Source organism: Micromonospora sp. NPDC005710, from assembly GCF_040630995.1.
Lineage (GTDB): Bacteria > Actinomycetota > Actinomycetes > Mycobacteriales > Micromonosporaceae > Micromonospora.
Map to the genome: position 1 here is coordinate 1 of NZ_JBEXYP010000012.1, position 55,370 is coordinate 55,370.

The 55,370-nt window shown below is 70.6% G+C and carries 56 protein-coding genes and 1 tRNA gene (1 of these 57 running past the window's edge); 33 read left to right on the forward strand and 24 right to left on the reverse strand.

The features are described from left to right. Nucleotides 1-907: extracellular solute-binding protein (locus tag ABZ406_RS17600; protein ID WP_357762331.1), on the reverse strand; the 907-nt coding region annotated here is incomplete at its 3' end. A 457-nt stretch (nucleotides 908-1,364) separates the two neighbouring features. Continuing rightward, nucleotides 1,365-2,135 (reverse strand): IclR family transcriptional regulator, encoded by a 771-nt coding sequence (locus ABZ406_RS17605; RefSeq protein WP_357762334.1) that lies wholly within the window; start codon nucleotides 2,133-2,135, stop codon nucleotides 1,365-1,367. A 195-nt stretch (nucleotides 2,136-2,330) separates the two neighbouring features. On the opposite strand from ABZ406_RS17605, the gene ABZ406_RS17610 reads away from it, so the two are divergent. The 3 genes from ABZ406_RS17610 to ABZ406_RS17620 all read left to right on the forward strand — a co-directional run bounded on the left by ABZ406_RS17610 (nucleotide 2,331) and on the right by ABZ406_RS17620 (nucleotide 4,087). Beyond that, nucleotides 2,331-2,984 (forward strand): hypothetical protein, encoded by a 654-nt coding sequence (locus tag ABZ406_RS17610; RefSeq protein WP_357762337.1) that lies wholly within the window; start codon nucleotides 2,331-2,333, stop codon nucleotides 2,982-2,984. A 92-nt stretch (nucleotides 2,985-3,076) separates the two neighbouring features. Continuing rightward, entirely contained in the window at nucleotides 3,077-3,565 is a 489-nt protein-coding gene (locus ABZ406_RS17615) for an ATP-binding protein (RefSeq protein WP_357762340.1), read from the forward strand. A gap of 9 nt (nucleotides 3,566-3,574) precedes the next feature. Further along, the gene (locus ABZ406_RS17620; RefSeq protein ID WP_357762342.1) at nucleotides 3,575-4,087 is read left to right on the forward strand and encodes an SMI1/KNR4 family protein; all 513 of its coding nucleotides are present in this window, start codon (nucleotides 3,575-3,577) and stop codon (nucleotides 4,085-4,087) included. Nucleotides 4,088-4,204: 117 nt separating this feature from the next. On the opposite strand, the gene ABZ406_RS17625 is transcribed toward ABZ406_RS17620, so the two are convergent. Next, nucleotides 4,205-4,276, reverse strand: a tRNA-Lys gene (locus tag ABZ406_RS17625). A 265-nt stretch (nucleotides 4,277-4,541) separates the two neighbouring features. Between ABZ406_RS17625 and ABZ406_RS17630 the strand changes: the two genes are divergently transcribed. Together ABZ406_RS17630 and ABZ406_RS17635 are read left to right on the forward strand one after the other, a co-directional pair. Further along, complete coding sequence (locus ABZ406_RS17630; RefSeq protein ID WP_357762345.1) at nucleotides 4,542-5,483, forward strand: hypothetical protein; 942 nt, start codon at nucleotides 4,542-4,544, stop codon at nucleotides 5,481-5,483. A 143-nt stretch (nucleotides 5,484-5,626) separates the two neighbouring features. Continuing rightward, complete coding sequence (locus tag ABZ406_RS17635; RefSeq protein ID WP_357762348.1) at nucleotides 5,627-6,709, forward strand: NAD-dependent epimerase/dehydratase family protein; 1,083 nt, start codon at nucleotides 5,627-5,629, stop codon at nucleotides 6,707-6,709. Nucleotides 6,710-6,864: 155 nt separating this feature from the next. Here ABZ406_RS17635 and ABZ406_RS17640 read toward each other — a convergent pair whose 3' ends face one another. The 5 genes from ABZ406_RS17640 to ABZ406_RS17660 all read right to left on the reverse strand — a co-directional run bounded on the left by ABZ406_RS17640 (nucleotide 6,865) and on the right by ABZ406_RS17660 (nucleotide 11,667). After that, a complete protein-coding gene (locus ABZ406_RS17640) occupies nucleotides 6,865-8,049 on the reverse strand; it encodes a hypothetical protein (protein WP_357762835.1) in 1,185 nt (394 codons plus the stop codon). A 100-nt stretch (nucleotides 8,050-8,149) separates the two neighbouring features. Next, entirely contained in the window at nucleotides 8,150-8,899 is a 750-nt protein-coding gene (locus ABZ406_RS17645; RefSeq protein WP_357762351.1) for a ZIP family zinc transporter, read from the reverse strand. Nucleotides 8,900-8,953: 54 nt separating this feature from the next. Then, nucleotides 8,954-10,144, reverse strand: coding sequence for a GNAT family N-acetyltransferase (locus ABZ406_RS17650; protein WP_357762355.1), 1,191 nt, complete (start codon nucleotides 10,142-10,144; stop codon nucleotides 8,954-8,956). Between the two features lie 127 nt (nucleotides 10,145-10,271). Beyond that, nucleotides 10,272-10,991, reverse strand: a complete 720-nt coding sequence (locus tag ABZ406_RS17655) for a protein phosphatase 2C domain-containing protein (protein ID WP_357762358.1) — start codon at nucleotides 10,989-10,991, stop codon at nucleotides 10,272-10,274. A 115-nt stretch (nucleotides 10,992-11,106) separates the two neighbouring features. Then, entirely contained in the window at nucleotides 11,107-11,667 is a 561-nt protein-coding gene (locus ABZ406_RS17660; protein ID WP_357762361.1) for an XRE family transcriptional regulator, read from the reverse strand. Between the two features lie 55 nt (nucleotides 11,668-11,722). On the opposite strand from ABZ406_RS17660, the gene ABZ406_RS17665 reads away from it, so the two are divergent. Continuing rightward, complete coding sequence (locus ABZ406_RS17665; RefSeq protein WP_357762364.1) at nucleotides 11,723-12,949, forward strand: benzoate/H(+) symporter BenE family transporter; 1,227 nt, start codon at nucleotides 11,723-11,725, stop codon at nucleotides 12,947-12,949. Between the two features lie 67 nt (nucleotides 12,950-13,016). On the opposite strand, the gene ABZ406_RS17670 is transcribed toward ABZ406_RS17665, so the two are convergent. From ABZ406_RS17670 to ABZ406_RS17685, 4 genes are all read right to left on the reverse strand, one after another. Next, complete coding sequence (locus ABZ406_RS17670) at nucleotides 13,017-13,388, reverse strand: hypothetical protein (protein ID WP_184180542.1); 372 nt, start codon at nucleotides 13,386-13,388, stop codon at nucleotides 13,017-13,019. Between the two features lie 55 nt (nucleotides 13,389-13,443). Then, a complete protein-coding gene (locus ABZ406_RS17675; protein WP_357762367.1) occupies nucleotides 13,444-13,695 on the reverse strand; it encodes a hypothetical protein in 252 nt (83 codons plus the stop codon). 80 nt (nucleotides 13,696-13,775) lie between these two features. Further along, entirely contained in the window at nucleotides 13,776-14,249 is a 474-nt protein-coding gene (gene mscL / locus ABZ406_RS17680) for a large conductance mechanosensitive channel protein MscL (protein WP_357762370.1), read from the reverse strand. A 39-nt stretch (nucleotides 14,250-14,288) separates the two neighbouring features. Beyond that, nucleotides 14,289-14,957 carry a FadR/GntR family transcriptional regulator gene (locus ABZ406_RS17685; RefSeq protein ID WP_357762373.1) on the reverse strand — a complete coding sequence of 223 codons (669 nt, stop codon included), beginning with the start codon at nucleotides 14,955-14,957 and terminating at the stop codon, nucleotides 14,289-14,291. Nucleotides 14,958-15,178: 221 nt separating this feature from the next. On the opposite strand from ABZ406_RS17685, the gene ABZ406_RS17690 reads away from it, so the two are divergent. Continuing rightward, complete coding sequence (locus ABZ406_RS17690) at nucleotides 15,179-16,327, forward strand: MFS transporter (protein ID WP_357762838.1); 1,149 nt, start codon at nucleotides 15,179-15,181, stop codon at nucleotides 16,325-16,327. A gap of 13 nt (nucleotides 16,328-16,340) precedes the next feature. Here ABZ406_RS17690 and ABZ406_RS17695 read toward each other — a convergent pair whose 3' ends face one another. Beyond that, nucleotides 16,341-16,697 carry an STAS domain-containing protein gene (locus ABZ406_RS17695; RefSeq protein WP_007454464.1) on the reverse strand — a complete coding sequence of 119 codons (357 nt, stop codon included), beginning with the start codon at nucleotides 16,695-16,697 and terminating at the stop codon, nucleotides 16,341-16,343. A gap of 162 nt (nucleotides 16,698-16,859) precedes the next feature. Between ABZ406_RS17695 and ABZ406_RS17700 the strand changes: the two genes are divergently transcribed. The 6 genes from ABZ406_RS17700 to ABZ406_RS17725 are packed head-to-tail and all read left to right on the forward strand — an operon-like array spanning nucleotide 16,860 to nucleotide 22,460. Further along, nucleotides 16,860-17,723, forward strand: a complete 864-nt coding sequence (locus ABZ406_RS17700) for an STAS domain-containing protein (RefSeq protein WP_357762376.1) — start codon at nucleotides 16,860-16,862, stop codon at nucleotides 17,721-17,723. Continuing rightward, a complete protein-coding gene (locus ABZ406_RS17705) occupies nucleotides 17,723-18,133 on the forward strand; it encodes an STAS domain-containing protein (protein ID WP_357762379.1) in 411 nt (136 codons plus the stop codon). Before ABZ406_RS17700 ends, ABZ406_RS17705 begins: the two co-directional genes overlap by 1 nt. Continuing rightward, nucleotides 18,130-18,549, forward strand: a complete 420-nt coding sequence (locus ABZ406_RS17710) for an anti-sigma regulatory factor (protein ID WP_357762382.1) — start codon at nucleotides 18,130-18,132, stop codon at nucleotides 18,547-18,549. The genes ABZ406_RS17705 and ABZ406_RS17710 overlap by 4 nt, the downstream gene beginning before the upstream one ends. Further along, nucleotides 18,546-19,559, forward strand: a complete 1,014-nt coding sequence (locus tag ABZ406_RS17715; protein WP_357762841.1) for a SpoIIE family protein phosphatase — start codon at nucleotides 18,546-18,548, stop codon at nucleotides 19,557-19,559. Before ABZ406_RS17710 ends, ABZ406_RS17715 begins: the two co-directional genes overlap by 4 nt. Before the next feature lie 32 nt (nucleotides 19,560-19,591). After that, nucleotides 19,592-20,917 carry an ATP-binding protein gene (locus ABZ406_RS17720; protein ID WP_357762844.1) on the forward strand — a complete coding sequence of 442 codons (1,326 nt, stop codon included), beginning with the start codon at nucleotides 19,592-19,594 and terminating at the stop codon, nucleotides 20,915-20,917. 4 nt (nucleotides 20,918-20,921) lie between these two features. Further along, nucleotides 20,922-22,460: a SpoIIE family protein phosphatase gene (locus ABZ406_RS17725; protein WP_357762385.1), complete on the forward strand. Its 1,539-nt coding sequence runs from the start codon at nucleotides 20,922-20,924 to the stop codon at nucleotides 22,458-22,460. Between the two features lie 5 nt (nucleotides 22,461-22,465). Here the strand turns inward: ABZ406_RS17725 and ABZ406_RS17730 are convergent, their stop codons facing one another. Next, nucleotides 22,466-23,374, reverse strand: coding sequence for an AraC family transcriptional regulator (locus tag ABZ406_RS17730; RefSeq protein WP_357762388.1), 909 nt, complete (start codon nucleotides 23,372-23,374; stop codon nucleotides 22,466-22,468). Between the two features lie 31 nt (nucleotides 23,375-23,405). On the opposite strand from ABZ406_RS17730, the gene ABZ406_RS17735 reads away from it, so the two are divergent. From ABZ406_RS17735 to ABZ406_RS17750, 4 genes are all read left to right on the forward strand, one after another. After that, a complete protein-coding gene (locus tag ABZ406_RS17735; RefSeq protein WP_357762391.1) occupies nucleotides 23,406-23,996 on the forward strand; it encodes a TIGR03086 family metal-binding protein in 591 nt (196 codons plus the stop codon). Nucleotides 23,997-24,263: 267 nt separating this feature from the next. Next, the gene (locus tag ABZ406_RS17740; RefSeq protein ID WP_357762394.1) at nucleotides 24,264-24,800 is read left to right on the forward strand and encodes a PadR family transcriptional regulator; all 537 of its coding nucleotides are present in this window, start codon (nucleotides 24,264-24,266) and stop codon (nucleotides 24,798-24,800) included. Next, a complete protein-coding gene (locus ABZ406_RS17745) occupies nucleotides 24,797-25,498 on the forward strand; it encodes an ABC transporter ATP-binding protein (protein ID WP_357762398.1) in 702 nt (233 codons plus the stop codon). The genes ABZ406_RS17740 and ABZ406_RS17745 overlap by 4 nt, the downstream gene beginning before the upstream one ends. Continuing rightward, a complete protein-coding gene (locus ABZ406_RS17750) occupies nucleotides 25,495-27,030 on the forward strand; it encodes an ABC transporter permease (RefSeq protein ID WP_357762401.1) in 1,536 nt (511 codons plus the stop codon). The genes ABZ406_RS17745 and ABZ406_RS17750 overlap by 4 nt, the downstream gene beginning before the upstream one ends. Before the next feature lie 15 nt (nucleotides 27,031-27,045). Here the strand turns inward: ABZ406_RS17750 and ABZ406_RS17755 are convergent, their stop codons facing one another. Together ABZ406_RS17755 and ABZ406_RS17760 are read right to left on the reverse strand one after the other, a co-directional pair. After that, nucleotides 27,046-27,231, reverse strand: coding sequence for a hypothetical protein (locus ABZ406_RS17755; protein WP_357762404.1), 186 nt, complete (start codon nucleotides 27,229-27,231; stop codon nucleotides 27,046-27,048). 110 nt (nucleotides 27,232-27,341) lie between these two features. After that, complete coding sequence (locus ABZ406_RS17760) at nucleotides 27,342-29,438, reverse strand: S9 family peptidase (protein ID WP_357762407.1); 2,097 nt, start codon at nucleotides 29,436-29,438, stop codon at nucleotides 27,342-27,344. A gap of 96 nt (nucleotides 29,439-29,534) precedes the next feature. Here ABZ406_RS17760 and ABZ406_RS17765 point away from each other — a divergent pair, with 96 nt between their 5' ends. Then, entirely contained in the window at nucleotides 29,535-30,893 is a 1,359-nt protein-coding gene (locus tag ABZ406_RS17765) for an FAD-binding oxidoreductase (protein ID WP_357762409.1), read from the forward strand. 47 nt (nucleotides 30,894-30,940) lie between these two features. Here the strand turns inward: ABZ406_RS17765 and ABZ406_RS17770 are convergent, their stop codons facing one another. Together ABZ406_RS17770 and ABZ406_RS17775 are read right to left on the reverse strand one after the other, a co-directional pair. Continuing rightward, nucleotides 30,941-31,348 (reverse strand): hypothetical protein, encoded by a 408-nt coding sequence (locus tag ABZ406_RS17770; protein WP_357762412.1) that lies wholly within the window; start codon nucleotides 31,346-31,348, stop codon nucleotides 30,941-30,943. Nucleotides 31,349-31,396: 48 nt separating this feature from the next. After that, complete coding sequence (locus tag ABZ406_RS17775; RefSeq protein WP_357762415.1) at nucleotides 31,397-33,469, reverse strand: SpoIIE family protein phosphatase; 2,073 nt, start codon at nucleotides 33,467-33,469, stop codon at nucleotides 31,397-31,399. Nucleotides 33,470-33,763: 294 nt separating this feature from the next. Between ABZ406_RS17775 and ABZ406_RS17780 the strand changes: the two genes are divergently transcribed. Together ABZ406_RS17780 and ABZ406_RS17785 are read left to right on the forward strand one after the other, a co-directional pair. Then, the gene (locus tag ABZ406_RS17780; protein ID WP_357762418.1) at nucleotides 33,764-38,131 is read left to right on the forward strand and encodes a HAMP domain-containing protein; all 4,368 of its coding nucleotides are present in this window, start codon (nucleotides 33,764-33,766) and stop codon (nucleotides 38,129-38,131) included. Next, nucleotides 38,128-38,682, forward strand: coding sequence for a response regulator (locus tag ABZ406_RS17785; RefSeq protein ID WP_357762421.1), 555 nt, complete (start codon nucleotides 38,128-38,130; stop codon nucleotides 38,680-38,682). Before ABZ406_RS17780 ends, ABZ406_RS17785 begins: the two co-directional genes overlap by 4 nt. Before the next feature lie 15 nt (nucleotides 38,683-38,697). On the opposite strand, the gene ABZ406_RS17790 is transcribed toward ABZ406_RS17785, so the two are convergent. Next, nucleotides 38,698-39,033, reverse strand: coding sequence for an STAS domain-containing protein (locus ABZ406_RS17790; RefSeq protein WP_088951070.1), 336 nt, complete (start codon nucleotides 39,031-39,033; stop codon nucleotides 38,698-38,700). A gap of 200 nt (nucleotides 39,034-39,233) precedes the next feature. Here ABZ406_RS17790 and hemL point away from each other — a divergent pair, with 200 nt between their 5' ends. From hemL to ABZ406_RS17825, 7 genes are all read left to right on the forward strand, one after another. Continuing rightward, on the forward strand, nucleotides 39,234-40,571 hold the full coding sequence (gene hemL, locus ABZ406_RS17795) for a glutamate-1-semialdehyde 2,1-aminomutase (RefSeq protein ID WP_357762423.1): 1,338 nt from the start codon (nucleotides 39,234-39,236) through the stop codon (nucleotides 40,569-40,571). Between the two features lie 6 nt (nucleotides 40,572-40,577). Next, the gene (locus tag ABZ406_RS17800; protein WP_357525907.1) at nucleotides 40,578-41,225 is read left to right on the forward strand and encodes a histidine phosphatase family protein; all 648 of its coding nucleotides are present in this window, start codon (nucleotides 40,578-40,580) and stop codon (nucleotides 41,223-41,225) included. Next, nucleotides 41,225-41,791: a TlpA disulfide reductase family protein gene (locus tag ABZ406_RS17805; protein WP_357762426.1), complete on the forward strand. Its 567-nt coding sequence runs from the start codon at nucleotides 41,225-41,227 to the stop codon at nucleotides 41,789-41,791. Before ABZ406_RS17800 ends, ABZ406_RS17805 begins: the two co-directional genes overlap by 1 nt. Further along, nucleotides 41,791-42,609 (forward strand): cytochrome c biogenesis protein CcdA, encoded by an 819-nt coding sequence (locus ABZ406_RS17810; protein WP_357762428.1) that lies wholly within the window; start codon nucleotides 41,791-41,793, stop codon nucleotides 42,607-42,609. The genes ABZ406_RS17805 and ABZ406_RS17810 overlap by 1 nt, the downstream gene beginning before the upstream one ends. Beyond that, nucleotides 42,609-44,246 (forward strand): cytochrome c biogenesis protein ResB, encoded by a 1,638-nt coding sequence (locus ABZ406_RS17815; protein WP_357762431.1) that lies wholly within the window; start codon nucleotides 42,609-42,611, stop codon nucleotides 44,244-44,246. Before ABZ406_RS17810 ends, ABZ406_RS17815 begins: the two co-directional genes overlap by 1 nt. Further along, nucleotides 44,246-45,223, forward strand: coding sequence for a c-type cytochrome biogenesis protein CcsB (ccsB, locus tag ABZ406_RS17820; RefSeq protein WP_357762434.1), 978 nt, complete (start codon nucleotides 44,246-44,248; stop codon nucleotides 45,221-45,223). The genes ABZ406_RS17815 and ccsB overlap by 1 nt, the downstream gene beginning before the upstream one ends. A 69-nt stretch (nucleotides 45,224-45,292) precedes the next feature. After that, on the forward strand, nucleotides 45,293-46,774 hold the full coding sequence (locus ABZ406_RS17825; RefSeq protein WP_357762437.1) for an ATP-binding protein: 1,482 nt from the start codon (nucleotides 45,293-45,295) through the stop codon (nucleotides 46,772-46,774). Here ABZ406_RS17825 and ABZ406_RS17830 read toward each other — a convergent pair. Continuing rightward, nucleotides 46,759-46,983, reverse strand: coding sequence for a hypothetical protein (locus ABZ406_RS17830; RefSeq protein ID WP_357762440.1), 225 nt, complete (start codon nucleotides 46,981-46,983; stop codon nucleotides 46,759-46,761). The two genes, ABZ406_RS17825 and ABZ406_RS17830, sit on opposite strands and share 16 nt — an antisense overlap. 70 nt (nucleotides 46,984-47,053) lie before the next feature. Then, nucleotides 47,054-47,530, reverse strand: coding sequence for a MarR family winged helix-turn-helix transcriptional regulator (locus tag ABZ406_RS17835; protein WP_357762443.1), 477 nt, complete (start codon nucleotides 47,528-47,530; stop codon nucleotides 47,054-47,056). Between the two features lie 97 nt (nucleotides 47,531-47,627). Here ABZ406_RS17835 and ABZ406_RS17840 point away from each other — a divergent pair, with 97 nt between their 5' ends. After that, nucleotides 47,628-48,182 carry a carboxymuconolactone decarboxylase family protein gene (locus tag ABZ406_RS17840; protein ID WP_357762445.1) on the forward strand — a complete coding sequence of 185 codons (555 nt, stop codon included), beginning with the start codon at nucleotides 47,628-47,630 and terminating at the stop codon, nucleotides 48,180-48,182. A gap of 24 nt (nucleotides 48,183-48,206) precedes the next feature. Here ABZ406_RS17840 and ABZ406_RS17845 read toward each other — a convergent pair whose 3' ends face one another. Further along, nucleotides 48,207-49,082, reverse strand: a complete 876-nt coding sequence (locus tag ABZ406_RS17845; protein ID WP_357762448.1) for an alpha/beta hydrolase — start codon at nucleotides 49,080-49,082, stop codon at nucleotides 48,207-48,209. A 312-nt stretch (nucleotides 49,083-49,394) separates the two neighbouring features. Here ABZ406_RS17845 and ABZ406_RS17850 point away from each other — a divergent pair, with 312 nt between their 5' ends. Both ABZ406_RS17850 and mqnP read left to right on the forward strand, forming a co-directional pair. Continuing rightward, complete coding sequence (locus tag ABZ406_RS17850; protein WP_357762451.1) at nucleotides 49,395-50,855, forward strand: menaquinone biosynthesis decarboxylase; 1,461 nt, start codon at nucleotides 49,395-49,397, stop codon at nucleotides 50,853-50,855. Next, the gene (gene mqnP, locus ABZ406_RS17855) at nucleotides 50,855-51,820 is read left to right on the forward strand and encodes a menaquinone biosynthesis prenyltransferase MqnP (RefSeq protein WP_357762454.1); all 966 of its coding nucleotides are present in this window, start codon (nucleotides 50,855-50,857) and stop codon (nucleotides 51,818-51,820) included. Before ABZ406_RS17850 ends, mqnP begins: the two co-directional genes overlap by 1 nt. 34 nt (nucleotides 51,821-51,854) lie before the next feature. Here the strand turns inward: mqnP and ABZ406_RS17860 are convergent, their stop codons facing one another. After that, the gene (locus ABZ406_RS17860) at nucleotides 51,855-52,841 is read right to left on the reverse strand and encodes a terpene synthase family protein (protein ID WP_357762457.1); all 987 of its coding nucleotides are present in this window, start codon (nucleotides 52,839-52,841) and stop codon (nucleotides 51,855-51,857) included. Nucleotides 52,842-52,990: 149 nt separating this feature from the next. Here ABZ406_RS17860 and ABZ406_RS17865 point away from each other — a divergent pair, with 149 nt between their 5' ends. Further along, the gene (locus ABZ406_RS17865; RefSeq protein WP_357762460.1) at nucleotides 52,991-53,620 is read left to right on the forward strand and encodes a UbiX family flavin prenyltransferase; all 630 of its coding nucleotides are present in this window, start codon (nucleotides 52,991-52,993) and stop codon (nucleotides 53,618-53,620) included. A gap of 113 nt (nucleotides 53,621-53,733) precedes the next feature. On the opposite strand, the gene ABZ406_RS17870 is transcribed toward ABZ406_RS17865, so the two are convergent. Next, nucleotides 53,734-54,000 carry a BldC family transcriptional regulator gene (locus ABZ406_RS17870; RefSeq protein WP_007454516.1) on the reverse strand — a complete coding sequence of 89 codons (267 nt, stop codon included), beginning with the start codon at nucleotides 53,998-54,000 and terminating at the stop codon, nucleotides 53,734-53,736. A gap of 270 nt (nucleotides 54,001-54,270) precedes the next feature. Between ABZ406_RS17870 and ABZ406_RS17875 the strand changes: the two genes are divergently transcribed. Further along, complete coding sequence (locus ABZ406_RS17875; protein ID WP_357762462.1) at nucleotides 54,271-54,729, forward strand: Lrp/AsnC family transcriptional regulator; 459 nt, start codon at nucleotides 54,271-54,273, stop codon at nucleotides 54,727-54,729. A gap of 50 nt (nucleotides 54,730-54,779) precedes the next feature. Next, nucleotides 54,780-55,370, forward strand: the 5' portion of a protein-coding gene (locus ABZ406_RS17880) for an SDR family NAD(P)-dependent oxidoreductase (RefSeq protein ID WP_357762465.1). It continues 237 nt past the right edge of the window; 591 of the gene's 828 nt are visible here — the first part of the coding sequence; its start codon is at nucleotides 54,780-54,782; its stop codon lies off the right edge, out of view.

Here is a 55,370-nt window from a genome sequence, read left to right on the forward strand (position 1 = left end):
GGGTGTAGCCGAGGATCCCGGCGAGCCAGTTCTCGTTGTTGCTGGTGTCGGTCCAGCTCGCGATCCCCGGCGGCAACATCGACTTGTATTTGGGGTTGGTGTAGATGTCCCCGAGGAAGCTCACCGCCTGCACCGTCTCCGGGGAGTTGAACGTGACCTTCCGGCCGTCGTTGGAGGCGATCGACCCGCCGTAGGCGTTGATCAGCGCCTCGATCATGCCGTTGCCGTCACCCGACCGGTTCACCGTCATGCCCCAGCCGAAGCGGCGCTTGCCCGGATCGGAGATCTCCAGGCACAGGTCCCGCAGCTCCTCCCAGCTGTAGATGTCCTTCGGGGTGATGCCCTTGTCCTGCATCCAGTCCTTGCGCAGGAACGACCCGATCCCGATGAAGTGGTACGGAATGGCGAACCACTTGCCGTCGAAGACGCAGAAGTTCTTGGCCTCGGCGCACGGCTCGCCGTACTTGGCGGTGAGCGCCGTGACGACGTCCGTCACGTCCTCCAGGTCGCCGAGCGCCTGGAACTGTGCGACGAACCGCGAGTCGGTCATGAACGCCAGGTCACGGGCCACCCCGCCCTTGACCTCGGCGTCGATCTTGGCCACCACGTCACCGGCGTCGGCCTGGACCAGGCTGTTCTCGATCTTCGTCCCGGTGGTGTCGGCGAACTTCTTGACCGAGCTGTTCAGGGCCTCGTTCGCCGCCGTCGAGTACAGCTTCTGCGACAGCATGCCCATCGCGGAGCCCTTCATCGCCGCCGCGGCGTCGATCAGCTCCTGCGGAACCTCCGGCTGCACCTTGCTGGGCGACTCGGAGCTGCCCCCGCACGCGGCCAGACCGGCCGCGCCGAGCACCCCCACCCCCATCCCCAGAAAGCCGCGCCGGGACCACACCCCGTTGTCCTCCATGGACCTTCGCCTCCTCTGATTCCCGCACCACCACACGCCAGAGGCGTGCCTGTGCTCCAGGTGTCCTTATGACGGCGACCACGGACGCGTCGCCCGCATCGATCAGTGCGCTCACGTACCCGTTGTGGGACCTGGTGGGGTTGCGGCGGCGGCGGGCCCGCCGCTGTCGCCTCTCACCGTCGGGAGTCCGCTGACGCACGCTCCGTCGTGACAGCCGAGCGAGCCGCGCGAGAGATTCCTCGTGCCGCTCACCGGGTGGCGCGACGAGGCTGAGGTGATCGGCGACCGGGCCGAGAATGGGGCTCTGACGTTCCAGTTCGGTCGGGCCACGAGACCACCACCGTTCGAGATTTCGAACTGAGTTCGAGATACCGTATCGAGTGGTCGCGACGCTAAAGCAGCATCCAGACGGATGTCAATGTTTCGATGGTGTTTCGAACCGAAAACGGGAGGCCGGTCACCGAGGCTGAGCCCGGTACCCCATCCGAGCCGACAGCGCCGCCGCGCCCTCCCGCACCAAGCCGGTCCACTCCACCTGCGCCTCGGGCGTCCAGCGGATGATCGGCGCGGACAAGCTCATCGCGGCGATGGTGGTGCCGGAATGGTCGCGGATCGCCGCCGCGACACACCGCATGGCACTGTCAGACTCGCCGACGTCGACAGCGACCCTCTCCGTCCGGACCCGTTCGAGATGTTCCCGGAGCCGCTTCGGGTCGGTGATGCTGTCCGGCGTCATACCCGGCAGGGGATCCTTCAGCAGGACCGCGTCCAGGTCCTCCTGATCGAGGGCCGACAGCAACACCTTGCCGACAGCCGTGCAGTGCGCGGGCAGCCGCAGCCCCACCCCGGAAACCATCCGAACAGGGTGGGTGCTGTCGAACTTCACCAGGTAGATCACATCGGCGCCGTCGAGCACAGCCACATGAACCGCCTCATCACACGCGGCGGCCACGTCCCGCGCCACGCCCTGCGCCTCGCGTACCAGATCGAGCCGACCCGCGAACGCCGCGCCCAACTGGAACAACGGCATGCCCAGCCGATACTGCACAGGCTGACCCGGTACGGAGATCAGATACGCGCGAGCCTCGAGCGTGACGAGCAGTTCATGGACCGTGGTGCGGGGCAGGTCGAGCCGCTCCATGACCTGGCGGGCCGACAACTGAGGGCAGTCCAGGAACAGTTCGAGGACGTCGAGCGCGCGGATGACCGCCGGTACCACACGGGGCATGTCGATAGTCCCTTCGCAGTGCCGGACCCCTGTCAACGATCTCCACACGGGCCAGCACCTGAAGAGGATATCCACGCCCGCCCCCGGCGCCAGGCGCCCGACCCGTCAACCAGGTCGCCCCGCCACTGAACCACAGCGCCGCTCATCCGTTGGAGTGCTGACAGGCATCTGCATCAGCAAGCTCCAGGAGGATCGGTGACGGAGATCGTTGGCCTCGAATACATGACATATGCCGACCGGTACCAGGGACTTTCCGATTTTGGTTCGGATCCGCGCACGTTCCATCGTCCCGTCGAGAAGGGAAAAGTTATCCGATTCTCGACCCCGGACATCAAGAAGAGTGACTACCGGAAACTCCTGAAGAATTTGGAGGCTGCGGTCAGGAAGGGTTCGGATCCAGGGCTCCCAAAATCCCACCGGGATTCGCTGGGCGACGAAGTGAGGAAGATGAGCCCCGAAGCGATGCCGCAGAACGCCGATCGTGCCTTCAACATGATGTGGCATCTTCGCGTCAACGTGAGTGATTACCCGACGAGTGCACCAACGTTCCAGAAGATCGCGGCGTTCTACAACATCCACTCACCGCAGCTCGTTGACGAGCAACATCATCGACCGCCGGCACCCCACCACGCCGAGCCGTCGCGGTCACCGGACGAGGTTGTCGCCCGCGGAGACCTCGGCTTGCGCGACAAGATGCGGATCGGCACCGCTGCCTTCCGGGAAATCGCCTTTCTGCGTATGACGGGGGCGGAACACTTCTCGCCCGACGGCGATGAATCGTTCAAGACCCAGGTCCAGATCAGGTTCAAGGACATGGAGGACAGGAAAAGGGTCCGTGGCCCGAACTGAGCCGGTCGGCGTACTCGGCGGCTTCCCTCCCCCACATCCCAGCTCGGGCTTCGATCCCCTGGACGAGGGCAGAGCGCACCTATGGTGGTCGGATGCAGCCGCCACCTGTGGTCTACCTGCTCGTCGGCCTACCCGGCTCGGGCAAATCGACCTATGCCCGCATCCTTGAACGCGACGGGGTGCTACGGCTGTCGGTGGATGAGCAGATGATGGCGCGCCACGGACGGCTCGGGGAGGACTACCCCACAGAGCAGCACCTGGAATTGCTCGACCCCGTTGTGGACGCGGTTCGGCGGCAGCTCATCACGGCGGTCAAATCCGGTCGTAGTGTCGTTCTCGATCACGGACTCGGCCGACGCAGCGAGCGCGACGAGTACAAGCAACTCGTGACAAGCCTCGGTGCGACCTGGCGCCTGTTGCACTTCCAGGTGGACCGAGATGAGCTGCTACGGCGGCTGGCAGTCCGCAACGAAGACCCGGGGTGTCCGGTGATCGACCCGGAAGTCCTGGACTGGATCGCCACCACTTCGGAAGAACCACACGACGAAGGTGAGGAGATCCTCCGGCCCGGCGACCTCTAGGGTGCGGCAGTGGATCACGATGGTCGTACCTTGCCGACTCCCTTGTCCGAAGCTCACGAGGCCGGCTTCGACTACAGGGACGGCGCCGGCGTTGACTTCGAGCCGTACTCCCACTTCCTCGACTCGGGCGAGACTGCCGAGTGGTGGAGGGCGTGGACGGGAAATGCGCAGCTTGACGGCTCCGACTTCCGGGTCTTCGGGCAGGACGGCACGGGTGGCCTCGCCGCCTTCTGGCTGGTGCGTCATGGTGAGCCGATCGAGCAGCAGCCGGTGGTGTTTCTCGGTTCGGAGGGCGAGACCGGAGTCGTGGCGCAGAACCTGTGGGTCTACCTGTGGCTTCTGGCCGACGGCTTCGGTCCATGGGAAGCAACTGCCTATCCCGATCATGAACACGAGCCGCGCACGGATGAGCGCCTCGCGGCAATCGCCCAACGCTGGGCACCGTCGCATCGCAGGTCGGCTGATGAGGTCATTACCGCAGCGCGGGCAGAGTTCCCCGACTTCGGCTCACTTTGCCGGTAGTTGCCGTGCGAGATGGGCAGCGGCCCGGCAAGAGTCGCACCAGCGGGAGTCGACTGCTGCACCGGCCCGAATGACACCAACAGCGGCCCCGCGAAGGGCCGCTGAGCTGCGGAGGAGTGGGCCGCCAGGGACTCGAACCCTGAACCTATGGATTAAAAGTCCACAGCTCTGCCATTGAGCTAGCGGCCCGCGCGCTCAGGTTACCCGACGGTCTGGGCCCCGGCTGTTGTCCGCCCCCGTCGAGAGGAGCGACGCTGATCTGCGTCCACGAAGCGTGGGCGATGATCTTCAGGGCTGAGTGGCCCGCCGAGACGACCAACTGGCGAAGTGGGCCGGGTCCGCAACTGCCTTGACGACCGCGGCGGCGGACCGGCCGTCGGTCAGCAGGCGTCCCCAAAGTGTCGGCCGTGCTCGATATCCTCCGTGCACTGTCCGCTCCGAACCAGGGGAACGAATGTTCAGATTTATCAGGCGTGGCGCGGTCGCCGCCGCGTCCGTCATTGGCCTGGCGGGTGCACTCCTCGCGGTGTCCCCGGCAAGCGCCGCGCCGGTTCCGGAGAGCTCGCTGTCCTGGTCGATCGAGTCCTCGGACGAACAGGGCGAGCCCCTCACCGGCGTCTTCACGGAGCCGGCAGCCAGATTTCAGAGCCTGCGCGACCGCGATATCCATCGTCTGAATGTCACCTCCGCGAGCACGTACTGGTCGATTTCGCTCGCTGCACCAGTGGGCGAGCAGCTACACCCGGGCAACTACCCGAACGCGGAGCGTGCCGGCTTCCAGACGGGACGCGCTCCTGGCCTGGACGTCAGCTTTGGTAGCAGCGGCTGCAATCAGGTCCACGGCCGATTTACCATCCACCAGATCGGGTTCGACGCTGCCGGCACGATCAACATGCTGGAGGCGACTTTCGTGCAGCGCTGCTCGCCGGGCTCGCCCGCCGTCAGCGGCACCCTGAAATACAAGGCGACGCCGCTGTCGTACCGGTGGACCCTCACCGACCAGGAGCCGACCACCGCCGAGACGCACACCTACCGCGGGGCCACCAGTACCTTCTGGGCACAGACCTTCTGGAGCAACTCGCTGCGCTTCGGCGCCTCCGGCGATCGACTGAACGACACCGTGGAGTTCTCCCCGCCGCAAGGAGAGCGATTCGCCGTTGGCGCGACTTATCGCAATGCCCAGCCGGTGGGTGCGCAGGACCCGGGGCGGCCGGGCCTGTCCGTGGAGCGCCTTCGCTGTAGGCCAACGACCGGCACCTTCACTATCAAAGAACTGGAGTACGGCACCGATGGCGAGCCCGTCGCTCTGTCGGCGACCTTCACCATCAAGTGCACGGAGTACCCGAGTTCGGAGAACCCGGACGTACTCAAAGGCGTGATCCACTTCCACGCCTGATCTACGTCGCCCTTGATCGACTCGGGATTCTGGAAGTCGGGGTGTCCTGCGCGCTCGGATACCCCGACTTTCAGGGAGTCGAGTGGATCAAGGGGTCGGCCGGTGTGTGGTTGAGCTGCTGCTGGGCGGGTACGGGGTCGGACATGCGGATCGTGGTGGTGGGGGCGAGCGGCAACGTCGGTACCGCGGTGCTGCGGCGGCTGCGCCGGGAGCGGGGCGTGGAGCTGGCCGGGGTCGTTCGGCGGCTGCCCGGTGCGGATGCGGGCGAGCCGTACGACCAGGTGGAGTGGCACTCCTGCGATATCGGCGCGCCGGGCGCGGCCGGGCAGCTCGCCGAGGTGTTCGCGGGTGCGGACGCGGTGGTGCACCTGGCCTGGCAGATTCAGCCCAGCCACGACCAGCGGGTGCTGCGCCGGACCAACGTCGAGGGCAGCCGGGCAGTGATCAACGCGGTGGTCCAGGCCGGGGTGCCGGCCCTGGTGTACGCCTCGTCGGTCGGCACCTACGCGCCCGGCCCGAAGGACCACCCGATCAGCGAGCAGTGGCCTGCCACCGGTGTGCCCGGGTCGTCGTACAGCGAGCACAAGGCCGAGGTGGAGGCGCTGCTGGACGGGGTCGAACGCGATCACCCGACGCTGCGGGTGGTGCGGATGCGCCCCGGATTGATCTTCCAGCGGGCGGCCGGTGCGGAGATCACGCGGTACTTCCTCGGCCCGCTGGCGCCGGTGCGGCTGCTGCGCTTCGGCCGGATCCCCCTCGTACCGACGAACCGGCGCCTGCGGATGCAGGCGGTGCACGCCGATGACGTGGCCGACGCGTACGCGAGGGCGGTGTTGGGTGATGTGCGCGGTGCCTTCAATGTCGCCGCGGACCCGGTGCTCACCCCGGAGCTGGTGGCCCGGCACTTCCACGGTTGGACGGTGCCGGTCGCGGCACCGGTGCTGCGGGTGGCGGCGGCGCTGAGCTGGCGGGCGCGGCTGCAACCTGTCGACGCGGGCTGGGTGGAGCTGGGTCTGAACGCCCCGCTGATGTCCAGTGAGCGCGCGGAGACCGAGCTGGGCTGGCAGCCGAAGATCAGCGCGCTGACGGCGCTCAAGGAACTCTTCGCCGGGATGGCCGACGGCGACCACACGGCAAGCCCGCCGATGTCCGGCGCACGGGACCTGCCCGGCCGCCCCGCAGCCCTCCTCCGCGCCCGCCCCCCAGGCGAAGGAAACCCCTACTGACCCGCCCCCACCCCCCACCCCTCAGCTCGTTGATCAAGAGCTTTCGGTCAGAAAGCGCCGCCCTGGTGACCGAAACCCCTTGATCACCGGCGCGAGGGCGCGAGGCGCGAGGGCGTGGGGGCGCGAGGAGTGGGGTGGGGGTGAGGGTGGGGGGGTTAGGAGAGCTTGGAGTTGGTGACGGTGGGGTTGCGGGCTCCTAGGAAGAAGATGCCGGGGAAGCCGCGGGTCTCGAACTGGGCGCTGGGGTTGCGGCGCAGGGTCGAGCTCTCGATCCGCATCGTGCCGGTGCGGTTGTTGCTCACGAAGAAGATCGCGCCGCCACCCTCGTTGGCTTTGTTGTTTTCGATGATCGTGCCGGCGATCCGTACGGTGAACTCGTTGCCGTCGCAGTAGATCGCGCCGCCGCTGCCGCCGCCGGGCGTACCGGACTTGGCCGGGTTGGCGCCGCTGCCGATCGCCTCGTTGTTCCGGAGCAGGCTGTTCAGCACCACCCACGTCACGCCGATGCTGCTCAGCGCCCCTCCGTTGGAGCAGGAACCGCCGTCGAAGGTGCTGCTCACCACGTACACCGGCTTGTTGTCGTACTGGCTCAGAACGCGGACGGCAGCGCCACCCAGGTCCGGGCCGGTACGGTCGCAGCGGTTGCGGACGAAGCGCGAGTTGACCACCTTCAACCGCCCGCCGCGTACGAAGATCGCCCCACCGCCGCCGCCCTCGGCCTTCTCGCCGGTGGAGTTGCCGTCGGCGAAGGTGAGGTTCTGCACGGTGAGCTGCGGGTGATCCTGGTTCTGGCAGTGCGAGGTGGTGAAGCCCTGGGCCTCGTCGCAGGTGTTCATGTAGAGGATGCGGCGCCGCCCCTGGCCGCTCAACGTGACGGTGCCGCCGCCGTCCAGCACGATCTTCGGCCCGTTGGCGTTGCGGATCTTCGCGGTGGCGGCCATCTTGATGGTCACCGGGGCCGCTCCACAGTTGAACGTGATGACGCCTCCGGCGGCGACGGCCTTCACGACCGCCGCGGAGGTGCAGCTCGCGGGGGTGCCGGTGCCGATGGTCCGGGTCGGCTTCGAGGTGTCCACGGCCCGCGCCTCGGTCGGCACGGTGGCTCTGCCGTTCGGGTTGCCGGCGGCGAGCACCTTGGTGGCGGGCTTCGGGCTCGCGCTGGCCCCCGGGCCGCCGAGGCCGTCGCGGGCTCCCGGCGCCTCGCCCTGGCCACCGCTGGGCAGCGCGGTCGGTGAGGCGGACGAGCCGGCCTCGAAGGCGGGGCCCGGCTCGTTGGGCGCACAGGCGGGCAGGGTCGCGGTGGCGACCCCGAGGACGAGGAGAGCGGCAAGCGACGTCATGCGCACCCCGTGATGCTAGGAGCCGCGACGGCGTCGCGACGAATCCGCCGAGCCGGTTTAATGCCCCGCTAAGCCACGCCCGCCGCCGGCTGGGCGGTGGTCAGGCGTGGGAGAGGGCGAACGCGGTGAGGAAGCCGGCGACCGTGATCAGACCGACGAGTAGGTGCGCGTTCTCGAACGCCTCCGGGACCATGGTGTCGGTGATCATGGCGAGGATCGCGCCGGCGGCGAGCGCGGTGATGGCGGCCAGCACCTCGGGCGGCGCGCCACCCAGCACCGTGTTTCCGACCAGGGCGGCGACGCCACTGATCAGCGCGATTCCGGTCCAGAGCAGGAACACGTACCGTCGGCTGCGGCCGGCCTGGCGCATGCCGGCCGCGCTGGAAAGCCCCTCCGGCACGTTGCTGAGGAACACCGCCGCCACGGTGACCAGGCTGACCGCGCCGCCGCCGAGCAGGCTGGCGCCGATCACCACCGATTCGGGTACGCCGTCGAGGAGCGCGCCGACGGCGAGCGCCGACCCGGAGCCCGGCTGATCGCCCTCGGAGGGTTGCTGATCGCCGGACCGTTTCCGGTGCCGCGCGCCGTGCCTGGCGAGAGCCACGTTGGCCAGTGTGTAGACCGCCGCACCGACGGCGGCACCGAGAGCGGTGGGCAGCAGCCCGCCCTGCGCGTGCGCCTCGGCGATCAACTCGAACGACACGGCGGACAGCAGCACCCCCGCACCGAACGCCATGATCGACGCGATGAGGCGCTGCGGCACCCGGGCGAACCAGCCGACCGCCGCCCCGACCAGCAGAGCCGATCCGGCCAGCAGCCCCCACCCACCCGCCTGTAACCACTCCGGCATTCGCGGGACCGTACCCACGCTCGCCGCGGCGGCAAACCCGATTGTGAGAAGGGCTCAGAAGTCGGCGAAGAGGTACGGCACCCGGCGGGGGAAGATGCCGCGCAGCTCCGTGGCCGCGTCCACCGGCACCTCGCCCAGCCCGCGCAGCGGCAGTTCGGCCGGGTCCAGCACGCCGTACGCGAGGGCGGAGAGGCCGGCGGCGGTGAGCGTGGCGGTCGGCGCGCTGCCGGTGGTGTCGTCGACCAGTTCCAGCGTGCCGGTCGTACCGTCGAGCACATGGGTGCCGGCCAGCCAGCGGTCCCCGGTCAGCTCGACCCGCACCCGGCCCGGGCCGGCCGGCAGTCCGCTCAACGCGTCGAGCGAGAGCAGCCGGGCCATCGGCGCGGACGAACCCGGCACCGCCGTACGGGCCTCGACGTGCACGTCCAGGTCGGTCAGCCACAGCTCGGGCAACTCGTCGGGCGGAACCTGGACGGTGACCCGCTCGACCTGGTCGACGTGCCGGGCGAAGAACTGCAACAGCAGGGCCCGCGCGAGTGGGTCGCTGACCAGCAGTTCGTTGCCGTGCAGCGTGCCGCCGTGTTCGTCGATCCGGTACGTCACCGCGCCGGTGACCTCCCCGCCGACCCGGGCGGTGAGCAGCCAGTACTCGTCACGGTCGCGCATCCCGACCGCCCGGTAGTCCGGGAAGATCGCGAAGCCGTGTCGTTCCTGGAGGTTGCGCTCGGTGAACGCCCGCCACGCCGGATAGCCGGCGGCGATGCGTTCCCAGCCCACCTCGCCGGGCAGCTCCACCCGGAGCAGCGAGCCCAGATTGGCCGGGGCGAAGGTGACCCGGCGCGGCTTGGGCAGCCCGACGTAGCCGAACCGGGCGTAGAAGCTGGGCCGGAACGGATAGAGCGCGCTGACCGGGTGCCCCTCGTCGCGCAACTCGTCGAGGAGTTGGTGCAGCAAGGCCCGGACATGCCCCTGCCGGCGCGCCAACGGATGGGTGGCCACGCCCGCGACACCGGCCATCGGCAGCACCACCCCGCGCAGGTTCTGTCGCATCGGGATGGCCGAGACGGCGGCCAACGTGGTGCCGTCCTCCTCGGCGATCAGCGTCCGGTTGCCCTGGTTGTAGGGCAGGTAGTCGCGGAACTCCGCAGTGCGGGCGGCGCTGATCGGCGAGGACTCGAAGGCGTACGCGGCCAGCGGGAAGCTGGTGGTGAGACGGTCGTCGTCGGTCACCCGGCGGATGGTCATCCGCCCATCTCAACCCGCCGGGCGGGTCGCGGCAACCGGATTGGCCCGATCCAGGGTGCCCTCCGACCCGCGCGCCCGCCACGGCCGGCGAAACCCGAACCGGTCGGTTCCGGGCGAGTCGTACCCGTCAGCGGGCGACGACGTCGGAGACCACGACTGTGACGTTGTCCGGTGCGCCGGCGTGGTGGGCCAGCTTCACCAACTGTTCGCCGCACTGCTGGCGGTCGGCGTACATGCCCACTGCCGCAGCGATGGCCTCGTCCTCGACGTAGTCGGAGAGCCCGTCGCTGCACAGCAGCAGCCGGTCGCCGGGGACCACTGTGAGCACACCGACAGCGGGTGGGGTGTCGGCGCCCTGCACGGCCCGGGTCACCAGGGACCGCTGCGGGTGGTGGCGGGCCTGCTCGGGGGAGAGGGTGCCCTGGTCGACGAGCGCCTGCACGAACGTGTCGTCCCGGGTGAGCTGGGTCAGCTCCCCGTCGCGCAGCAGGTAGCAGCGGGAGTCGCCCACCTGGGCCAGCACCAGCGTCTCGCCGGCCAGCAGTGCTGCGGTGAGCGTCGTGCCCATGCCGTCCCGGCTCGGGTCGACGGTGATCGCGGCATGGATGCGCTGGTTGGCGGTGCTGACCACGGCACGCAGCGCGTCGGCGGCGCCATCGGGGTCGGTGGGCGGAGCCAGCTCGTCCAGGATCCGGATCACGATCTCGCTCGCCACCTCGCCCGCCGGCAGCCCGCCCATGCCGTCGGCGACGGCGATGAGGCGGTCACCGGCGAGGGCGGAGTCCTCGTTGTTGGTGCGCACCAAGCCGATGTCGTTGAGGATGACCGAGCGGAGGATCAGCGTCATGGGGTCAAGCTTGCCAAGAACAACCCGCATTCGTCTCTACGCCTCCTACCTAGGTCGAGAAATGATTGCGATTTTCGTCGACGGCCCCGACGGTGCGTGACCGGTCGGCGGGGCCTCAGCGGCGCGGATAGCGCAGGAGCAGGCTGGCGGCGACCTCCTCGTCACCCACCGCCGCATAGCTGTGTGGCACGTCCGACACCCAGCGGAGGTGATCGCCGGCCGGGGCGGTCAGCGGTGCGTCGACCGGCCCGGCGCGCAGCACCCCGGCGAAGACGGTGATGTGTTCGGTGACCCCCGGCGCGTGGGCGGGGGAGAGCTGCACGACGCCGGGGGCGACCCGCATGCGGTACAGCTCGTAGGTCGCGTCGGTGTCGGTGAACACCTCCAACAGGGTGGCGGTGACCGCGGTGCCGTGCACTGTGGGCTCGGCCGTCGGCTCGGCCAGCAGGGCGGTGAACGGTACGCCGAGCTGCGCGGTGACCGCCCAGAGCGTCTCCAGGGTCGGGTTGCGGGTGCCGTTTTCCAGGCCGGAGAGGGTGGCCTTGCCGACACCGGCGAGCCGGGCGAGTGTGGACAGCGAGATGCCCTGCTCCTCGCGCAGGGCGCGGACGCGGCGCCCGACGACTGCGGGATCCACGTCGAGGCCCGGGCGCGGGGCTGGTGGTGGGTGCGGCACCCGGCTATCGTGCTACACGCTTCCGTTCCGTAAACGGAACAGTCGGGAGGGTGGCGTGTCCGGACGCGTGCAACCGGTGCTGGCCGGGGTGGTGACCGCGCTGGTCGGCTTCGCCAGCTCGTTCACAGTCGTACTCGCCGGGCTCCGAGCGGCTGGCGCGACGGACGCCCAGGCCGCCTCCGGCCTGCTGGCGCTCTGCGTGGCGAGTGGGCTCGTCGCCGCCTGGCTGGGCTGGCGGTACCGGATCCCGATGAGCGCCGCCTGGTCCACACCCGGAGCTGCGCTGCTGGTCGCGACCGGGTCGCCGCCGGGCGGATGGCCGGTGGCGGTCGGTGCCTTCCTCATCTCGGGTGCGCTGATCGTCGCGGCCGGGCTGTTCCCGCCACTCGGCCGGGCAGTGGCCGCCATCCCCAAACCGGTGGCCGGCGCGATGCTCGCCGGGGTCCTGCTACCGCTGTGTACGGCCCCGGTCCGCGCGCTCGTCGAGCTGCCGGTGGTGGCCGGGCCGGTGGTGATCGGTTGGCTGCTGCTGCACCGGTTCGCCCGCCGCTGGGCGGTGCCCGGAGCCCTGATGGTGGCGGTGGTGGCGATCGCACTCACCGCACCACCGGCCGGCCTGTCCGGTGCCGCGCTGATCCCGTCGGTGACGCTCACCGCGCCGGCCTGGAACGCGTCCGCCCTGGTCGGGTTGGCCCTGCCGCTGTTCCTGGTCACCATGGCCGCGCAGAACGTACCCGGAATGGCGGTGCTGGTCGGCTACGGCTACCGGCCGCCGTTCGGTGCCGCGCTGCGGACCACCGGCCTGGCCAGTCTGCTCGCCGCCCCGGCCGGCGGGCACGCGGTGAACCTCGCCGCGATCACCGCCGCGCTGGCCGCCGGCCCCGACGCCCACCCGGACCCGGAACGCCGGTGGATCGCCTCGGTCACCGCTGGCGCTGGGCTGGCAGTGCTCGGTCTGGGCGCCGGCGTGGCCACCACCCTGGTCGCGGTCGCCCCACCGATCCTCATCGAGGCGGTCGCCGGGCTGGCGCTCCTGGGTGCCCTCGCCACCGCGCTCGCCTCGGCGGTGACCGACCCGGCGACCCGCGAGGCCGCCGTGGTCACCTTCGTGGTGACCGCGTCCGGGGTGACGCTGATCGGTGTGGGCGGCGCGTTCTGGGGCCTGGTAGCGGGCTGCCTGATGCTGCTGCTCTTCCACCGCCGCCAACCCACCCCCGCCGCGCCGGACCAGCCCGCCGAGCCGGACCAGCCCGCCGAGGTGGGATCGATTCGGGTTTCTTGAAGTCGGGCTGTCCCGAGACTCCGGACCCCCCAACTTCCTTGAACCCGAGTCGATCAGGGTGGTGGGGTCACTCCTCCGGCGGCAGGTCGGCCACTCCGACGGCCAGGAGGACCCGGCCGTCCGCCACCGACCCGATCCGGTCCGCCGGTACGTACACCGCGCCGGTACGGGTCAGGTCTGTCGACACCTTCAGGTAGCCGCTGTGCAGCAGCCGCGCCGCGAGATCGGCCGGAACGTCAGGCTCCTCGACGGCGGTCGCCTCGATCAACTCGTCCAGGCTGCTGCCCGGGTCGGCGGTCGGCGTCTGGACGGTCACCGCGTTCGGGTCGGCCCGCTGGACGAGGTCCACGGTCCCGACCTCGGTGCCTGCGGAATCGATCACCGGCATCCCGGTGGTGATCCGCGAGATGGTCGCCTGCTGCTCGTCCTGCTGATCCATCCCGCTGCGGTTCCCAGGTCCACGCGCCGCTAAACGCACCCGGCGGCCCGCCCAGTCAGCTGTTCGGGAGGGTCCAGCCGCTGGGTGGGCGGGGGGACAGTTCCCGCCAGGTGTCCGGACCGTCGAGCAGTGCACGGATGGTGTCCTCGGCCTCGTCCGCGCTGCCGTACTCGTAGAAACGGGAGATGCCCTCGGCCCCGCCGGCTCGCTGCTCGACGTGCCACCGGTCGGCGTCCACCCGCAGGAAGATGTCCCGCCGGGCCAGCCGCCCCCACTTCCCGTTCCACAAGTGCTTTCGCTGCTCCATGGCGGGACTCTATCGAACACACGTACGAGAAGGTGCGGCCCCTGCGGGAATCCCGCAGGGGCCGATGTGCATCCGTTCGGTCAGCGCTGCGTCGGCGGTTCCGGACGACGGCCCAGCACGTCGTCCAGTGCTCCGCGCTGCTGGCCAGGGGTGGTGTGGCCAGCGGAGACCAGGGCGTCCCGGATCTCGGTGAGCAGCTTGACCTCCTCGCTCGGCGCGGAGGGCGGCGGCTCCTCGCCCCGCTTGCGGCGCTCGGCCAGCCGGTTCATCGGGTAGACGACCAGGAAGTAGAGCGCCAGTGCGGTCAGCAGGAAGGTGATCGTCGCGTTGACGAACGCCACCCAGTCGAACGGGATGCCACGAAACTTGGGTGTCGAGCCGCTGAGGCCGTTCTTGTTGCCGGTGATCAAGACGATGATCACGCGGACCAGTGGTTCGAGGAACGACTTGGTGAGCTGGGTGACCACGCCCGTGAACGCGGCGCCGATGACGACACCGACCGCCAGGTCGACGACGTTGCCGCGCATGATGAAGTCTTTGAAGCCCTTGAGCATTCGTACTCCCGAGGTGTCCGCTTTTCTGTCGGGCACAACCTATGCCCGTTCGGCGGGTTCCAGAAAAGCGCCGGCTTCGAGTGCCGCCCGGCCGGGATCGCCGGCCCGGATCGCCTCGACCAGCCGGGTGTGGTCGACGTAGCGCTCCGGGGTGAGTGCCTCGCCCATGGCCTGGGCGACGGTGCTGCGCAGGGCGGTGCCGACCGAGGCGTACAGCTCGGCGAGCATCGCGTTGTGCGCGGCGGCGACCACCGCCGTGTGCAGTGCCACGTCGGCCTCGACGAACGCGTCGACCCGGCCGCCGTGCCAGGCGGCCTCGCGTCTGGCGAGCGCGCCGTCGAGTGCCGCCAGGTCCTCCGGGGTACGCCTCAGCGCGGCGAGTCGGGCGGCCTCCACCTCGAAGGCGCGGCGTACCTCGATCACCTCGGTCATCCGGTCGGCGCCGAGCCGGCGGGCGACCACCGGTGCCAGTTCGTCGGTGGACACCACGTAGGTGCCGGAGCCCTGCCGGCACTCCAGCACCCCGGCGTGCACCAGGGCGCGGACCGCCTCGCGGACCGTGTTGCGTCCGACGCCCAGCGCGGCGACCAGTTGTGGCTCGGTGGGGATGCGCCCGCCGACCGGCCATTCACCGCCGAGGATCCGGGCGCGGAGTTGCTCGGTGGTCTGCCGGACGCGGTGGCCGCGGGGCGGCACGGCAGGCGGCACGGCCGGGGCGGAAGCGGAATCGACTGACGGTGGCACTGGTTACATCACCGGGCCCAAATTCATCCCATGATTGTAGGTTAGAGGTCATGACCCCGCCACCAACCGCCGCTCCGGCGCTGCCCGCCCCAGCCCGCGCCACCGTCGACAGTCGCCTGACGCGGGACCCCGGTGCCGGCCGGCGGACGCACCCGGCGACCGGTGGCGCACTGGTGCTGGTCGGGATGTTGCTGGTCGCGCTCAACCTGCGGGCCGTGGTGACGAGCCTCGGCGCGCTGCTCGACGAGGTCCGCGACGGGCTGGGCCTCTCCGGCGTCACCGCCGGTCTGGTCACCACCCTGCCGACCATCGCGTTCGCCGGCCTCGGCGCGCTCACCCCGTGGCTGGTCCGCCGGGTGGCGCCGGCCCGGGTGCTCGTGGTCGCCATGCTCGCCCTCGCCGTCGGCCAGGTGCTCCGGGTCGCCACCGACTCGGCAGCGATCTTCGTGCTCACCAGCGCGCTGGCGCTGTCCGGTATCGCGGTCGCCAACATCCTGCTGCCGATGCTGGTCAAGCAGCACTTCCCGCACCGCACCGGGCTGGTCACCGGGGCGTACACGATGGCGTTGACAGTGGGCACGACGGTGGCCGCCGCTTCCGCGGTGCCGATCGCGCACGCCTTCGGTTCGTGGCGGGCCGGGCTCGGCGTGTGGGCCGCGATGGCCGCGGTGGCCGTACTCCCGTGGGTGCCGCTGGCGCTGCGGACCAGGGCCGGGGCGCGGCGGGCGACCCCGACGGCGGTCGCCACACCGATGCGGGTCCGGCCGGCGCGGACCCGGCTCGGCTGGGCGATGGCCGTCTACTTCGGGGCGCAGTCACTCAGCGGGTACGCGATCATGGGCTGGCTCGCCCAACTGTTCCGCGACGCCGGTTACCAACCGGAGTCGGCCGGGCTGCTGCTCGCCGGGGTGACAGCGCTCGGCGTGCCGATCGCACTGCTGATGCCCACCCTGGCCGGTCGACTGGGCAGCCTGCGGCCACTGGTGCTGGGGCTGACCACCGCGTCGGCGCTCGCCTACCTGGGGTTGGCGCTCGCACCGCACGGTGCCGCGCTGCTCTGGGTCGCCCTCCTGGCGATCGGTCAGGGCGCATTCCCGATGATCCTCACCGCCATCGGCCTGCGTGCCCGCACCGCCGAGGGAACTGTCGCGCTGTCCGCCTTCGCGCAGAGCACCGGGTACGTGATCGCCGCCCTCGGCCCGCTGATGGTCGGCATCCTCTACGAGGCCACCGGCGGCTGGACCGCGCCGATCGGGTTCCTGGTGGGAGCCCTCGCCGTGCAGACGACAGCGGGCATGGCGATCGCCCGTCCCCGTTACGTCGAGGACGAGTGACGAACGCGGACGGTCAGGAGGAAGCCGGCGTCGGTTCGCCGGCGACTGCCTCATCCACCGTCGGGTAGGTGTGCAGCACCTCGACCAGCCCGCTCACCTCGAGGATGCGCAGCACGCCGCGCTGCGGGGCCGCCAGCCGGACCACGCCGCCAGCCTCGTCACAGCTGTTCTTGGCGCGGACGAAGACCGACAGACCCGTCGAGTCGCAGAACGAGACGTCCGCCAGATCGAACACGAGCCGGTTGCGGCCCTTGTCGAGCAGGTCGGTGATCTGGTCCTGCAGTTGCGGTGCGGTGGCCATGTCCAGCTCGCCCGCGACCGACACGACGACCACGTCGCCGCGTTGTTCCGTGTGCACCGTCAACGACATTCGCCAGACCTCCTGTTATCGGGGGAACGGTATCCCACGACCACTGTCGGAGGTAGGACGGGAGCCGTGATCCCGTGGCCACCGTCATCCGTTGCTACGGGGCAAGTAGTTGATCAGGCCCCGGTGATAGAGTCCGCCCGGTCCAGGTCAAGGGGGTTCGAAATGGCGTTGAGCACCGAAGAAAGTAGTCGGCTCGCCGCGCTGCTCAGTGGGCAGGACGAACGGGTCACGACTCGGTGGACCGAGATCGTCACCAGTTCGTTGCGGGGCCGGCTGAGCCAGGCGGAGTTGCGCCGCCAGGTCCAGGACCTGCACCACGCCATCGTTACCACCAGCGAGCAGGGAACCATCGACCTGTCCGCCGACGGCGCCGGTGAACTGCGCGCCGCGCTCTCCGAGCTGTCCCGTGGCCGCGCCCGGCAGGGGTTCACCGCCACCGAGACCACGATCAGCGTCTTCGCGCTGAAGGACGTGCTGGCCGAGCTGGTGCAGGAGACCGGCGGCCCGAACGCGCTGCCCGACTTCGTGGCTTTCTCGAAGCTCGTCGACGAGATGGGCCTGTTCACCTTCGAGAGCTTCGTCCGCACCCGGGAGAGCCTGATCGCCGACCAGGCCGAGCAGCTGCTCGAACTCTCCACGCCGGTGGTCAAGCTCTGGGAGGGCGTCGTCGCCGTGCCGCTCGTCGGCACCCTGGACTCGGCCCGGGCCCAGGTCGTCATGGAACGGCTGTTGCAGACCCTCGTCGACACCGGCTCGCCCTACGCGATCATCGACATCACCGGCGTACCGGCGGTGGACACCCAGGTCGCCCAGCACATCCTGAAGACAGTGGTGGCCGCCCGACTGATGGGCGCCGACTGCATCATCTCCGGCATCCGCCCGCAGATCGCGCAGACCATCGTGGCGCTCGGCATCGAATTCGGTGACATCGCCACCAAGGCGAGCCTCGCCGACGCGCTGCGTCACGTGCTGCGGCTCAACGGGGTGGAGACCACCCGCCGCCAGCAGCCGCGCCGGGGCTTCTGATGGAACGCGTACCGATCCTCAAGATCGGCGACATCCTGCTCGTCTCCATCCAGCTGGACATGTCCGACCAGACGGCCGTGCAGCTCCAGGACGACCTCGCCGAGCGGATCGTGGACACCGGTTGCCACGGCGTGATCATCGACATCACCGCACTGGACATCGTCGACTCCTTCGTCGGGCGGATGCTCTCCACCATCGCCTCGATCTCCAAGGTGCTGGACGCCGAGACGGTGGTGGTCGGGATGCGCCCGGCCGTGGCCATCACCCTCGTCGAACTGGGGCTGTCGCTCAACGGCATCCGTACCGCACTGAACGTCGAGCGCGGCATGGAGCTGATCGCGGCGGCCCACGCCGACGAGCTCGACTACCAGCTCGACAACGATCCGGACGCCGAGACGGCCACGCCGTGACCGCGGGCATCGACCTGGGCCAGCCACAGGCGCAGGCGGTCCGCAGCGACGAGGACGTGGTACGCGTCCGGCAGCTGGTCCGTGCCGTGGCGGTGGCCGTCAAGCTATCCCTCGTCGACCAGACCAAGGTGGTCACCGCGGCGAGCGAGTTGGCCCGCAACACCCTCGTGTACGGCGGCGGCGGTTCGGTCGAGGTGACTGTCGTGGACAACGGCCGACGCAAGGGCGTGCAGATCGTGTTCGCCGACTCCGGGCCGGGAATCGCCGACCTCGACCTGGCCATGACCGACGGCTACACGAGCGGCGGCGGCCTCGGCCTCGGCCTCAGCGGGTCGCGACGCCTGGTCGACGAGTTCCAGATCGAGACATCGGCGGGGACCGGAACGCGGATCACGGTCACCAAGTGGTCCCGGTGATCGGGGACCCGGTCACCGACAGTGGCATCTGGTTCCGGGTGGAGGCCAGCAGCACGGCGAGCGCCGTCCGGCGGGCCGCCGAGCGCCTCGGCGCACAGGTGGAGATGGGCGAGACGCGCATCGCCGACCTCGCCATCGTCGCGGCCGAGCTGACCAGCAACCTGGTCAAGCACGCCGACGAGGGTGTCCTGCTACTCCGGCCGGTACGCCGCGCCGGGCAGGCCGGTGTGGAGCTGATCGCCATCGACTCCGGGCCCGGCATGGCCGACCTGACCGTCTCGTCGCAGGACGGGCACTCCACAGCGGGCACCCTCGGCATCGGCCTGGGTGCCATCGTTCGGCAGGCCAGCTGGTTCGACGGCTACTCGCTGCCCGGCCGGGGCACCGTCCTCGCCGTGCAGGTCTGGCCGGGGCAGCCGGCGCAGCCGTCCTGGGCCGGCGCCCTCTCCCGGCCGATCACCGGCGAAACGGTGAGCGGCGACGGGTACGCCGTCCGGGTCGCCGACGGGCGACACCAGGTGCTGGTCAGCGACGGCCTGGGGCACGGCCCGCTGGCCAACGCCGCCACCGAGGCGGCGTTGGCCGCGTTCCGCAACGCCCCCGCCGGCCCACCGGCGACGGTGGTCGGTCACCTGCACCGGAGCATGTCGCACACCCGGGGCGCCGCGCTCGCCGTCGCCGAGCTGATGCCGGAGGCCGGCGTGCTGCACTACGCCGGCCTGGGCAACATCTCCGGTGCGGTCGTCGAGGGTGACGGTCGCCGTCGAGGCCTGGTGTCGCTGCCCGGCATCGCCGGGCACCAACGGCCCACGATCCGGGAGTACGACTACCCGTTCGTTCCCGGCGCCCGGCTGGTGATGCACAGCGACGGGGTGGTCGACAGGTGGCGGATGACCGACTACCCGGGCCTAGCGGAGCGGTCCCCGCTGGTCATGGCATCGACCCTGCTCCGTGACGCCGGTGTGCGACGCGACGACGCCTGCGTTCTCGTCGCGAGGTCCTGGGCGTGACAGGCGACCTCGTGGCGCTCCCGCTGCTGCAGATGGCGCTCCGGGTCGAGCAGGACATCTTCGTGATCCGCCAACGGGGCCGTGAGGTGGCCGCTGTGGTCGGCCTGGAACGCCAAGACCAGGTGCGGATCGCCACCGCACTCAGCGAGGTGGCCCGGGATCTGCTGCGCACGGCCGGCGGTGCCGACGTCTCCTTCCACGTCGACCAGGGGGCCGACGGCCGGTTCCACCTACGCGCCGACCTGGCCCCGGTGGTCCCGCTGCCGGACGACCGTTACCAACCGCAGTCCGGCGCGGTGTCCCGACTGGTTGACACACTGAGCGTGTCGACAGCCGAGGGGGCTACGGTCGTGAGGATGTCCCGACGAGTCCCGGCCAACGCGCCGACGCCCACCCCGGAGCGGCTCGCCGAGTTCCGTACCGAACTCGGCCGGTCCGCGCCGGCCAGCGCGCTGGACGAGTTGACGGTGCAGAACGGGCAACTCATCGCCGCTCTCGACGAGGTACGCAGCCAGCGCGACGAACTGGCCGTCCTGAACGAGGAACTGGCCGAGACCAACCGCGGCGTGCTGGCGCTCTACAACCAGCTCACCGAGGAGTTGGAGGAGACCAACCGCGGTGTCGTGGCGCTCTACGCCGAGTTGGACGAGAAGTCGGCCCAACTCCGCGCGGCCAGTGAGTCGAAGAGCCGGTTCCTGGCCAACGTGAGCCACGAGCTGCGCGCCCCGGTCACCGCGATCATCGGGTTGGGGCGCCTGCTCACCGACTCCGCCTCCGACCCGCTCACCGACGAACAGGGCCAACAGGTCGACCTGATCCGCTCGTCCGCCGCGGACCTGCTCAACCTCGTCAACGAACTTCTCGACCTGGCCAAAGCGGAATCCGGCCGGATCGAGCCGGACCTGGCCGACGTCGACCTGCGCCCGCTCTTCGGGCAACTGCGCGGCACCCTGCGCGCACTCGCCACCCGTCCGGAGGTGGAACTGGTGGTGGACGAGCCCAGCGGGCCGGCGCTGCTGCGCACCGACGAGGTGCTGCTCGGCCAGGTGCTGCGCAACCTGCTGCACAACGGCCTGAAGTTCACCGAACGCGGCGAGGTGCGCCTGCGGGCCAGCCAACACGGCGACCGCTGGCAGTTCGAGGTCAGCGACACCGGGCCGGGCATCGCTCCCGAGCTGCACGACCGGATCTTCGAGGAGTTCTACCAGATCCCCGGGGCCACCCGGGTCGGCGGCACCGGCCTCGGCCTGCCGTACGCGAGGCGGTTGGTGACGCTTCTCGGCGGGACGTTGCAGCTGACCAGCGCGCCCGGCGAAGGCAGCACATTCACCGTCTCCCTGCCCACCGGCGGAGCGTGACAGCATGGACGGCATGCCGACAACCATCCTGGTGGTCGACGACAGTCGTACCAAGCGGTACCTGCTGGTCAGCTGGCTGACCCGGGCCGGGTTCACAGTGTTGGAGGCCGAGAACGGCGCCGAGGCGTTGGCTCGGGTCGAGGTGGACCGGATCGACCTGGTGGTCCTCGACGTCCGGCTGCCCGACCTGAGCGGCTACGAGGTCTGCGAGCAGATCAAGGTGCGGCACCCGGCGATGCCCGTGATCCACGCGTCGGCGCACGCCGTGGACGTGGCCGACCGTGCCCAAGGGCTCACCCGGGGCGCGGACGCCTACCTGACCGAGCCGATCGAGCCCGAGGAACTGATCGCCACCACCCGGGCGGTGCTGCGCTACTACCAGGCGCGGCAGCGCGCCGAACTGCTCGCCGAGCGGCTGCTCGGACTGGCCGACACGACAGTGGCGGTGCACGCCGCGCCGAACTTCGCGCGTCTGCTGGAGGCCGCTGCCGAGGGCGCCGCCCAGATCTTCAAGAGCCCGGCGGCGGTGATCGCCGAAACCTTCGACGGTGACTGCCTCGCCGGGATCTGCGCCGGTCCCGGGGCGGTGGCCGCCGTGGTGCCGTGGGTCGTCGACGACACCGGGGTGCCCACCGGCGCCACCGTCCGGGTCGACGACCCGGAGAACTGGGCGCTCGTCGACTGGTCGACGAACGACACGGTGACCGTCGCCGCCGCCCGGCTGCGTGAGGACCGGGCCCCGCTGTACGTGGTGGTGCCGACCGCCACCCAGACCGCCCGGACCCCGGTGCTCGTGCAGCTCGCCCAGGCCGTCGCCGCGGCCGTCGAGGGGCAACGCTCGTTCGACGAGGAGCACCGGATCGCTGTCACCCTGCAACGCAGCCTGCTCCCGCGCGGGCTGCCCACGGTCGCCGGGCTGGACCTGGCGGTGCGCTACGAGCCGGCCAGCGCGCAGACCGAGGTGGGCGGCGACTTCTACGAGCTGGTGATGCTCGACGGGCATCTGCTGCTGGCGATCGGGGACGTCGCCGGCCACTCGCTGCACGCGGCGACGGTGATGGCCGAGTTGCGGCACGCCGTCCGGGCGTACGCGGTCGAGGGCCACCAGCCCGGCGAGATCCTGCACCGGGTCAACGAGCTGATGCGAACCCTGCTGCCGGACGAGTTGGCGACGCTCTGCGTCCTGCTGCTGCACCCGCCGACCGGGCGGGTCCGGCTGGCCAGTGCCGGGCACCTCCCGCCGCTGATGGTCCTGGACGGCAAGGTCGAGTTCGTGCAGCACTCCGCACCGCTGCTCGGCGTCCGTGCCCCGCGCCCGGCCGACCTGGAGTTCGTGGTGCCGGCCGGAGCCACGCTGGTCTTCTACACCGACGGGCTGATCGAGCGACGGGACGCCACGATCGACGAAGGGCTGGCCGCGCTGGCGTCGAGCGCCGCGACCGTCGACAGTGATCTCGACCGGTTCTGCGCCCGACTGCTTGTGGAACTGGCCCCACCGGAGATCCAGGACGACGTCGCAGTGGTCGTCCTGCGCCGCCGCTGACTTCTCTACCGCACCGAACGGGCGTACGCGGCGGGGGACACCCCGGCCACCGCGGTGAAGTCACGGACCAGATGAGCCTGGTCGCTGTAGCCCAGGTCGGCGGCGAGGCCGGCCCAGCTCAGCGGACCACCGGCGGCCTGTTCGACAGCTTCCTGGAGCCGGTACCGGCGGATCACCCACTTCGGCCCCACCCCCACGTACTCCACGAAGAGCCGCTGCAACCGGCGGACCGGAACGTCGTGCCGCGCGGCGAAGTCGTCGACCCGAAGCACCGAACGGTCGGTACGGATCGCCTCGGCCAGCCGGATGGCCTCCTCGGCCAACGGGTCCGGCTCCGGCCGCCAGCAGGTGAGGAGGGCGTCCAACGCCCGGCAGCGCTCGCCGTCGCTCGCCGCCGACCTGGGTGTTACCGGTGACCTGCCCGGGCACACCGGACCGTCCGGGCGGGTCAGCCGGCCGGTGGGCAGCGGCACCCGACGCCCGGTCAGCTCACTGACCGGGCGGCGCCAGAACGGGCGGAAGCCGCCGGGACGGAACTGCACCCCGGACACCTGGCCGGTGCCGCTGAGCGTGATCCGGAACAGGTCCCGGCCCACCCCGGCCACCTCGCCGAACTCCGACCCCGCACCGCTGCCGCCGCCGCCGTTGCCGCCGTCGCCGCTTGCGTTGCTGCCGCCGGCGCTGCCGCTGGCGCTGTTGCCGGCGTTGCCGTCACGTCGGAACACCACGTTCACCGCCGGATGCGGCACGACCCGCTGCTCGAACGGCGCGCTCAACGCCCAGTCGATCAACCAGTAGTGCTCGACCCACCGGCGCAGCGACTCCGCCGGCAGGTGGCGGCGGAAGCGCACCTCCCGCAGCAGACGCCCGGGGTCGAGAATTCCCCGGCTGTCGCCACGCGGTCGCTGTCGCATTCGTTCAAGACCACCTTCATACGCTGGGCCCATGTCCACTCAGACTAGCGAGCTGCTGGCGGCCGCCGCGCCGCGAACCGTCGATGTCGTACGGGGTATCTCCGACGACCAGCTGGACCTGCCCACCCCGTGCAGCGACTACCTGGTCCGTGATCTGCTCAACCACCTCTTCCAGGTGGTGGTCAACTTTCAGGACCTGGCCGACAAGCGACAGGTGGAGTGGATCGAGAAGCCCGACCACCTCGGCGACGGCTGGCGGGACCGCTTCGAGGGGGAGACCGGCCGGCTGATCGCCGCCTGGTCGGATCCGTCCACCCTGGAGGGTGTGTCACCGGGGATGGGCATGCCACAGACAGTCATCGGCGGTATGGCCCTGCTGGACCTGACAGTGCACGGCTGGGACCTCGCGGTCGCCACCGGCCAGCCGTACCACCCGGCCCCGGAGGCGGTGGCCGAACTACACGCGCTGGTGGAGCAGTTGGGCCCCACCGCCCGCAAGATGGGCGTCTTCGCCGACCCGCCACCCACCCCAACCTCAACCTCAACCCCAGACCAGACCCGCAACCTGACCCACCTCCTGACCCAGACCGGCCGAACCCCCACCTGGCCCCAAACCCCCTAACCCCACTCCCACCCCGCCCCCCCGCACCCCCCGCACCCCCGCACCCCCCGCACCCCCACCCCCGGACCCCACCCCCCGGTGATCAGAAGGTTTGCGTCAGATTTTGGCCCGCTGGTGACGGGAACCTCTTGATCACCGGGCATGGCAGGGCGGGGCAGGGTGGGGGTGGGGTAGGGGTGGGGTGGGACCGGGCGGGACCGGGCGGGACCGGTAGGGGTGACAGGTGGGGTGTTGACTTGGGTATTCGCTGGGTGAATAGTGGGCCGAGTGTCCACGCCGCATGTTCTGCTCGGGTTGCTCGCCGGGGGCAGCCGACACGGGTATGAGCTGAAGCGTGCGCACGACGAGCGGCTGCCACGGGCTCGGCCACTGGCCTTCGGGCAGGTCTACGCCACCCTCGGTCGTCTCGAACGCGACGGGCTCGTCGTCGCCGCCGGGCAGGACCGGGTGGGCGGGCCGGATCGCACCGCCTACGCGCTGACCGACCAGGGTCGGGACGCGCTGGACCAGTGGTTGTCCACCGTAGAGTCGCCCATGCCGTACGTGGCGAGCACGCTCTTCGCCAAGGTCGTGGTGGCGCTGCTGGTCGCCGACGTCGACCGGGCTCAGTCGTACCTGATCGCCCAGCGGGCCGCGCACACCGCACGGCTGCGGGAGCTGACGGTGGTCAAGGCCGACAGGGCCGCCACCCTCAGCGACGTGGTCGCTGCCGATTTCGCGATCGCCCACCTCGACGCGGATCTGCGGTGGCTGCACGCCACCCTGAGCCGGGTCGCCGACTGGCACCGGGAGGTGCATCCGTGACGCAACTCCAGGCCCGCGGCGTGGTGCGGGCGTACGGCCCGACGCCCGCACTGCGCGGTGTGACGCTCGACGTGGCCGAGGGCGAGATCGTCGCCGTCACCGGGCCGAGCGGCTGCGGCAAGTCGACACTGCTGCACTGCCTGGCCGGGATCCTCCGGCCGGACGTCGGCGAGGTCACCTGGCGCGGGCAGCGCATCGACACCTGGTCGGAGGCGGCCCGGTCCCGGCTGCGGCGCACCGAGTTCGGGGTGCTGTTCCAGTTCGGTCAACTGGTGGCCGAGTTGACTGCAGTGGAGAACGTCGCTCTTCCTCTGCTCCTCGCCGGCACGGGGCGGCGAGAGGCACGGACGGCGGCGTTCACCTGGCTGGAGCGGTTCGGGGTGGCCGAGGTGGCTGATATCCGGCCGGGTCAGATGTCCGGGGGGCAGCAGCAGCGCGTTGCCACGGCGCGGGCGTTGGTGACCGAGCCGCGGATGCTCTTCGCCGACGAACCGACCGGGGCACTGGACACGCTCACCGGCGAGCAGGTCCTCACCCAACTGGTCCGGCTGGCGCGGGAGCAGCGCACCGCCGTCGTGCTGGTCACGCACGAGCCGCGAGTCGCCGCGTACGCCGATCGGGAGGTCGTGTTGCGCGACGGCCTGGTGGACCACACCGGCCTGGGGCTCGACGTGCCGCTGGCCGGCGGTGCCCGGTGAGACCGACGACGCTGGTCCGCCTCGCGCTCGCCGGCACCCGTACCGACACCGCCCGGGTGGTGCTCACGGCGCTCAGCGCACTGCTGGCCACCCTGGCCGGGCTGGCGGCGCTCACCGTGTTGGCCATCCCCACACCACTGGCGACTGACGACAACCGGAACAGGTGGTCGGAGCAGTACCACAACGCTCTGCTCGTGGAGCCCGGGTTGCGTGGCGGCACGGCGTTCGCGCTGCTGACGCTGATGATCCCGGTGCTGGCGTTGGCCGGTCAGTGCGCCCGGCTCGGCGCGCCGGCACGGGACCGCCGGCTGGCCGCGCTGCGGTTGGCGGGTGCCACTCCGGGTCAGGTCACCAGACTCGTGGTGGTGGAGACCGGCGTGGCCGCTCTGCTCGGCACGCTCGTCGGGCTGGGTGTCTACCTGGTGGGTCGCGACCTGCTGCACCGCCCGGACGCTCGGGGTCAACTGGCCCTGCCCACCGACGTGCTGCCGTCGCCCGGCGCGGTAATCGGTGTGGTTCTCGGTCTGCCGGTCGTCGCGGCGCTGGCCACCGCCCTGATGGTGCGGAAGGTCACCACCAGCCCGCTCGGGGTGAGTCGTAAGGCCCCCCGTGAGCGCGGGCCGGGGCCATGGGCCGGGCTCCTGATCGGGTTCGGCGTGGTCTCGTTCGCGCTCGTCAACCCGGTGCTGTCTCGGATCGACACCAGGACGGAGGTGGCCTGGCTGGTGCCGCTGTTGTTCACGGTGGGTGCGTTTGCGGCGATGATCGGTGTGGTGATCGGCACCGGCTGGATCTCGTACCACTGTGGGGTGTTGCTGCGTCGACACGCCCGCCGTGCCTCGGCACTGCTCGCGGCGGGCCGGCTGATGGCCGACCCGTGGGCGGGTAGCCGCACGTTCGCGGCGCTGCTCGCCGCCCTGATCTTCGGCGGGGGTGCGGCCGCCCAACGTGCCTACTTCGCCACGAAGGACCAGATCGAGCGGGAGCAGAGCAGTCTCGCCGGTGCGGACGGAGGCGCCAACCCCTTCTACCTGTCGACGATGGATCTCGTCGACGGCGCGATCGCCGTGGCCATCCTGATCGCGGCGGGCGGCTTGATCGTCGCGCTGGTCGAGGGGATCGTCGCCCGACGCCGCGCCTACGCCGCACTTGTCGCCACCGGGGTGCCCCGCGCCACGTTGGGCCGTTCGGTGGCCTGGCAGGCGTTGGTGCCGGCGGTGCCGGCGATCCTGCTCGCGCTCACAGTGGGCACGCTGCTCGGCCGAGGAATGGGAATGGGGAGGGAGGTGTCAGCGGGCGGCGGGTCGACGTTGATCTGCGAGGCCACCGCCGCGCTCTGCGACGACCCTGCCACCCGGGACCAGTACTCCCGGATCGTGTATCACCCCGAGGTGCAGCGAGCTGTTCCCGTACCCCTGGAGCACCTGGCGTGGCTCGGTGCCGGCGCCCTGGCGGCGGTGCTGGTCACCGTCGGTGTCGGCCTGCTCTTCCTGCGCGCCAGCACCGCACTGGACGAACTGCGGACGACCTGAACCGTTCGGTACGGGTCAGGCGCTCAGCAGACCGGAGGACAGCGCGATGAGCGTGCCGACCACAGCCGAGCAACAGCAGACCAGCAGCCCGGCGACCACGGCGAGGATCAGCCAGACCCGGCGGTCCCGTGCCACCGCCGCCACGCTCGGTCGGCGGACCTCCCCGTCGGCTTCGCCGTCACCATCGCCAGCCTCGGTCACCTCGGAAGTCTAGGCCGCGACATCCGCCGCGATCCGCGAACGGCAGGTGTGGTCTCCCCGAGCCGCCGACGAGACCACCCCCACCACCGGACGCGACCACACCCGACCGATCAGGCGCGGCCGAAGCGGTCCAGGACCCAGGCGTTGATGAACGCCTCCTCGCGCCAGGAGTCGTACCGGCCACTCGGGCCGCCGTGCCCGGCGCCCATCTCGGTCTTCAGCAGGTAGTCGCCGCCCGGGGCGACCGCCCGCAGGCGCGCGATCCACTTCGCCGGCTCCGAGTAGAGCACCCGGGTGTCGTTGAGGCTGGTCACGGCGAGGATCGCCGGATAGTCGACGGCGGCGACGTTCTCGTACGGCGTGTAGGACTTCATGTACGCGTACACCTCGGGGTCGTCGAGCGGGTTGCCCCACTCCTCCCACTCGGTGACCGTCAGCGGCAGCGACGGGTCGAGGATCGACGTGAGTGCGTCCACGAACGGCACCTGCGCCACGATCCCGGTGAACGCGTCCGGCGCGAGGTTCGCCACCGCGCCCATCAGCAGACCACCGGCCGAGGCGCCCCGGGCGACCAGCCGGTCGCTGGCCGTCCAGCCGGCCTTGACGAGGTGCCTGGCGCACGCCACGAAATCGGTGAAGGTGTTCTTCTTGGCCAGCAGCTTGCCCTGGTCGTACCACCGTCGGCCCAGCTCGCCGCCGCCCCTGATGTGCGCCACCGCGAAGACGACACCTCGGTCCAGCAGGGACAGTCGGGCCACCGAGAACCACGGGTCCATGCTGGCCTCGTACGAGCCGTAGCCGTACAGCTCGCAGGGTGCGGACCCGTCGCGGGGAGTGCCGACCCGGCAGACCAGCGAGATCGGCACCCGGGTGCCGTCGTCGGCGAGCGCCCAGTCGCGGTGCTGCTCGTACTCGGCCGGGTCGTACGGTCGTCCGTCCGGCCCGGGCAGCACCGGCTTCTGCTTGAGCAGCACCATCTGCCGGGTGATCAGGTCGAAGTCGTACACCGAGTCGGGGGTGATCAGCGAGGAGTAGCGCAGCCGGACCTGACCGGTGCGGTACTCCGGGTTGGCGTCCAACCCGACGCTGTACAGGGGCTCCGGGAAGTCGATGTCGTACCCGTCGTCGCTGCCCACCGGCAGCACCCGCAGCCCGGTGAGCCCGTCGGTGCGCAGCGACACCACCAGGTGGTTGGCGAAGGCGTCGACCGCCTCCAGCCGGGTGCCGGGGGTGTGCTCGATGAGAGGCACCCAGTCACCCGGTACGTCCGCCGAGGTGAACGCCAGCGCGAAGTCCTCCGCGCCGTCGTTGTGCAGGATCAGGAAGCGGTGGCCGTGGTGCTCCACAGTGTATTCGACACCCTGCCGACGGGGTGCGATCACGGCCGGCGCACCGGTCGGGTTGCCGGCGGGGATCACCAGCACCTCGCTCGTCACCTTGCTGTGGACGTCGATGAGGATGAACTTCTCCGACCGGGTGAGCTCCACCCCCACCCAGAACCGCTCGTCGTCCTCCTGGTGGACCACCACGTCGTCGGCGGCGGCGGAGCCGACGGTGTGCCGCCAGACCCGGTTCGGCCGCCACGCGTCGTCCACAGTCACGTAGAACAGCACCGAGGCGTCGGTCGACCAGGCCGTGCCGTAGAACGTGTCAGGCACCTCGTCGGGCAGCAACTCGCCGGTGGTGAGGTCCTTCACCCGCAGGGTGAACCGCTCGTCGCCGGAGAAGTCGGTGGAGTAGGCCAGCCAGCGACCGTCCGGGCTGACGTCGAACGCGCCGAGCGAGAAGAAGTCGTGCCCCTCGGCCAGCAGGTTGCCGTCGAGAAGCACCTCCTCACCGTCGAGCGGGGCGCCGTCAGCGCTCACCGGCGGGTCGGTCTCCCCGTCGCGGACCGCCCGGCGGCACTGCACCCCGTACTGCTGCCCCTCGACCGTCCGGGTGTAGTACCAGTGCCCGCCCTTGCGGGTCGGCACCGACAGGTCGGTCTCCTGGGTGCGTCGGCGAGTCTCCTCGAACAGGTCGGCGCGCAGGTCGGCCAGGTGGGCCGTGCGCGCGTCGGTGTACTCGTTCTCGGCGGTCAGGTAGGCGATCGTCTCCGGGTCGTCCTTGGTGGCGAGCCAGGAGTATTCGTCGACGACTGTGTCGCCGTGGTGGGTGCGCTCGCTGGGCACCCGCTTCGCCGCGGGCGGGGCAGTCTCGGTGGTCACGGCGGCCACGTTACCGGCCGGCAGCCGCAGTGCGCCGGAGCAGCGGCATCCGGATAGCGGCCACCACTGCTTTCGTACACATGTACGATAGCCGGCATGGCGGCAGCAGCGAGTTCCCTCGGCCGGTCCGGAGCCCTCGAGATAACCCGGCGGTTGGCGGCGATCTGCGGTCCACCCTTCTCCCGGCTGGCCGGCCCTGCCGACGAGGTGGCCGGCCGGACGGCCCGCTGGGTGGCCGTTCCGGGCGGCCCGCACGCCGCCGCCGAGGTGCTGCGGCTGGCGGCCAAGCACGACCTGGCGGTGGTGCCCCGAGGTGCGGGCACGAAGATCGACTGGGGTGCCACTCCGGTCCAGGTCGACATCCTGCTCGACACCGGCCGACTGGCCGGCATCGGTCACGAGCCGGTCGACTCGTTGGTGACCGACGTCGGGGCCGGGACCCCGCTGCGGGCGGTGCAGGCCACCCTGGAGCGCACCGGGCACCGGCTCGCCATGGACGCGCCGTCACCCGGCGCGACTCTGGGTGGCGTGCTCGCCGCCGGCGAGGCCGGTCCGCTGCGCCACCGTCACGGCAGCCCTTGCGACCAACTGCTCGGTGTGCGCTACCTGGCCGCCGACGGCGAGCTGACGAGCGCCGGCGGTGGCGCCCCCGGCCTCGACCTGGCCCGCCTTCTGTGCGGCTCCCAGGGCGCGCTCGGCGTGCTGGTCTCGGCGAGCCTGCGGGTGCAGCCGGTCCCGGCGAGCCGGCTCTGGGTGTCCCGCCCGGTGTGGACGCCACTGGAGGTGCACGACCTGATCCGGGCGATCCTCGCCGCCCGGCTGGAGCCGTCGGCCATCGAGCTTGACCTGCCCGGAAGCACGCCCCGCCCCCGTACGCCGTACCCGCCCGGCCACCCGTCGGCCACCGCCCGGGAGCGCCATCCGTCGATGTCCGGCCGGGCCGGTGCCCCGTCCCGGGCCGGCAGCCTGGTGGTGCTGCTGGAAGGCGGCCCCGCCGACGTCACCGAGCGCGCCGAGCGGCTGGTCGGCCTGCTGCACGGGGAGGCGACGATCGCCCACTCCGCGCCGACGTGGTGGCGCCGCTACCCGTTCGCGCCCGGCGACACGGCGCTGCGACTGGAGGTGCCGATCGGCGACCTGCACGCCGCCGTCTACGCGCTGCGCGACGCGGCCGGCGCGCCGGTGCCGGTGCGCGGTTCCGCCGGGCTGGGCGTGGTGCACGCGGCGTTGCCCGGGGCGCTGGCGGCCGACCGGGTGGCGTCCATCCTGGCCGCCGTTCGAGGGGTGCTGCTGGCCCGGCAGGGTCGCTGCGTGGTGGTCTCCGCTCCGGCGGCGGTCCGCCAGGCGGTCGACCTCTGGGGTGAGCTGGCGGGCCTGGCCCAGCTGCGGGCCGCGAAGCGGCACCTCGATCCGGAGCACCGGCTCGCACCCGGGCGACTCCCCGGCGGCCTGTGAGGCCGGAGCCGGCCGCTGAGCCGCCGGCCGCCGCCGGCCGAGCCAGGTCAGTCCAGCCACCACCGGTGGACGTCCAGCAGCGGCGGGGTGAGACGGGCCACCAGCACCAGCACGCTGCCCGCCGCGCCGGCGAGCAGCAGTGACGTGGTGGCCCGGGGCAGAGCCTCCCGTTCCCGGGCGACAAGCGCCACCGCGACGATCGCCAACGGCAACCCAAGCACCGCACCCGTCAGGTAGAGCACGGCCACCACGGGATGGAACATCCCGAAGAAGGTGATGTCCTTCGGGTCGTACGCGCCGGTCAGCATCTCGGCCGGGCCGATGCCGGCGCTCGTCATCCGGCCGACGTACAGCAGCACCACGGCGAGGAACCCGCCGGTGGTCGCGAACTGCGCGACGATCAGGGTGCGGACGAATGGCCGGGGGTGGGGGGTGACCTGCGCGGCGCTCGTCATGGCCGTCAATCTACCGAGCGGACCCGAAACCCGTGGACCGTGCGGCGGTCAGGCGGCGTCGTTGCGAAGCACCAGGACGGCGATGTCGTCCCGGGGTGGCTCGACCGAGAAGTTGATCGCCGCGGCGCGCAGCCGGGCGGCCACCACGTCGGCCGAGTATCCGGCCAGGGGTGCGGCAGCGTCGCGCAGCCGGTCGGTGCCGAACAACTCCCGACCGTGCCGCCGCTCGGTGACGCCGTCGGTGTAGAAGATCAGCGAGTCGCCCGGTGCGAGCGTGATCTCCGCCGTCGGCGAGGTGATCGTGTCGAGCAGGCCGAGCGCGGTGCCGCCGGTGCCGACGAACCCGGCGCCGCCCGCCGCCTGCAACAGCACCGGCCGGTCGTGCCCGGCGAGGTGCAGCGACACGTCCAACTGGTCGCCCTCGCCCGGCCCGACCGCTGCCAGCGCCAGCGTGCAGTAGCGGCCGCCACCGCGCTCGACAAGCGTCTCGTTGAGCCGAGCCAGCGCCTCCGGCAACGGCTTGCCGTCGCCGACCAGCACCCGGATCACGTCCCGGACCAGCCCGGTCACCGCGGCGGCCTGGACACCCTTGCCCGAGACGTCGCCGATCACCACCAACCAGCGCCCGTCGGGCAGCGGCACCACGTCGTAGAAGTCGCCCCCCACCTCGGCGTCGTCACCGGTCGGGACGTACTCGGCGGCGAAACCGATGCCGTCCACGAGCGGCAGCACCGGCGGCAGCAGGGACTGCTGGAGCGTCTGCGCCACCCGGCGACGTTCGGCGTGGATGCGGGCGTTCTCGATGGCCAACGCGGCCCGCCGGGCCACGTCCTCCAGCACGGCCACCTCGTCCGGGTCGTGCCGGTGCCGTTGGTGCCGCCCCACCGCGAGGGTGCCGAGCCGCTGCCCGCGGGCGATCAGCGGAACCGCGAAACCCTCCATCGGCCCGCCCAGCGGGATCTGCGCCGCGCTGCGGGACGCCTCCCGCAGGCGCGCCGGGATCGAATCCGGCCCGGTCTCCGCCAGCACCTTGTGCAGCTGCGGAAGCATCGACTCGTCGGCGTGGCTGGCCGCCGCCAGCCGCAACCGGCCCCACTCGTCGGTGGTGTGCACCGCGCACCACTGACCGAGTCGCGGCACCACCAACTGCGGCACCAACGCCATGGTCAGGTCAACGTCCAACGACTGGGCCAGCAGTTCGCTCGCCTCGGCCAGGAACGTCAGCCACACCTGCCGGCGGAGGTCGGCCCGGCGCAGCCGGTCGTTCTCCAGGTGCAGCGACAGCCGCTCGGCGGTGAGCACCGCCAACGGTTGGGCGTACGCCGACGGCGCGGCGTCCAACTCTAGCTCTCCGGCGTACGGGCGGTGCACAGTGAGCGGCACCCGGAGCAGCTCACTGCCGGGGCGGGCCGGTCGACCGAAGCGGGCCAGCACCTGGCTGCCCTGCCCGTCGCCACGGTCCAGCCGGATGGTGCCGCCGGCCGCGCCCACCATCTCGGCGACCCGGCTGAGCAGGCTGGTGGCGAAGTCGGGTAACGGGTCGTCCCCGTACAGGTCGGGGGCGGTCTGCATCAGTTCGCTCATCGCGCTGGCGCTCGGCGCGGAGCCGTCGGTGCTGGTCCACGAGCCGGCATTGGCCGGTGTCGACCGGCCGACGGTGCCCGCTGTGGGCGGGTCGACACCGGGACGGTCCAGCCGGAACCAGACGCCCTTTCCGGTGGGCAGGTACGTGGTGCCCCAGCGGCTGGCGAAGTGGTCGACGAGCAGCAGGCCCCGGCCCCGCACGGAGACCTCGTTGATCTCGGTAGTGTCGTTGCGGTCGCCGACGGTCAGATCGTCGCCGGAACCGGGGGCGAAGTCGGAGACGGTGACCGTCAGCCCGATCTCGTCGGCGACGACCTCGATGTCCAGTTCGGTGCGGGCGTGTTCGACGGCGTTCGTGGTCAGCTCGGTGGTGAGCAGCAGCGCCTCGTTGGCCAGTTCGTCCAGGTGTGACTCGGTCAACACCGAGCGGACCACGGCGCGGGCGGCGGCCGGCGTGCGGCGGTCGGCGGGCAGCCGGACACGCCGGACGGCCCCGTCCAGGGCCCCGGCCGCCGCGGCCCCCGCCTCGCCTGACACCCCCGTATCCTCCACCGTCCCCGGCCGGGTGCCAAGCCGATCACGGTTCGCGGGCTGTCGCGTCGGTCAGCGGCGCGGGCGGCGGCGTGCGGGTGGGCGCGTCGAATCGACAGGTCCGGGAGTCGGGCGAGGTTTGCGGCAGGTCGTGCCGGCGCGTCGCCGATCGGGCGGGTCGGGCAGGCGATCGGTCCCACCCGGCGGGTCGCGTGCCCTGGCACTGCGGCGCGCGCGGGCACAATATGGGGTGCCGGTGTGTCCGCACGGACCGGCGCCCCCCGAGTTGAGCGAGGAATGATGACCACGGCGAAGCAGTCGGTGGCGGATCCGTCCGCGTCCGACCACGAGGCGCTCCTCGGTGAGTTGGCCGAGGCACTGCGACGGATCGGTCGCGGTGACCTGAAGGTCCGGCTTCCCCGCCGTGCCGGAGCGGCCGGTGAGGTGGCGGACGCCTTCAACGAGGTGGTCTCGCTCCAGGAGCGGCAGTACCTGGACCTGCGGCGGATCAGCCGGATCGTCGGCCGCGACGGTCGGCTCACCGAGCGGCTCGACGACGAGGGGCTGGACGGCTCCTGGGCGGAGGGGCAGCGGGCGATCAACTCGCTCATCGACGACCTGGGTCGACCGACCACCGAGATCGCCCGGGTGATCGTGGCGGTCGCCGATGGTGACCTGTCCCAGCACATGGCGTTGGAGATCGACGGTCGGCCGCTGCGCGGTGAGTACCTGCGCATCGGGCGCACAGTGAACACGATGGTCGACCAGCTGTCGTCGTTCTCGAACGAGGTGACCCGGGTGGCCCGTGAGGTGGGCACCGAGGGCAAGTTGGGTGGTCAGGCCGACGTGCGGGGCGTCGCCGGCACCTGGAAGGACCTCACCGACTCGGTGAACACCATGGCGTCGAACCTGACCGGCCAGGTGCGGTCGATCTCGCAGGTGGCGACGGCGGTGGCGAAGGGCGACCTGTCGCAGAAGATCACGGTCAGCGCGCGTGGTGAGGTCGCCGAGTTGGCCGCGACGATGAACTACCTCACCGACACGCTGCGGCTCTTCGCCGAGCAGGTGACCCGGGTGGCCCGCGAGGTGGGCACCGAGGGCAAGCTGGGCGGGCAAGCCGAGGTGCCGAACGTGGCGGGCACCTGGAAGGACCTGACCGACAGCGTCAACTCGATGGCGTCGAACCTGACCGCCCAGGTCCGTAACATCGCGCAGGTCTCCACGGCAGTGGCGCGCGGTGACCTGTCGCAGAAGATCACGGTGGCGGCGCAGGGCGAGATCCTGGAGCTGAAGGACACCGTCAACACGATGGTGGACCAGTTGTCGTCGTTCGCCGACGAGGTGACGCGGGTGGCCCGTGAGGTGGGCATCGAGGGCAAGTTGGGTGGTCAGGCCCAGGTGCGCGGCGTCTCCGGCACCTGGCGGGACCTCACCGAGAACGTGAACCAGTTGGCCGGCAACCTGACCAGCCAGGTCCGCAACATCTCGCAGGTCTCCACGGCGGTGGCGAAGGGCGACCTGAGCCAGAAGATCACCGTCGACGCCCAGGGCGAGATCCTGGAGCTGAAGAACACCGTCAACACGATGGTGGACCAGTTGTCGTCGTTCGCCGACGAGGTCACGCGGGTGGCCCGCGAGGTGGGCACCGAGGGCAACCTGGGCGGTCAGGCGCAGGTGAAGGGCGTGTCCGGCACGTGGCGTGACCTGACCGACAACGTGAACTCGATGGCGTCGAACCTGACCAGCCAGGTCCGCAACATCGCCTCGGTGACCACGGCGGTGGCGAAGGGTGACCTGTCGCAGAAGATCACGGTGGACGCGCGGGGCGAGATCCTGGAGCTGAAGTCGACTGTCAACACGATGGTGGACCAGTTGTCGTCGTTCGCCGACGAGGTGACCCGGGTGGCCCGTGAGGTGGGCACCGAGGGCAAGCTCGGTGGTCAGGCGCAGGTACGCGGGGTCGCCGGCACCTGGCGTGACCTGACCGACAACGTGAACTCGATGGCCTCGAACCTGACCGCCCAGGTGCGGAACATTGCCCAGGTCTCCACCGCGGTGGCGAAGGGTGACCTGTCGCAGAAGATCACTGTGGACGCGCGGGGCGAGATCCTGGAGCTGAAGTCGACTGTCAACACGATGGTGGACCAGTTGTCGTCGTTCGCCGACGAGGTGACCCGGGTGGCCCGCGAGGTGGGCACCGAGGGCAAGCTCGGTGGTCAGGCGCAGGTGAAGGGGGTTTCCGGCACCTGGCGTGACCTGACCGACAACGTGAACTCGATGGCGTCGAACCTGACCAGCCAGGTCCGCAACATCGCCTCGGTGACCACCGCCGTGGCGAAGGGTGACCTGTCGCAGAAGATCACTGTGGACGCCCAGGGCGAGATCCTGGAGCTGAAGTCGACTGTCAACACGATGGTCGACCAGCTGTCGTCGTTCGCCGACGAGGTCACGCGGGTGGCCCGCGAGGTCGGCATCGAGGGCAAGCTCGGTGGTCAGGCGCAGGTGAAGGGCGTCTCCGGCACCTGGCGCGACCTCACCGAGAACGTCAATCAGCTCGCCTCGACGCTCACCACGCAGTTGCGGGCCATCGCCCAGGTGTCCACGTCGGTGACCCGCGGCGACCTGACCCAGCGGATCGCCGTCAAGGCGCAGGGCGAGGTCGCCGAGCTGAAGGACAACATCAACCAGATGATCGTCACCCTCCGGGAGACGACCAAGAAGAACGCCGAGCAGGGCTGGCTGGACTCCAACCTGGCCCGGATCGGCGGCCTGTTGCAGGGCCAGCGCGACCTCGGCGAGGTCTGCCGCATGATCATGACGGAGGTGACCCCGCTGGTCGACGCCCAGCTCGGGGCCTTCTTCCTGGCCGACGACGCCGACGGCAGCATGCGGCTGAAGTTGACCTCCTCGTACGGGTACGTGGCACGGGGGCACGACGTCACCTTCGGGCCGGGCGAGGGGCTGGTCGGGCAGACCGCGCTCTCCCGGCGCACCATCCGGGTCAGCGCCTCCCCGAACAGCCGGCTCACCCTCCGCTCGGGTCTGGCCGAGACACCCCCGTCCGACCTGGTGGTGCTCCCCGTCCTGTTCGAGGGTGAGCTGCTCGGGGTGATCGAGTTCGCGAGCGTGTCGGCCTTCTCCGAGCTGCACCTGTCGTTCCTGGAGCGGCTGGTGCTCACCATCGGCATCGCCGTCAACACCATCCAGGCCAACCGGCGTACGGAGGAGTTGCTGGCCCAGTCGCAGCGGCTGGCGCACGAGATGCAGGAGCAGTCGGCGGAGTTGCAGCGCACCAACGCCGAGCTGGAGGAGAAGGCCACGCTGCTGTCCGAGCAGAAGGGCAACATCGAGACGAAGAACCGGGAGATCGAGCTGGCGCGGCTGGGCCTGGAGGAGAAGGCGCAGCAGCTGACCCGGGCGTCGGCGTACAAGTCGGAGTTCCTGGCCAACATGAGCCACGAGTTGCGCACCCCGCTGAACTCGTTGTTGCTGCTGGCCCGGCTGTTGGCGGAGAACTCGGAGCAGAACCTCAGCCCGAAGCAGATCGAGTTCGCGCGGACCATCCACGGGTCCGGCTCGGACCTGCTGCGCCTGATCGACGACATCCTCGACCTGTCCAAGATCGAGGCGGGTCGGATGGACGTCGAGCCGACCGAGGTCCGCTTCACCGAGCTGCGCGGCTACGTCGAGCAGGCGTTCGCGCCGCAGGCCGAGGAGAAGAACCTCGACTTCCAGGTACGCGTGAGCAAGGATCTGCCGCCGGCGTTGGTGACCGACGCGCAGCGGTTGCAGCAGATCCTGCGCAACCTGCTCTCCAACGCGGTGAAGTTCACCGACAACGGCGCTGTGACGTTGCGGATCGCCCCGGCCGCGGAGAACGCCATCTTCGACGTGCCGGCGTTGACGAACGCCCAGCAGGTCATCGCGTTCACCGTCATCGACACCGGGATCGGCATCTCCGACGACAAGCTGTCGATCATCTTCGAGGCGTTCCAGCAGGCCGACGGCACGACCAGTCGCCGCTACGGCGGCACCGGCCTGGGCCTGTCGATCAGCCGTGATCTGGCCCGACTGATCGGTGGCACCATCACCGTCTCGTCCGCTCCCGGGCAGGGCTCGACCTTCACCCTGTTCGTGCCGCAGGTGCTGGCCCCGGACGCCGTGGTCGCGCCCCAGGCGCCGTCTCCGCAGCGTGCCGGCCTGCCGTCGTCGCTGCTGATGCCGCCGCTGGAACTGCTGCCGGAGAGGCCGGAGGCGCCTGTCACCCGTCAACTGGACGGCGCCACCGTGTTGATCGTGGATGACGACGTCCGGAACGTCTTCGCCTTGACCAGCGCGTTGGAGCTGCACGGGATGACCGTGCTGTACTCGGACAACGGGGCGGACGGTGTCCGCCTGCTGGCCGAGCATCCGGAGGTGGACATCGTGCTGATGGACGCCATGATGCCGGACCAGGACGGTTACGAGACGACCCGTCAGATTCGCCGTAACCACCGGTTCGCCGACCTTCCGGTGGTCTTCCTGACCGCGAAGGCGATGCCGGGGGACCGCGAGTCGGCGCTCGCTGCCGGGGGCAGCGACTACATCACCAAGCCGGTCGACCTGGACGACCTGATCGAACTGATGTCGTCCTGGATCAACGGCAGCCGGACCGAGGAGACCTCGTGACCCAGATCGCCAAGGCGCTGCTCGTGGACGACCGTCGGCAGAACCTGACGGCCCTGGAGGCGATCCTCCAGGGCCTGCCGGTTCAGTCCGTTGCGGTGGAGAGCGGTGAGGCGGCGCTCAAGCAGTTGCTGGTGGACGACTTCGCGGTGATCCTGTTGGACGCGCAGATGCCCGACATGGACGGCTTCGAGACGGCGAGTCACATCAAGCGCCGCGAACGGACCCGGCACGTGCCGATCATCTTCCTCACCGCCGCCGACCGGGACGCCCAGCTCGCTCTTCGCGGCTACCAGGTGGGTGCCGTGGACTACCTCACGAAGCCGTTCGACCCGTGGGTGCTGCGGGCCAAGGTGTCGGTCTTCGTCGAGCTGTGGGTGAAGACCCGGCAGTTGGCCACCCAGTCGGATCTGGTGCGGGAGCGTGACAACCAGTGGCGTCGGCTCACCGACGCGGTCGACGAGGCGACCGCGTTGTTGCGCTCGGACGACCCGGAGGTCCGTGACCGTGCGGTACGGATGCTCGAACAGGCCCGCTGGGGCAACACCGCCTGACGGCGGCGGGGCGGTTCAGCCGGTGGGCTGGTCGTTGCGGATCATCAGGGCGCTGCGCAGACCGGTGATGTCCAGGACGCGGATCAGGAAGTCGCCCACGTGCGTCAGCATCAGCAGGCTCTGGGCGTGGCTGGCCTTGCGGCTGAGCACGACGAGGGTGCCCAGGCCCTGGGAGTCGCAGAAGGTCACGCCGCCGAGGTCGAGCACGATCTTCGGCGGCGGGTCGGCGAGCACCTCGTTGACGACGGTGGAGAGCTGAGCCGCCGTGAGCATGTCGATCTCACCGGCTAGGCGCAGCACTGCTTCGTCGCCCGTCCGGTGTAGCGTGATGGACAGTTCGGCACGATCCACCCGGTCAGCCTAGCGCGATCCGACGGACCTGGCCTGTCGAGGCCACGAGACGACGCGGTCCAGGCCACGAACGGCCGCCGTCCAGGCCACGAGGCCCCCGTGTCGGTGCTCCTGCCGGCCCCAGGTCGTGGGTGAGCCGGGTAACCCCGCCACGGGGTGGCTGCTGGTTGACCGTCCGACGCTGTCACAATGGCGGCATCGTGACCGACATCTTTCCCGCCGGGTCCGGCCGCTACCCAGCCGACGCGCCGGCCTCCGAGGCCCTGTTCGACCGCGCCCGCGCCATCGTGCCGGGCGGGGTGAACTCCCCTGTGCGCGCCTTCCAGGCGGTCGGCGGCGCCCCGCGTTTCATGGTTCGTGGTGAGGGCCCCTGGCTGTACGACGCCGACGGTCGCCGCTACGTCGACCTGGTGTGCTCCTGGGGCCCGCTGATCCTCGGGCACGCCCACCCGGAGGTGGTGGAGGCCGTCCAGGCCGCCGCCGCCCTGGGCACCAGCTTCGGCACGCCCACCCCGGGTGAGGTGGAGTTGGCGACAGTACTGGTCGACCGCACCCCGATGGAGCAGGTACGCCTGGTCAACTCGGGCACCGAGGCGACCATGTCGGCGATCCGGCTGGCCCGCGGCTTCACCGGCCGCTCGAAGATCGTCAAGTTCGCCGGCTGCTACCACGGCCACGTCGACGCGTTGCTCGCCGCCGCCGGCTCCGGCGTGGCCACCCTGGGCCTGCCCGACTCGCCCGGTGTAACCGGCGCGGCGGCCAGCGAGACGATCGTTCTGCCGTACAACGACATCCGGGCCGTCGAGGAGGCGTTCGCCGCCGAGGGTCAGCACATCGCCGCGGTGATCACCGAGGCCGCCGCCGGCAACATGGGCGTGGTGGCCCCCCGCGACGGCTTCAACCAGCAGCTCGCCCGGATCGCGCACGCCCACGGCGCCCTGCTCGTGGTGGACGAGGTGATGACCGGGTTCCGGGTCTCCCGCTCCGGGTGGCACGGCCTCGACGCGTCCGACGCGGACCTGTGGACGTACGGCAAGGTCATGGGTGGTGGCCTGCCCGCCGCGGCGTTCGGCGGGCGCGCGGACATCATGGCGCGACTCGCGCCGGCCGGCCCGGTCTACCAGGCCGGCACCCTCTCCGGTAACCCGCTGGCCTGCGCCGCCGGTCTGGCGACCCTGCGGCTCGCCGACGACGCGCTCTACCGCAAGCTCGACGACACGGCCGCCGTCGTGGGCAAGCTGGCGTCCGACGCGTTGGCCGCCGCCGGGGTTCCGCACCGTTTGTCGTACGCGGGCAGCATGTTCTCGATCTTCTTCACCGACGCCGACGTGGTCGACTACGACAGCGCGCGCACCCAGCAGGTGCCGGCGTTCAAGGCGTTCTTCCACTCGATGCTCGCCGCCGGCGTCTACCTGCCGCCGAGCGCGTTCGAGTCGTGGTTCGTGTCGGCGGCGCTCGACGACGCCGCTCTGGAACACATCGCCGACGCGCTGCCGACGGCAGCGAACGCGGCGGCAGCGGCTGGTCACGGGGGGTAAAAAACCTTGAGTAAGACAGTGGTGCACGTGCTCCGGCACGGCGAGGTGCACAACCCGGACCAGATCCTCTATGGCCGGCTGCCCGGTTTCCGCCTCTCCGAGCTGGGTGTGCAGATGGCCAAGGCCGCCGCGCAGGGCCTGGCCGAGCGGGAGATCGTGCACGTGGTGGCCAGCCCGCTGGAGCGCGCCCAGCAGACCGCCGAGCCGATCGCCGCCCAGTTCGGGCTGCCAGTCGGTGTGGACGAGCGGCTGATCGAGAGCGCCAACTGGTTCGAGGGCAAGAAGGTCTCCCCGGGTGACGGGTCGTTCCGCGACCCGCGCAACTGGTGGGTGCTGCGCGACCCGGTGACCCCGTCCTGGGGTGAGGCGTACCGGGTGATCGCCGAGCGGATGTTCGCCGCCGTGCACGCCGCCCGGGTCGCCGCCGAGGGCCGCGAGGCGGTGCTGGTGTCGCACCAGCTCCCGATCTGGACGTTGCGCCGCCACGTCGAGCGCAAGCGGCTCTGGCACGACCCGCGCAAGCGGCAGTGCGGGCTGGCCAGCCTCACCTCGTTCCACTTCGACGGCGCGAAGGTGGCGGGCATCGGCTACAGCGAGCCGGCCGCGCACCTGATCGCTCTCTCCGCGACCGCCCGGACGGCCAAGGGGGCCTGATGAACGCCCGGAGGTGGACCGCCGGCCTGCTCGCCACCGTCGCCGCGGTGGCGCTGGCCGGCTGCACATCCGGGGGCGGCGGGGAGAAGAGCTGCTCGAGCGACGGCCTCACCGTCACCTGTGCGCCGGACCAGCGGTCGAAGACCCCGAAGGTGGTGGGCGAACTGCTCACCGGCGGTGAGTACGACGTCTCCCAGGCACGCGGCCAGGTGGTCGTCGTCAACTTCTGGGGTTCCTGGTGCGCGCCCTGCCGCGCGGAGGCCGACGACCTGGAGGCCACCTACCAGGCCACCAAGGCGTCCGGGGTGACCTTCCTGGGGATCAACGTGCAGGACAGCCTGGAGAAGGCGATCGCCTTCGAGCGGGGGCGGGTCACCTACCCGAGCATCTTCGACCCGTCCAGCAGCCAGGCGCTGAACTTCGACATCCCGCCCAACGCGACGCCAGCGACTGTGGTGCTCGACCGCAACGGTCAGATCGCGGTGGTGATCCGCCGCGCCGTGACCAGAGACGAGCTGCGGCCGATAGTCGAACGGGTCGCCGCCGAGAAGTCGGCCCCGAACTGATGGGTGAGACCTTCGAGCAGTTGGCCCTCAGCGGGCCGCTGCTGCTCGCCATCGGCGCGGCGGCGCTCGCCGGCCTGGTCAGCTTCCTCTCCCCGTGCGTGCTTCCGCTCGTTCCCGGCTACCTGTCGTACGTCACGGGCCTGGCCGGCGCCGACCTGGAGGGCCGCCAACCGGCGGACGACCCCGTTGCGCCCTCCGGGGGTGTCGCGGTCAAGGAGCGGGTCGCGCGGGCCGGCGCGGTGAAGGGGCGGGTGCTCGCCGGGACGCTGCTCTTCATCGGCGGTTTCACTGTCGTCTTCGTGGCCACCGCCATCCTCTTCGCCAGCATCGGCCGGGTCTTCTTCGACTACAAGCGCGAGTTGCAGATCGGCGTCGGCCTGCTGATCATCGTGGCGGGGTTGAGCTACCTCGGGATGATCCCGGCTCTGCAACGGGAGTTCCGGATCTCCCGGTTGCCGTCGGCCGGGCTGCTCGGCGCACCGGTCTTCGGGGCGGTCTTCGCGCTCAGTTGGGTGCCCTGCACCGGCCCCACGCTCGGCGCGGTGATGGGCATGGCCACCGCCAGCGGCCAGAGCGACCGCGCCGTGGTGCTCGCCGTGGCGTACTGCCTCGGGTTGGGGATACCGTTCATCGTCTTCGGGCTGGGCTTCGAACGCCTGCTCGGGGTCTTCCGCGCCATCCGGCGCAACAGCCGCTGGGTCACCCGGGTCGGCGGCGCCCTGCTCATCCTGATCGGCCTGGCCCTGGTCACCGGCGGATGGCAGAGCTTCGTGATCTGGCTGCAGACCACCGTCGGGGTGGGCGAGGTGAGCATCTGATGACGGTCGTCGACGACCGACCGGAGACCGTGGCGCCCGCGCCACGTCGCCGGCCCAACCGGCTGCTGGCCCTGCTGCGCAACTCGTGGCGGCAGCTCACCAGCATGCGTACGGCGCTGATCCTGCTCTTCCTGCTCGCGATCGCCGCCATCCCCGGCTCGGTGCTGCCGCAGCGTGGGATCAGCCCGGAGCGGGTCAACCAGTACTTCGTCGACCACCCGGACTGGGCCCCCCGACTGAACCAGATCGGCGCGTTCGAGGTCTTCGGCTCGGTCTGGTTCTCGGCGATCTACCTGCTGCTGTTCACCTCCCTGATCGGCTGCATCACGCCCCGGCTGCGCGACCACGTCCGCACACTGCGGTCCCGGCCGCCGGCCGCACCGAAGCGGATGGCCCGGCTGCCGCAGCACACGGTGCTGCCCGCCCCGCCCGGTGGGGCGGCGGCGATCGCCGAGATGCTGCGCCAGCGCCGCTGGCGCGTCGAGGTGCGCGGCGACGAGGTCTCCGCCGAGAAGGGCTACCTCAAGGAGACCGGCAACCTGCTGTTCCACACCTCGTTGATCGCTGTGCTGATCGGCGTGGCGCTCGGCTCCTGGTACGGCTGGAGCGGCAACCGTCTGCTGGTGGCGGGTGCTGACAACGCGTTCTGCAACACCCGCCAGCAGTACGCCGAAGCGAAGCTCGGCCCCCAGGTGGACAGCGCCGACCTGCCCCGCTTCTGCCTGCGGCTGGACGACTTCCAGGCCCGGTTCCTGCCGTCCGGCCAGCCGGAGTTCTTCAACGCCACTGTCACCGTCGAGGGCCCGGACGAGCCGACCCGCAGCGCCGACTTCTCGGTGAACTCGCCGCTGCGCCTCAAGGACGCGAGCGTCTACCTGCTCGGTCACGGGTACGCCCCGGTGATCCGCTACACCGACCGGTTCGGCAACAGCCAGGTCAGTGACGAACCGTTCCTGACCACCGGCGACATGGGCCTGACCAGTGAAGGGCTGGCCCAGTTCCCGGACGCGAACGTCGACCCGGCGACCGGCCGGCGCGTGCCCGACCTGCAGATGGCGTTCACCGGCATCTACCTGCCCACGGCACCCGAGCAGGCGCCGTTCGTCAGGTCGCAGTACCCGACCGAGCGCAACCCCGCACTGAACCTGGTCGCCTACCGGGGCAACCTCGGCCTGGACGCCGGCATCCCCGGCTCGGTCTACCAACTCGACCAGCGGCAGGTGCGCAACGGCAAGCTCAAAGAGGTGGGCACCAAGCTCCTCCGCAAGGGCGAGACCTGGAAGCTGGACGACGGCACGACTGTCGAGTTCCTGGGCACCGAGCGGTACGTCACCCTCTCCGTCCGGCACGACCCGGGCTCGACGATGCTGCTGGTCAGTTGCGGTGTCCTGCTGGTCGGGCTGATGGGTTCGCTGTTCGGGAAGCGTCGCCGGGTGTTCTTCCGGGTGCTGCCGGCCGACCCCGGGAAAGGATCTCCGACGAACGGTAGTAGCTTGATGGAGGTCGGTGGGTTGCCGCGTACCGACTATCCAGGGTTCGCCGACGAGTTCACGCAGCTCGTCGCCGCGATCAACGGTGCCGAACGGCCTGAAGCTGACTCCACTGAGCGGGCCGGCGTGCGAGAAGGAGCCGAGTGATGTCCGCACTCTCCGACAATCTGGTGACCTTCGCGATCCTGGTCTACCTGATCGCGATGATCGGGCACGCCGTCGAGTATGCGCTGGGCAACGTGCGTACCCGGGTCGCCGAGGCGGCTCCGGTGCGCGAGCTGGTGGGTGTCGGCGCGGGCGGCGGTGTCGTCGCGACGCCTGCCGCGTCGGTGACGTCGCCGCCCACTACCGACCGCTCAGCCCGGCGGGCCCGGCTGGCGGGCCTGGTCGGGGTGGGTGCCACAGCGGTCGCCGCGGCGCTGCACCTGGCGGCGCTTGTCACCCGAGGGCTCGCCGCGGATCGGATGCCCTGGGGCAACATGTACGAGTTCGTGCTCACCGTGACGTTCATCGGGGTGGCCGCCTGGTTGGTGGTGCTGTCGAAGCGGCCGTCGCTGCGCAAGCTCGGGCTCTTCCTCACCCTGGTGATGGTGTTGCTCGTCGCCACCGCCGAGCTGGTGCTGTACGTGCCGATCGTGCCGCTGGTGCCGGCCCTGAACTCGTACTGGTTCATCATCCACGTCTCGACGATCGTCTTCGCGTCCGGCATCTTCCTGCTCGGCGTGGTGCCGGCGGTCGGTTTCCTGATGCGCAACGGGTACGAGCAGGGCAAGCGCAGCTTCCCGTACACCCTGGCCAAGCGGCTGCCCGGCGCGGCCGGCCTGGAGCGGCTGACCTTCGCGCTGCACGCCTTCGCGTTCCCGATCTTCACTTTCGCGGTGATCGCCGGTGCCATCTGGGCCGAGGCGGCCTGGGGTCGGCCGTGGGGCTGGGACCCGAAGGAGACCTGGGCGTTCATCTCCTGGGTGGTGTACGCCGGCTACCTGCACGCCCGCGCGACGCCCAGCGTGAAGCGCAACGTGGCCACCTGGATCGCGGTACTCGGCTTCCTCACCATGCTGATGAACCTGTTCGGCGTGAACATCTTCTTCACCGGCCTGCACTCGTACGGCGGGCTCGACTGACCCACATTCGGCAGAATGTAGAACTACACTTCTAAGAAGCGTGGTTCTACATTCTGCAGGGACGTGCCAGTGAAGCTCTCGAAACCAACCAGGATCTTCGATCGTGACGTCGAATGGGCGGAGCTGGCCCGCTTCGCCACGAACGACAGCCCCGGCGCGACGTTGGGCGTGGTCAGCGGTCGTCGCCGGCAGGGCAAGACTCTGCTGTTGTATGAGTTGGCTCGCGCTACCGACGGTTTCTACTTCGGGGCGACCGAGGCGACCCCAGCGGAGTCGCTGCGTCGACTCGGGGAGGCACTCGGCCGGCACACCGATGCGCCTGGTCCGCTTCGCCTGGACGACTGGTCCGATGCGGTCGACGCGTTGCTCGCGCTGGGCCAGCGTCGCCCGGTCACCGTGGTGATCGACGAGTTCCCCTATCTTGCCCGATCCAGTCGGGACCTCCCGTCGATCATTCAGCACGCTCTGACGCCTGGCCGGGTCGAGCGCACCGAATCACGTGCGCGCCTGCTGCTGTGCGGTTCGGCGCTGTCGTTCATGGGTGGTCTGCTCGCCGGTTCAGCCCCGCTGCGCGGACGGGCCGGGTTGGAACTGCCCGTGCCGCCGCTCGACTATCGGGCCGCCGCGACGTTCTGGGGCATCGATGATCCGTCACTCGCTGTCCGTGTGTACGCGATCGTCGGGGGCACGCCGGCCTACCGACGGGAGTACGTCCAGGACGACGTACCCGACGGGCCAGACGATTTTGACGACTGGGTGGTCCGTGCCGTGCTGAATCCGGCCCGCCCGCTGTTCCGCGAGGCTCGCTATCTGCTGGCCGAAGATCCCGACCTGCGGGACACCGCGCTCTACCATTCCGTGCTGTCCGCGGTCGCCGAAGGTAACGGCACCCGGGGAGGGATCGCTGGGTACATCGGACGGAAGGCCACCGACCTCCAGCACCCGCTCACCGTCCTTGAGGACGCCGGCCTCCTCATCCGCGAGCCCGATCCGCTCCGCAGCGGGCGTAGCCGTTACCGCATCGCTGAACCCCTGATCACCTTCTACCAGTCAGTCATGCGGCCCTCCTGGACGGCGTTGGAGCAGCGGCGTGGCGCGGACGTCTGGAGGCGTTCCAACCGCCGGTACTCAAGTGGCGTGCTGGGGCCCGCGTTCGAGGAAATCGTCCGGCAATGGGCCTTGCGCTTTGCCGCGCCGGAGACATTCGGCGGAGTTGTCGCTGAGGCCAGCGCGGCAGTCCTGAGCGATCCGTCCACCCGTACCAGCCTGGAACTCGATCTGGTGGCGTTCGGCGAGCCGCCATTCGGCGACGGCCCTCGGCCGCTGCTCGCCATCGGAGAGGTGAAGTGGGGTCGCACACTGGGTCGGCCCGAGCTGGATCGACTGGCCCGAGCGCGTGACCTGCTTGCCGCTCGTCCCGGGCTGGACGTGCGGGACGTCCGGTTGCTGCTCGCGAGCGCCGCGGGGTTCACTGACGAGCTTCGGGACGCGGCCGTTCAGCGCCCTGATGTCATCCTCGTCGATCCGTCGAGGCTCTATTCGGGCGACTGAGCGCGTCCGGCCGCACCGGGTCGGGTGCAGCGCAGGGTCTCGTCTACGCGCAGCGTGATCTGGTACGACACCTCGGGCAGGTCGGCCAGCGCGATCCGTTCGCCTCGCAGTGCCAGTTGGGCGTGCAGTTCCCGGGCGATGGCATCGCGGAGCGCGACCAGCAGGGGAGACAACCCGTCCGGGTCACCGACGACGAAGGCGTCCGACATGGATCCACACTGCCCCGCCTGCCGCCGATCCGCCGCCGATCCGCCACCGCGCTGTCGCCGTGCCATCGGATCAGCTGCCGAACCAGCCGGGCACGTCGAGCCGGAACCAGTTGGCCGAGGCCATCCTGCCGAGGTCGTCCTCCATGGCGTCGACCCGCTCCGCGCCGAGGGTGTCGGCCCACCGCTGGCGCAGCCGGTCGAAGATCTCGGCCGAGCGGCGTAGCCCGTCGGCGCCGCGCGCTGTCACCCGGACGAGCCGCCGCCGGGCGTCGGTGGGGTCGTCGACCCGTTCCAGGTAGCCGACGGCCACCAACCGGTCGACGGTCTTGCCGGCGGCCTGTTTGGAGATGCCCAGCCGTTGGCCCAGCTCGGTGGCGGTGGTGCCGTCCGTGCCGACGGCCTGGAGCACGAACCCGTGCAGCGGTCGCAGCTCCGGATGCCCCTCCCGGGCCAGTTCGGCGTGCAGATCGTCGATCAGCGTCCGGAAGCCGGCCAGCAGCAGCAGCGGTAGCGCGAAGCCAGGACGCGCGGGATCAGCGGTTGCCATGTTCGACAACCACGTTTACTATTTCGTCAACCACGTTGACCATCGTACGGGGTGCGACATCGCCGCTCCCGACCGACGCTGTCGAAAGCAGGTAACCGTGTCCGTCTTCACCGAGCACACCGCCGAAACCGCACCCGCTGCCGCCCGCCGGACCATCGAGGGAGTGCGGGGCCGCTTCGGTTGGCTGCCGAGCGCGGTGGCGCTGATGGCCGAGTCACCACAACTGCTCAACGGCTTCCTCACCGCCAACGCGGGCTTCGAGCAGACCGATCTCACGCCGTTGGAGCGGGAAGTGGTCGTTTTCGCCGTCGCCACCACCAACGACTGCCACGTCTGCGTCGCCCTGCACACCGGCACCCTTGGCCGACTCGACGCGACCCCCGAGCTGATCACCGCGCTGCGTGGCGGCTCGGTGCTGCCCGAGCCGCGCCTGGAGGCGTTGCGCCGGTTCACCCTCGCCGTGCTGGCGCACCGGGGCGCGGTGCCCGACGCCGAGGTGGACGACTTCCTGGCCGCCGGTTACCAGCCCCGGCACGCGCTGGACGTGGTGTTCGGCGTCGGCGCGTACACCATCTCCACCTTCGCCAACCGGCTCACCCGGGCACCGCTCGATCCGCCACTGGCCGCTCACGCCTGGACGCCCGCTGCCTGACCGAAGCCGCTGGTCAGCCGCTGCTCAGGACGCCCCGAGGAAGTCTCGCAGCAGGGCGAGCATCTCGTCGGGGCGCTCCTCGTACAACCAGTGCCCGCAGTCCTCGATCACCTCGCCGCGGACCGTGTCGGCGTACCGGCGAACCTGCTCGGCGACCTGCCCGCCGAGGCTGGCCGCCGCGCCGACGGCCAGCACCGGCATGGTCAGCTTGGTGTCCCGGTACGCCGTGTTGTCGGCGATGTCCTGCTCGAACGCCCGGAAGTACGCGAAGCTGGCCCGCAGATGCGCCGGGTCGCGCAGATGACTGGCGAACTCCTCGATGTCGGGCCCGGCGATGCTGCCCTTGCGGATCATCAGGGCGTCGGTGAACTTGTCCACCCAGAGCGACTCCCGCCCGTCGACCATTGCCTCCGGAAGGCCGTTGTCGACGGAGAAGTAGCCGAAGTTCCACACGCCGGGGCCGGCCGACGTGAGCGCGGGGAACGTGTAGATGCTCTCGTCCGGGATCGGCGCCTCGCTGAGCACCAGTCGACTCACCCGCTGCGGATGGGCTGCGGCGTACGCGTACGCCACCATGGTCCCCAGGTCGTGCCCCACCAGCCGAAGGTCACTGACAAGACCGAGCTGGTCGAGTAGTCCGTGCAGGTCGGCGGCGACGGTCTTCTTGTCGTACCCGCCGTCCGGGGCGTCGCTGCCCCCGAAACCGCGCAGGTCGGGCGCTACCACGTCGAAGGAGCGCCCCAACTCGGGCAGCAGGTGCCGCCACATGTACCAGCACTGCGGATAGCCGTGCAGCAGCACCAGTGGCGGGCCGGCACCGCCACGGACGTAGTTCATGGTGATCTGGCCGACCCGCGCCCGTTCCTCGCTGAACCCCGCCGGAACCCGTTCCCCGCCCATCGCCGCCTCCGTCCGCCGTCTCGCCCGTGCTCGCCCTGCGCGGTTCGCCCGCAGGGTCCTCTGCCGTTCGCCGCCTGCCCGGCTACCCGCTCAACCGCCCGCCATGCCCCGCCAGTGCGGGCCTAGATCCACTCGCCTTTCATGAAGTCGTGGTGTCCGGCACCCTGGGACACCGCGACTTCGTGAAAACCGAGTCGATCTAGGCGTCCGCCGCCGCCCGGCCGCGCCGTCTGCCGGGTCGTGGCGGGGAATCGCGAGCGTCACAGCACCCGGCGTGGGTGGTGCGGGAGCCGGTGCGGGAGACTGGGCGACATGGCGGCTCGTGGCTTCCCGTACACCGATCTCAAGGACTTCATCGCGGCGCTGGAGCGCGCGGGGGAGTTGCGCCGGGTCGACGTCCCGGTCGATCCGACGCTGGAGATCAGCGAGGTGGTCACCCGCACGGTGCGGGCCGGCGGCCCGGCGCTGCTCTTCGAGCGGCCGACCCGGGGCGAGATGCCGGTCGCGATCAACCTGTTCGGCACCGAGAAGCGGATGGCGATGGCCCTCGGCGTCGACTCGCTCGACGAGGTCGGTGCCCGGATCGGCGCGATGATCAAGCCGGAGTTGCCGGTGGGCTGGTCGGGCATCCGGGAGGGTCTCGGCAAGGTCATGCAGCTCAAGTCGGTGCCGCCGCGCAAGGTGAAGACCGCCCCCTGCCAGGAGGTGGTCTACCGGGGTGAGGATGTCGACCTCAACCGGCTGCCGGGGTTGCAGGTCTGGCCCGACGACGGCGGGATCTTCCACAACTACGGGCTGACCCACACCAAGCACCCGGAGACCGGCAAGCGCAACCTCGGCCTGTACCGGCTCCAGCAGCACGGCCGCAACACGCTGGGCATGCACTGGCAGATCCACAAGGACTCCACTGCACACCACGCGGTCGCCGAGCGGCTCGGGCAGCGTCTGCCGGTCGCTGTCGCGATCGGCTGCGACCCGGTCGTCTCGTACGCGGCAAGCGCGCCCCTGCCGAGCGACATCGACGAGTACCTGTTCGCCGGGTTCCTGCGCGGCGAGCGGGTGGAGATGGTCGACTGCCTCACAGTGCCGTTGCAGGTGCCGGCGCACGCGCAGATCGTGCTGGAGGGCTACCTGGAGCCGGGTGAGCGGCTGCCCGAGGGGCCGTTCGGTGACCACACCGGCTACTACACCCCGGTCGAGCCGTTCCCCGTGCTGCACATCGAGGCGATGACCATGCAGCGCAAGCCGGTCTACCACTCGATCGTCACCTCGAAGCCGCCGCAGGAGGACCATGGCCTCGGCAAGGCCACCGAGCGGATCTTCCAGCCGCTGCTGAAGCTGATGATCCCGGACATCGTCGACTACGACCTGCCGGCCGCCGGGGTCTTCCACAACTGCGCGATCGTGTCGATCCGTAAGCGCTACCCGAAGCACGCGCAGAAGGTGATGAACGCGATCTGGGGCGCGCACCTGATGTCGCTGACCAAGCTGATCGTGATCGTCGACGAGGACTGCGACGTGCACGACTACAACGAGGTCGCGTTCCGGGCCTTCGGCAACGTCGACTACGCCCGGGACCTGCTGCTCACCGAGGGCCCGGTGGACCACCTCGACCACTCGTCGTACCAGCAGTTCTTTGGCGGCAAGGCCGGCGTCGACGCGACCCGCAAGCTGCCCACCGAGGGTTACACCCGCGGTTGGCCGGAGGAGATGACCATGGCGCTCGAGGTCGCGGCCCTGGTCGACAAACGCTGGAAGGAGTACGGAATCTAATGGCCACCACGAACAACCCCCGCGATCTTGTGCTTCCGGTCGACGATTCCTTCCCTTCCGGCCCCGCCGACAGTGCGGGATCGCCGACGAGGGTGCGGGCCTTCCTGAAGCTTGTCGCCGTCGAGCACTCCGTCTTCGCGCTGCCGTTCGCCTTCCTCTCGGCGCTGGCCGCGATGCAGAGCTTCGGTGGGCGGGTGCGCTGGCTCGACCTGCTGCTGATCACCGTGGCGATGGTCGGGGCGCGGACGTTCGCGATGGCCGCCAACCGGATCCTCGACCGCACCATCGACGCGCGGAACCCGCGTACCGCCGGCCGGGAACTGGTCACCGGAGCGGTGAGCGTGCGGACGGCCTGGACCGGTGCGGCCGTCGCGCTGGTGGTCTTCCTGGTCGCTGCCGCCCTGCTCAACCCGCTGTGCCTGGTGCTCGCGCCGCTCGCCGTGGTGCCGCTGGTCGTCTACCCCTACGCCAAGCGGTTCACCAACTGGCCGCACGCCATCCTCGGGATCGCCCAGGCGGTCGGCCCGGTCGGGGCCTGGCTGGCGGTCACCGGCACCCTGGACGGCTCCGGGCCGGCCTGGCTGCTCGGCGCGGCCGTGGGGCTGTGGATCGGCGGCTTCGACCTGATCTACGCCTGCCAGGACTCCGAGATCGACAGGGAGATCGGCGTGCACAGCGTGCCCGCCCGGTACGGTCGGCGCTTCGCCCTGCACGCCTCCTCGGTCGCGCACGTGGTGACCTTCGCACTGTTCGTCTGGTTCGGTGCGCTCATCGGTCTCGGTTGGCTCTGGTGGATCGGGCTGGCGCTCACCGCTGTCGCGTTCGCCTACCAGCACCTGGTGGTCACCCCGACCGACCTCAGCAAGGTCAACCGGGCGTTCTTCACCGCCAACGGGTTCGTCGGCATCGCGCTGTTCCTCTTCGCACTGCTCGACCTGGTGATCCGCCTCGGCCTACGGCCCTGAGGCTGAGCCGGGCCTGAGGCTGAGCCGGTCCGGCCTACGGCCGTGCGGTCGGCGGTGTGGCGCTGACGGGGTAGCGAGCGCTCTCGAACGTCCAGTCGATCGTCCCGCGCACGGCGTACGCGATCCCGTCGAGATGGTCGGCGACCACCTCGTCCAACGCCGGGCCGAACGACGGCACGGCGGCTCGCAGCGCGACGAAGCGTCGCATCGCCACCCGCCAGCGTTCGGCGGCCCGTTCGACAGCCTCCGCCTCCGGCACCGCCAGTTCGGCCTCGATGGCGAGGGCCAGGTTGTGCCCACCGGCGGTCGTGCGGTCCCGTTCCAGCGAGGCCAGGTCGTTGTACCAGGACAGCAGGTCATTGCCGGTGCGGGCGATCTGACGCAGCAGCGGGTGGTGGTAGACCGGGTCGGGCAACGGTCGAGCGCTGACGAACTCCACCAACGGGTACGACACCTCCGCAGCCGAGGTCGACCGACGCAACTCGACGTACTCGTCGACGCTGGGACGGTGACCGGCCTCCTTGTTGACCGCCTCCTGCCAGGTGCCGTCGAGGTGCCGGGCCACCGCGTCGGCGAAGCGCTGCCGCCACCGGGCCGGCATCCGGCGGCGCGGCTCCCGCCAGGCCAGCACCAACAGTCGCCGCAGCGGGCCGGTCAGCCCGGTCTGCCGCAGCCGGGTGCCGTCGTGCAGCAGCGCCAGCGTGCCGTTGCGCAACGCCCGGATCTGCTCCGGCGTCAACCGGTTCGGCCCGTCGCAGGCGTCGTCGACAAGGAAGAACCAGGTGAACAGCGCGGCCAGCACCCGCAGGTCGGCTTCGGTCGCCTCCGGGTAGAGCCGCCCCGCGTACCGGGCGAAGGCCCCCCGGGACAGCCGGTGCAGCGCCGCGTCGTCAAGTGGAAGCCCCAGCTCGGGCAGCACACCGAGCAGCCAGGCCTGCACACGGTCGGCGTGTGGTGGTGGAAGCCGGGGCGGGATCGGGCATTCGGCGCGCAGCGCCCGGAGGGTTTCGCCGGTCGTCACCGATGCCTCCTCCGCGAGATGGTTCCGGTGCGAATCGCCCCGCGCAGCATCTCAGGTCGTTGGACGGGCAGGTGCCCCGCCTGACATCTCGGACGGGCAACCCCGGGGGTGCCCACCGGCCGACCAGCAGGACCAGGCAGGCTGGGGGCATGCGGGAACCATGGGTGGTCGGGGTCTCCGGTGCCTCAGGTACGCCATACGCGGCGGCGGTCATCGGCGGCCTCCTCGACGCGGGCGAGCCGGTGGACCTGATCGTGTCCCGGGCGGCGCGACTCACAGTGCTCGACGAGACCGGTCGACCCTTCCGCGACGGCCACTGGGTCGAGGACCTCGGCGCCTGGCTCGGCCGGGACCTGACCACGGCGGACGTACGGCACTGGCCGGCCGGCGACCTGGCCGCCGGGCCGAGCAGTGGCTCCTACCGGGTACGCGGAATGGCAGTGGTCCCGGCCAGCACGGCAGCCTGCGCGGGCATCGCGATCGGGCTCTCCAAGGACCTGTTGCAGCGTGCCGCCGAGGTCAACCTCAAGGAACGCCGCCCCGTGGTGCTGGTCCCCCGGGAGACCCCGGTGACCCGCAGCCACCTGGAGCACCTGATCGCACTGCACGACGCCGGCGCGGTGGTGCTGCCGGCCAGCCCCGGCTTCTACGGCGCCGGCGCGGCGGCCAGCGCGCAGCAACTTGTCGACTTCGTGGCCGGCAAGGTGCTGGACGCGCTCGGCGTCCCGCACACACTGTTCCGGCGGTGGTCCGGTCAGCTCGGCGCGAACCGAAGCTGAGCCGTTCCGATCACCGCGCTGCTCAGCGTGAGCGGTGGTGCCGCCCGGCGGTCGGCCGGAGCGGTACGCGGACCGGACTGGTGTCCGGTCCGCGTGGCGTTGTCCGCACCAGTTCAGTACATGCCGGCGTTGGCCGGACCCGGCCCCGTGGATGCGGCCGGCCCCACGTTGCGTGGCTTTCCGACCTCATCCACCTCGTCCAGCATGCCCTCCCCCTCAAGCAGGGCTCGCACCTCGGATTCCCGAAACCGGCGATGCCCGCCTGGAGTCCGGATGCTTCCTATCCGGCCGGCCGCCGCCCATCTCGTCACAGTTTTCGGGTCTACCCGAAACAGCGCGGCGACCTCACCCGGTGTCAGCAGGCGATCTCCAGTGTCCACAGCCCCCTCCTCGCGTCGACGAAGCCCCCGGCTGAACACACTGCCCCCGGCTGGTGCGTAGCCCAGAGCCGTCATGAGGGACGTATGGCAATTACAGCACCGGGGACATGGCCTGTCCGCCCAAACGCGAAAAATGCACTGAGTGGGGAGTTAGTAATGTTACTGGTGCTACCTCGGCCCTGACCGGCGGTTTATGAACAGTGACTCACCGCTCAGTCCAACGGGTGCCGAAGGCCGCACGTAACGCGTCAGCGGTTAGGGTCACTCTCTGTGGATGCCATCGACCTGAGCCTCGTCGACCTGCTGCGCGGCAACGCCCGACTCTCGTACGCCGAACTGGCCCGACAGGTGGGCCTCTCCGCCCCGGCCGTGCACGAGCGGGTCGGCAAGCTGGAGAGCAGCGGCGTGGTCCGGGGCTACCGCGCGGATGTGGCACCGGAGTCGATCGGGCTGGGTGTCACCGCTCTGATCGGCGTCGTCGAGGACTCCGGGGCCGACACCGACGACATGCTCGAATCGCTGCGGGTGCTGCCCGAGATCGAGTCCTGCTACTTCATGGCCGGCGTCGAGTCGTTCCTGCTCAAGGCGCGGGTCGGCACGATCGCCGAGCTGGAGCAGTTGATCGTGCGGTTGAACCGGACACCGGGGGTCGCCTCCACCCGTACCGCCATCGCGCTCTCCACGAAGTGGGAGAACCGCCCCCAGCCGGTCGGCACGCCCGCGGCCTGACCACCGCGTACCCCTGGTGTCGCCCGGGCGGCCGGCGGTAGCGTGCGCCGATGACCCCGCCGGCGCGTCCCGTGGCCGTGGTGACCGGCGCTGCCGGCGGCCTGGGCCGGGCCATCGCCACCGCGCTGCACGACGACGGCTGGTCGGTTCTGCTCACCGACCTCGACGCGGCGGCGGTGCGGACCGTCGCGGTGCCGCTCGGCGGCTGGTCGGCCGCCCTGGACGTCCGGGACGAGGACGCCTGCGCCGCCGTCGCCGCGGCTGCCGCGAGTCAGGGCGACCTCGCCCTCTGGGTCAACAACGCCGGCATCCTGGTCACCGGGCCGTCGTGGGAGCACGACGCCCCGACCCGCCGTCGGGTGCTCGACGTGAACGCCCTCGGTGCCATGAACGGCACCCTCGCCGCGCTTGCCCTGATGCGCGGGCAGGGCCACGGCCACGTGCTCAACGTCGTATCCCTGGCCGGGCTGGTCGCCGCACCCGGCGAGACGGTGTACGCGGCGAGCAAGCACGCCCTGCTGGCGTTCAGCCTCGGCACCCTGTCCGACCTGCGGATGGCCGGGTACCGGCGGGTGCACGTCTCCTGCCTCTGCCCGGACGGCATCTGGACCCCGATGCTGCACGACCGGCTGGACGATCCG

What these genes read in the sequence shown, in the direction of transcription:
- ABZ406_RS17605 (WP_357762334.1), bottom strand. Translation starts at nt 2,135, where the DNA reads ATGCCCCGTGTGGTACCGGCGGTCATCCGCGCGCTCGACGTCCTCGAA.
- ABZ406_RS17615 (WP_357762340.1), top strand. Translation starts at nt 3,077, where the DNA reads ATGCAGCCGCCACCTGTGGTCTACCTGCTCGTCGGCCTACCCGGCTCG.
- ABZ406_RS17630 (WP_357762345.1), top strand. Translation starts at nt 4,542, where the DNA reads ATGTTCAGATTTATCAGGCGTGGCGCGGTCGCCGCCGCGTCCGTCATT.
- ABZ406_RS17635 (WP_357762348.1), top strand. Translation starts at nt 5,627, where the DNA reads ATGCGGATCGTGGTGGTGGGGGCGAGCGGCAACGTCGGTACCGCGGTG.
- ABZ406_RS17640 (WP_357762835.1), bottom strand. Translation starts at nt 8,049, where the DNA reads ATGACGTCGCTTGCCGCTCTCCTCGTCCTCGGGGTCGCCACCGCGACC.
- ABZ406_RS17645 (WP_357762351.1), bottom strand. Translation starts at nt 8,899, where the DNA reads ATGCCGGAGTGGTTACAGGCGGGTGGGTGGGGGCTGCTGGCCGGATCG.
- ABZ406_RS17650 (WP_357762355.1), bottom strand. Translation starts at nt 10,144, where the DNA reads ATGACCATCCGCCGGGTGACCGACGACGACCGTCTCACCACCAGCTTC.
- ABZ406_RS17655 (WP_357762358.1), bottom strand. Translation starts at nt 10,991, where the DNA reads ATGACGCTGATCCTCCGCTCGGTCATCCTCAACGACATCGGCTTGGTG.
- ABZ406_RS17670 (WP_184180542.1), bottom strand. Translation starts at nt 13,388, where the DNA reads ATGGATCAGCAGGACGAGCAGCAGGCGACCATCTCGCGGATCACCACC.
- ABZ406_RS17675 (WP_357762367.1), bottom strand. Translation starts at nt 13,695, where the DNA reads ATGGAGCAGCGAAAGCACTTGTGGAACGGGAAGTGGGGGCGGCTGGCC.
- mscL (WP_357762370.1), bottom strand. Translation starts at nt 14,249, where the DNA reads ATGCTCAAGGGCTTCAAAGACTTCATCATGCGCGGCAACGTCGTCGAC.
- ABZ406_RS17690 (WP_357762838.1), top strand. Translation starts at nt 15,179, where the DNA reads ATGTTGCTGGTCGCGCTCAACCTGCGGGCCGTGGTGACGAGCCTCGGC.
- ABZ406_RS17695 (WP_007454464.1), bottom strand. Translation starts at nt 16,697, where the DNA reads ATGTCGTTGACGGTGCACACGGAACAACGCGGCGACGTGGTCGTCGTG.
- ABZ406_RS17700 (WP_357762376.1), top strand. Translation starts at nt 16,860, where the DNA reads ATGGCGTTGAGCACCGAAGAAAGTAGTCGGCTCGCCGCGCTGCTCAGT.
- ABZ406_RS17705 (WP_357762379.1), top strand. Translation starts at nt 17,723, where the DNA reads ATGGAACGCGTACCGATCCTCAAGATCGGCGACATCCTGCTCGTCTCC.
- ABZ406_RS17720 (WP_357762844.1), top strand. Translation starts at nt 19,592, where the DNA reads ATGGCGCTCCGGGTCGAGCAGGACATCTTCGTGATCCGCCAACGGGGC.
- ABZ406_RS17725 (WP_357762385.1), top strand. Translation starts at nt 20,922, where the DNA reads ATGGACGGCATGCCGACAACCATCCTGGTGGTCGACGACAGTCGTACC.
- ABZ406_RS17730 (WP_357762388.1), bottom strand. Translation starts at nt 23,374, where the DNA reads ATGCGACAGCGACCGCGTGGCGACAGCCGGGGAATTCTCGACCCCGGG.
- ABZ406_RS17735 (WP_357762391.1), top strand. Translation starts at nt 23,406, where the DNA reads ATGTCCACTCAGACTAGCGAGCTGCTGGCGGCCGCCGCGCCGCGAACC.
- ABZ406_RS17765 (WP_357762409.1), top strand. Translation starts at nt 29,535, where the DNA reads ATGGCGGCAGCAGCGAGTTCCCTCGGCCGGTCCGGAGCCCTCGAGATA.
- ABZ406_RS17770 (WP_357762412.1), bottom strand. Translation starts at nt 31,348, where the DNA reads ATGACGAGCGCCGCGCAGGTCACCCCCCACCCCCGGCCATTCGTCCGC.
- ABZ406_RS17780 (WP_357762418.1), top strand. Translation starts at nt 33,764, where the DNA reads ATGACCACGGCGAAGCAGTCGGTGGCGGATCCGTCCGCGTCCGACCAC.
- ABZ406_RS17805 (WP_357762426.1), top strand. Translation starts at nt 41,225, where the DNA reads ATGAACGCCCGGAGGTGGACCGCCGGCCTGCTCGCCACCGTCGCCGCG.
- ABZ406_RS17810 (WP_357762428.1), top strand. Translation starts at nt 41,791, where the DNA reads ATGGGTGAGACCTTCGAGCAGTTGGCCCTCAGCGGGCCGCTGCTGCTC.
- ABZ406_RS17815 (WP_357762431.1), top strand. Translation starts at nt 42,609, where the DNA reads ATGACGGTCGTCGACGACCGACCGGAGACCGTGGCGCCCGCGCCACGT.
- ccsB (WP_357762434.1), top strand. Translation starts at nt 44,246, where the DNA reads ATGTCCGCACTCTCCGACAATCTGGTGACCTTCGCGATCCTGGTCTAC.
- ABZ406_RS17830 (WP_357762440.1), bottom strand. Translation starts at nt 46,983, where the DNA reads ATGTCGGACGCCTTCGTCGTCGGTGACCCGGACGGGTTGTCTCCCCTG.
- ABZ406_RS17835 (WP_357762443.1), bottom strand. Translation starts at nt 47,530, where the DNA reads ATGGCAACCGCTGATCCCGCGCGTCCTGGCTTCGCGCTACCGCTGCTG.
- ABZ406_RS17845 (WP_357762448.1), bottom strand. Translation starts at nt 49,082, where the DNA reads ATGGGCGGGGAACGGGTTCCGGCGGGGTTCAGCGAGGAACGGGCGCGG.
- ABZ406_RS17850 (WP_357762451.1), top strand. Translation starts at nt 49,395, where the DNA reads ATGGCGGCTCGTGGCTTCCCGTACACCGATCTCAAGGACTTCATCGCG.
- mqnP (WP_357762454.1), top strand. Translation starts at nt 50,855, where the DNA reads ATGGCCACCACGAACAACCCCCGCGATCTTGTGCTTCCGGTCGACGAT.
- ABZ406_RS17865 (WP_357762460.1), top strand. Translation starts at nt 52,991, where the DNA reads ATGCGGGAACCATGGGTGGTCGGGGTCTCCGGTGCCTCAGGTACGCCA.